This window comes from Methyloversatilis sp. (assembly GCF_030698125.1).
Classification (GTDB): Bacteria; Pseudomonadota; Gammaproteobacteria; order Burkholderiales; family Rhodocyclaceae; genus Methyloversatilis.
On sequence record NZ_JAUYNV010000051.1, the window covers coordinates 56,429 to 111,485 of the forward strand.

Here is a 55,057-nt window from a genome sequence, read left to right on the forward strand (position 1 = left end):
GGAGGGATACCCTCAAGGAGCTTGCCTTATTTACCACCCTAAGCCTAGTGCGATTGCCAGTGGCGATATCTTCTATATCGAATATGTAGCTGCGGCGCCTTGGAATCGTGACAATCCGATGAGCGGCCGCACCTTTAAAGGGATTGCAACGATTCTCCTGCGCTATGCAACGAACTACGCGCGGAGGGAGTTGAAATTGAGATTCGGCTTTTCTCTCCACGCGCTGCCCAAGGCTATCGCCTTTTACCGTGGTATCGGTATGGTTGAACATCCGCCGGGAAATAAGGACAACCTTTCCTATTTCGAGATGCCGGAAGTCTCCGCATCTAAGTTCGCAGGGGCGGCGTAAATGGCGAGCGACATTAAGTTCGAAGATTTTCCGGCATCGCCGACCGGATTTCTCAACGCATATGATTTTTACGATTCCTTTCTGAAGTGCGAGGTACTCGCAAAGCAGGTCCCAAGAAAAGAACTCGGTCAAAACCCGGACTACTCTTTCTACCAGCTACTGAAGGAAATTCACTCAGCTAAGTCAGACAACCCTGCCCTCTTCCGCAAGAGAACTGACGCCGAGGAGGCACTGACGAGATTGTGGCTATCTAGGGCCAGAGAGAAAGCAAATCTGTTCGCTGCGTACAACGAGGTTCCAACCTTTCCGGGACTATCGTCTGATGACCTCGTGAAGATAGGGAAAGCAAGCAGCGACGAGAGCAACCTGATTAAGATCGACCGTATTCTCCTTGATCTCGGCATTGTCTTAGTTTATGAGCGATCGATTCCAGGAATGAAGCTAGATGGGGCAGTCTTCCGCTTGGGAACGGGAAACCCTGCGATTGCCCTCAGCCTTCGATATCCGAGGCTAGACCATTTTTGGTTCACGCTGATGCACGAGCTGGCACACGTTAGCCTCCACAGCGACACGCTCGGCACTCCGATCCTTGATGACATGGATGTGCAAACTGGAGACCTCATCGAGAGGCAAGCTGATCGGCTGGCCAACGCGTCATTGATTAGTAGGAGCGCATGGAGAAGTTGCCAAGCCATGTACTCACAAAATGATAACGAAGTGCGCAGTTTCGCTGCCCAAGTAGGGGTGCACCCGGCTATCGTGGCGGGCCGTATCCGAAACGACTTGAATCGGTACGATCTTTTTTCCAAGATCATCCACGCTGTGGACGTTAGAAAGATATTGCTCGGCGATGAATAACTACGTTCCGTTCCTCAAGCTTAAGGTCAATGAAGTTGGCGCGCTGAGCGCTCTCCGCAGCGAGATAAAGGAAAACCTAGTCCCCTTCTTCGACCTTCCTAAACAAAAGGACGGGGCCACCACGGAAGATTTTCAAAGGCTGGTTGAGAAGAGCGCCCGCAGTGCGAAGAAGAATTTGAAGGATTTCAAGACCTTCTTTCTCGATAACTTCGACATAGACGACGGCATCGTTATAAATGGGCGAAGTAACTACGCCTTTGTCATCGATAGTTTTTCAGATCTACATTTCGTACCAGTGATCGGTCTAGACAGATCGCCTGAGAGGAACAAGGTGGTCTTCGACGACAAGAAAGCAGGGATCATCAAGTCGGATTCCGTCGCACTTCGCCTGCTCGCAGAGGACTTTGAAAGCTTCGACTTGGTCGAAGGTGAGCTCGCCCACTTAATGAACGACGCTTCGAGTCTATTTGAGCATCAGGTGCTGATACTTGATAACAGGGTGTGCACTAACATCAACGTTCCTGAGCGAGTAAACCAAATCGTTCAGTTCATTATAGATAGCGCCAAGAAGTTCACTTTTTTCTCGACGATCATTACCGGCTCATCCATTCCTGCCTCGATAAAGGATGTGCTCGAAATCGAGTCGGAAGCGACTCAAGATAGAAACGAGCTCACGATCTACCGTGAAGCGGCGAGTGAGCTCAAGAACAGTCATCTTTTCTTGGGCGACTACACGATTGTCAGCCCCCTCTACTCAGAATTCACTATCCCACCGGCCGCTATGCTCAACGTTATGGCGCCGAAAATCATCTACTCCTTCGACCGCCTCCACTATGTTGCACGAGGAGGGGCACTTAAGAGTCACGCCCGTGGAAATATGCAGTACAACGACATCGCCAACCACCTTGTCTCGAAGGCATTCTATCGCGGCCCGGAATACTCATTCGGCGATGCGTTCTTGCACGAGAAGGCGCAGTACAAGGGAACAACGGTTACTCCCAGCAGCATTTTGAAGCCTACGATCAATGCCCATATAACCTATATGGTGCGGAGCTTCGTTGCCTGAAGATGGCGGGACAAGAGCTTCTCTCCGATGTCCTTACTGAGAACAGCGTCAGGCAAAGCAGAGGCGATTAGTCCAGACAGCTGTGATCGGTTCATCTTCTCAACCTTAACTAAGGGAATCGAGAGCGCAAGCTCGACAAGCTCCGATCGCCACAGCGTCAATAGCGCGAGCCTCTTATCGAAAGCGGGACTTGGCGATGCTGACCGAACATAGCTGAGCGTGACAACCGCCTCGCGCTGTCGAGCCCTCATAATCCCCCAGTGTGGCGGGGCCAAGCGAAGAGCCTTTTCAAGCTGCTTGTCTGTCGTTACTAGCGTGGTTTTGTTGAACGCAAGATCGTAGAAACGGCTTTGCCTCAAAATCCTCTGCACGCTGTCGTTGTCACCCTTAATCTCGTAGCAGTGCGCGGTCGAATAAACTGCGACAACGTCAGCGATGGCGTTTCCGTTGTGCACTCGCAACTCTTCTAGAATTGCCTTCGGCGCTCTAGACAACCGCGACAAACGGTCGATGAGCGCCTTGCGAATATTTCCGTCGTCTAGCGCCACACTACTCATTGTCCACAACGAAAGGTGTACTGCTGGTGGGCAGGCTCGACCGGACGAGCACCCTGCTTCTTAGGTACTCGTATCGTTCATTGTCGTCTTTAGAGATGATGCGAGACACTCTCGCACGGCTGACGAGCACCTCGACAATGGCGTTTTCATCCGTCCTCTCCGCCCAGTACCTGTCTGCTTTTTCCGCAACCTGATCGGCGCTACCGAGAAGTGCGTGAGCGGAATCGACGAGTGCCATGTCGGCTCTTAGAAGCACGTCGCTCAGCTCAACTTCGACCTCGTAGAGCTTGCCATCTTTCATCTTTGACCAATATTTCTTAGCGTCTTCGAGAGCCTCGAAAACATAGAGAGCTCCCATGCGCTGAGGAAGATGAGCCGGGCGTCGGGACTCAAATACGGCCTCGACTTCCCGCGTTCCTGCCGGGGCTTTATCCCAGAACTCCCCTGCGGGGAGCACTGCATCACCGGCATAAAAATCACGCTTATCAACTCTGAAAAACGTATCCACTTGCTTGCAGCCGAGTTTGAACACCAGGAGGCGATTTTAGCCCACCCCCTACGCAACCGCAGTGGCGGGTCACGCAGTAGTCCGCGCGGAATTAGGGGCGCTCAGAAGTGGAGCTATGCGACCATAGCCGACCCATGTCATGGCGTGACGCCGCCCAAGGCCAAGTTGGGGCGGTAGCCCGGATCGATGAGGCGCGACGCAAATCGATCAGTCGATCCGGTTCGCGACCCTACGATCGTGACCCGCCCAATACCGCCGTTGGTTGCGCACTGAATCGCGCCGGGCTTTCTGGACACCAATCTGCCTCAGACTGCAATGCTCCGGCTTTTGCGACGGCTCGCTGGGTTAAGTTTGGCCGAGACGGCAGCACCCCTGTCAGGTCAATGGCCGCTGTGCATATGTATAGAAAACGCCGATTTCTATACATATCGCTCGCCATATGTCTAAAAGTTAGCTACTTTTAGACACGTCTTCACACAAAGGTCGCTGAATGCCGTTCGATCGTGCGCAGCCCTACAACGACCTGCCCCTGCTTCCGCCGCCGGTCGAACTCGAAAGCCGGGCCGTTCTCAAGCAGGCGATCAGCGCAAATCGTGTGCTGGCCAACCTGCGCGGACTGGCGGCACAGATCCCGAACCAGGGCATGCTGATCAGCAGCATCGCGCTGCAGGAAGCCCGTCTGTCGTCCGAGATCGAGAATATCGTTACCACCAACGATGAACTGTATCGGGTCGATGCCGATCCCGAAGGCAAGAGCAATCCGCACACGAAGGAAGTGCTGCGCTACCGCGAAGCGCTCTATCGCGGCTTTCAGGCGCTGAAGGCGCGGCCGTTGGCGACCAACCTGTTCATCGAAATCGTCCGCCTGATCAAGCAGACCGAACTCGACATCCGGGCGATTCCGGGTACGGCGCTGAAGAACGAGGCCGGCGAGGTGGTGTACACGCCGCCGGTGGGCGAAGCGGTGATCCGCGACAAGCTGGGAAACCTTGAACAGTTCATCCATGCCGACGACGGCATCGACCCGCTGGTGAAGATGGCGGTGATGCATTACCAGTTCGAGGCGATCCATCCGTTCCCGGACGGCAATGGCCGTACCGGGCGCATCATGAATCTGCTGTATCTGGTCGAGAAGGGGCTGCTCGACATCCCGGTCTTGTGCCTGTCGCGCTACATCATCGCCAACCGTGCTGCCTATTACGAAGGTTTGCGCCGCGTCACCGAAGCGCAGGACTGGGAGAACTGGATTCTGTTCATGCTGCGCGCCATCGAATCGACGGCGCAGCAGACCCACGACCAGGTGCAGCGGATTCGCGCCTTGATGGAAAGCGTGCGCGTACGGGTGCAGACCGAAGCGCCGGCGATCTACAGCAAGGATCTGATCGAGGTCATCTTCCGGCACCCGTACACCAAGATCCAGTTCGTCGTCGACGCGGGCATCGCCAAGCGGCAGACCGCCTCAACCTACCTGCAGCACCTTGCCGGGCTGGGCATCCTGCGCGAACAGAAGCACGGCCGGGAGAAGTACTACATCAACGAAGGCTTGTTCAACGAGCTGGCAGGTTGAGCGCGGAACGCGTCGACGTGATCGACACGTCCGGAAAACGTGTCGATTTTCGATGTATTTTTAAACACGAATTTCGCATGTGTCGATTTGCTCGACAGGTTTCAGTGACCCGCGAACCTAGAGCACCGCATATCGCAAGGCCGGTCGCTGTGCATTCCGCGCCGAAGCAATCAGGTTGACGATTTCTATATTTTCTATAGGTTGTCAACTTGGGAGGCCGTAATGATCCATGACCGCATCCGCCGTGCCCGCGTGCTCCGGGGTTTGAGCCTCGAAGATCTCGCGCAGAGGCTGGGCGATATCAGCAAGCAGGCATTGAGCAAGTTCGAGAAGGGCGCTTCGGTGCCGAATTCGGCGCGCCTGCTGCAACTGGCACACGCGCTCGACGTGAAGCCCGAGTACTTCTTTCGCCCGGACGCCGTGACCCTGGCGCCGCTGGAATTCCGCAAGCTCGCGAAGATGCCGAAGTATCGACAGCAACAGGTCGAGGAACAGATGCGTGAGCATCTGGAGCGTTACATCGCGCTGGAGCGATGCTTCGACGCGGCGGACGTCGCGCTGGTCGCCGTTCCTGCGCGCGCCATACCCGTCGCGTCCGTAGACGCCGCCGAGGACGCGGCCAGGAAGCTCAGGGAAGACTGGGCCATCGGTGGCGATGCGATCGCCAATCTGACCGAACTGCTCGAAGACCATGGAATCAAGGTCGCGTTGCTCGACGGGCCGGACGATTTCGACGGCGCATGCGCCGCCACCCATGACGAGCAGCACGTGCTGATCGCCCTGAATCGCACCCGCCCCGGCGAGCGCATGCGTTTCACCGCTGCGCATGAACTGGGGCACTGGATCATGGCCCTGCCGGAAGAGATGCCTGAACGGGAGCAAGAGGCGTGCTGCCATCGCTTTGCTGGCGCCTTCCTGTACACCCGGGATCAGGTCGTTCTGGATTTCGGCAGCCATCAGCGCTCCCGGGTTCACATGATGGAATTGCTCAACGCCAAGCGGCGTTACGGCGTGTCCATGCAGGTGGCTTTGCGTCGGCTGAAGGATCTGGATCTGCTGAGCGAGCCCGGTTACAAGTCCGCGTCTATCCAGTTCAACGTGAATGGCTGGCGTTCCGCCGAGCCGGAACCGTTGCCTGCCGAACAGCCCCGCCGCTTCGAATCTCTGGTGTTCTGGGGCCTGGCGGAGGATCTGTTCACCCGGTCCCGCGCGTCCGAATTCCTGCAGCGTCCGATCGATCAGCTTGAGCCCGCGATCGAGGTGTAGGCCGTTTCCGCATGAGCCGGATCTACCTCAGCGACACCAATATCTGGATTGATTTCAACAACGCCGGCCTGCTCGACGCGTTGTTCCGGCTGCCGTTTGCGCTCTGCTGTACCGATTTCGTACTGGACGAGCTGAAGGACTTCGACCATGCGGCGCTGCTCGCGCGAGGCCTGATTGTCGAGGGGATGGACGGCACGGCAATCATCGAGCTGCACGGGATGATGATCGAACACAACAACAGTTCCCTGCCCGACGTCTCCTGCTACTTTCTGGCTCGGCAGACCGCACGACCACTGCTCACCGGTGATGGCCGACTGAGAAAACAGGCACAGAAGGACGGCCTGGAAGTGCATGGCGCGCTATGGCTTCTGGATCGTCTGGCCGAGCATGCGGTGATCCCGCCGGCTCGCGCCGCTGACTGTCTTGAACTCATGTTGCGAAGGAACGCGCGTTTGCCACATGTCGAATGCCAGGCCCGACTGAAGCTGTGGCGCGGTTAGATTGACAGCCGGTTTTCTATAAACATCATGAGCGAACTGATTCTCTACACCACCGAAGACGGACGCAGCCAGATCAGGCTGCGGGCCAAGGATCAGACCGTCTGGCTCACGCAGCGGGAAATGGCCGAGCTGTTCGATGTGACGACTGACAATGTCGGCCTGCATCTGAAGAACATCTTTGAAGATGCGGAGTTGAGTCGCGAGGCAACTACCGAGGATTCCTCGGTAGTTCAGACCGAAGGCTCGCGCGAGGTGAAGCGCCCGGTCACGCTCTACAACCTCGACGCCATCCTCGCTGTCGGCTACCGCGTACGTTCGCCGCGCGGGGTGCAGTTCCGCCGCTGGGCGTCCACGGTGCTCAAGGAGTATCTGCTCAAGGGCTTCGTGCTGGACGACGAGCGTCTGAAGAACCCGGATGGCCGCCCGGACCACTTCGATGAAATGCTGGCGCGCATCCGGGACATCCGTGCCTCGGAGAAGCGCTTTTACCAGAAGGTGCGCGACCTGTTTGCCTTGAGCAGCGACTACGACAAGAGCGACCAGGCGACGCAGATTTTCTTCGCCACCGTACAGAACCTGTTGCTGTACGCCGTCACGCAGCAGACCGCAGCCGAGCTGATCACGGCGCGCGCCAAGCCTGACGATCGACACTTCGGCCTGTTGAACTGGCAGGGCGCCCGGGTGCACAAGCAGGACATCCTGGTCGCCAGGAACTACCTGACCGAAGACGAGATCGACACGCTGAACCGCCTGGTGGTGATCTTTCTGGAAACCGCCGAACTGCGCACCAAGCGTCGCGAAGAAATCCGCATGAGTTTCTGGCGCCAGAACGTCGACCAGATCATCGCCGGCAACGGCTTTCCGGTGCTCACGCATGCGGGCAAGGTGAGCCATGCGCAGATGGAGCGCACCACGAGCGCGCTTTACGACGACTACGACCAGCGCCGCAAACAGGACGAGGCGCGCCAGGCCGACGAGCAGGACGAAGCCGAATTGAGGGCATTGGAAAACACCCTGAAGAAACGCCCGAAACCCTGATCGAACAAGCCCGGAAACGAATGTGGCGATCCGCTCGACGGGTTTCGGTGAAACGTGAGCGTGGCGCAACGCCTGATTACTCGACAAGGAGCGGGCGCTGGACCCCGCCTCCATGCCTGTCACGCGGCGGTTGAAGTCACCCCCGCGTATTTCGTTTGTTTCGGTTGTTTCGTTTGTTTCGGTTATGTATAGTCAGCCTTCGGCGAAAGATGGCTGCACCCGGCACCCAAAGAGGTCCGGCCTGCAAATGGCCTGCCGCATGAACTGACCGACATTGATACCAATACCTGCGCTCACATTGATCCTGAACTGATACCGACGCTGACGACGACTCAACAAAGCCACTGACTCCAGCACTGAAATCGATACCGACTCCGAGCAAACCATGAACACGAACGCAAGACCCGACCTCCCGACGGAGGCCGAAGCGACGCTGGCCCGGGAAAGCAGCAGGCTGCTCTCCCTGTACCTCAGCAGCCACGAAGAGACCCAGGCAATCCGGGTCGTCGATCAAGGGGGCGAGCACGAAGCGGTGCGCGTTCCGACCGCGGCGTATCGGCTGCTGATCGACATCCTGGCTGAAATGGCGCAGGGCAATGCGGTGAGCCTGATCCCGGTGCACGCGGAGCTGACAACACAAGAGGCGGCCGACATGCTCAATGTCTCCCGTCCGTATCTGGTCAAGTTGCTGGATGGTGGGAGCATTCCCTTCCACAAGGTGGGTACCCACCGGCGCGTGTATTACCAGGATCTGGTGAATTACAAGAACCGCATCGATACGGAACGATTGAAGGCATTGGAGGAACTGACGGCCCAGGCACAAGAATTGAACATGGGCTATTGAAATGACCAGCTTTTCGGTGGTGTATGACGCATGCGTGCTCTATCCGGCACCCCTGCGCGATCTTTTGATGCACCTCGCGATGACCGATCTGTACCGCGCGAAATGGACGCAGCAGATTCACGCCGAATGGATGCGCAATGTATTGGCCAGCCGGCCCGATCTGAAGCCGGAACAACTGGCGCGCACGCGCGAGCTGATGGACAGAAACGTCCGTGACTGTCTGGTGGAAGGTTATGAGTACCTCATACCGGGGTTGGCGCTGCCGGATGAGGACGACCGGCATGTCCTTGCGGCAGCCATTCGCAGTCGCTCAAGCGTGATTGTGACTTTCAATCTGAAAGACTTTCCCGCTGAGGTGCTCGATGAGTACGAAGTGGAGGCGCAGCATCCGGACGAGTTCATCGCGCATCTGATCGATCTGAATCCGGCGTGGGTGCTGGCAGCGGTGGCAAGGCATCGCGCCAGCCTGAAAAATCCGCCGAAGTCCCGGGAAGATTATCTCGACACGCTGCTTCAGCAGGGCTTGCCGGAAACGGTGTCGCAATTGCGACAACGGGCGATTGCCTTCTGACAGGATCCGATTGACTGGTAGATACTTTAAGCATGTCCGCGCTTCTGTGCACTCGCGCGGGACGGCATAACGACCAAAAAGGAAACCCGTGAGCACCCTTCCCCCCTGTCCCCAGTGCAGTTCCGAATTCAGCTACGAAGACGGCACCCTGCTCGTCTGTCCGGAATGCGGCCATGAATGGAGTCGCGATGCCGCTGCGGGTGGCGATGAGCAGCGTGTGTGGAAGGACGCCCACGGCCATCTGTTGCAGGACGGCGACACCGTGTCGCTGATCAAGGATCTGAAGGTGAAAGGCAGTTCCTCGGTGCTGAAGGTGGGAACCAAGGTCAAGAACATCCGCCTGATCGAAGGCGATCACGACATTGACTGCAAGATCGACGGCTTCGGCTCGATGCAACTGAAGTCGGAATTCGTCAAGAAGGCCTGATCGGACGTTTTCCGGCCGGTGCGCCGACCTGATCCTCGCCAACCCGCCGCTATTCAGGCCTTGCTTTCCTTGCCGGTGCCGAGGTCTTACGCCAGTCGTTCGATCCGCGCACTTGCGCTGTTGATGTGACGTTCCAGCGCAGCGATGCAGGGTCGGAATCGCTCGCTGAATCCGTTTTGCGCCATGATCCCGGCGAGGTAGGCGCGTGCCAGCGCCTCGGCCTGACGCCACGTTTCGTTTGCTACGCCTGCGTGAATGACGGCTTCGGGAACCGCGTCGGGCAGGCCACCACCACTGCGCGGTGCGAAGGTCATCGGCGTCATGTCGTAGGCGGGTGCGAGGTCGTACGGACGTCCATACTCGGCAACGAAGGACAGATTGCCGGCATGCATGTCCGAGTTGCCGATCAGCGTGCCGAAGGCCCAGAGCAGACCGGCGCCGGCCGCCGCTTCCGGACGGATATGGCCGGTGGCGGCGAGCCTGGCCGCAATGTCGGGCCAGCCGACCGATGCCTCGCCGACGAACTCTGCATCCAGCGCAGTCAGTGAGAACAGCGCCCGCCGGCCCAGACGGCCGATGCGATCGAAGCGTTCGATCTGTAAGAAGCGCTGACCACCGTGGTCGATCCACTGCGTGGAAGAAGCCGGAACGCCCGCGTCACGCAGCGTTTCAAGCGCGACATGCTCAGCCAGCAGCAGGTCACGCCAGCGCTCGCTGACCGGGCTGTTCTCGGGTTCGCTGAATTTCACGATCACATGCCGGGCCCCGCCGGGTGTCATGGCATAGGCGGTGAATTTCGGTTGTTCCCCCCCCGCTGATGATCCCGGGGTGTCCCCCCGGGCCGCCTCGCACGCCAGTCGGGCATAGGTTTCAGCCTTTTCCGCATCGGGGATGGGCGCCGGAACCGGCATGGCCAGAAACCGGTCGCGCGCCACATCGCCGGGCAGCAGATTGCCGACCAGGTCGTGACCATGCGCCAGCAGCGCCCGCAAGGCATGCGTATCGCTCCAGTCGGCCAGTCGGGCCGGCAGCCCGAGTTCAGCACCATGGCGCGCCGCGTGGGCCCGACCCAGATAGCCCTGCGGGCGCATATCGAAGAGCCACCAGGGCAGACCTTCGCTGTACAGCGTGACGCCGTCGGTCTGGCGCATCACGAATCCTTCTGAACGCACCGGTACAAGCGTGCCCAGCAGCTTGATCCGGCCTTCTGCATCGACCCGGTATATCGCGATGTCCGGCAAGCCACGGGCGGCATCCCTCAGCGCGTAACGAATGGATCGTGCCGCGCCGATGCGCACGATGTCGTCGCCCAGGTCGGTCAGCGCACGCGACATCGTCGGCTGACTGATACCCATGCTTTCAGACAGTTGGCGCGCAGACAGCGGCCCACCGGACAGGCGCAAGCGAATGCTTTCAGCGTGCGGCGACATGCTTTGAATGGATTAATGAATAGATATGTGAATATATATCACGTCTGACCCGAGGCCGTCCTCAGGCCCGTCCCGATGTTTCTCCCACGTCTGTCTGCCGCGCTCGGTGCCGCACCGTTCCCGTTTCTGACTTTCGCGTTTGTGGTTACAGTCGCGCGGGTGCCCGATGGCTGCGCGTGTGCAGGTCAGTCGGCGCACGCCGACCACGACCTGGAACCCCATGCTTGACGACATCAAGAAGACCCTCTGGGCCACCGCCGACAAGCTGCGCGCCAACATGGACGCGGCCGAGTACAAGCACCTCGTGCTCGGCCTCATCTTCGTCAAATACATTTCCGACACCTTCGCCGCGCGCCGCGCCGAACTGGTGCGCCGCTTCGCCGACGACGCCGACGACTACTTCCTGCCCGACAGCACGCCCGCCCTGCTGGCCGAAGAACTCGAAGACCGTGACTACTACCGCGAGGTCAATGTGTTCTGGGTACCCGAAGCCGCGCGCTGGGAAACCATCCGCGCCGCCGCCAAACAGCCCGACATCGGCAAGCGCATCGACGACGCGCTGTCGCTGATCGAAGCGGAGAACCCGAAGCTCAAGGGCATCCTCGACAAGCGCTATGCGCGCGCCCAGTTGCCCGACGGCAAGCTGGGCGAACTGATCGATCTGGTGTCGACCATCGGCTTCGGCACCGACAGCAAAGGCGAACCGGGCGCCGCGCGCGACGTGCTCGGCCAGGTGTACGAGTACTTCCTCGGCCAGTTCGCCAGCGCCGAAGGCAAGAAGGGCGGGCAGTTCTACACGCCGGCCAGCATCGTCAAGACGCTGGTCGCGGTGCTCGCCCCACATCACGGCAAGGTATACGACCCCTGCTGCGGCTCGGGCGGCATGTTCGTGCAGTCGGAGAAATTCATCGAGGCGCACGGCGGCCGGCTGGGCGACGTGTCGATCTACGGGCAGGAATCCAACCCCACCACCTGGCGGCTGGCGGCGATGAACCTCGCCATCCGCGGCATCGACTTCAATCTGGGCAAGGAACCGACCGACACCTTCACCCGCAACCAGCACCCCGACCTGCGCGCCGACTTCATCCTCGCCAACCCGCCGTTCAACATCAGCGACTGGTGGCACGGCAGCCTCGAAGGCGACCCGCGCTGGGAATACGGCAACCCGCCCGCCGGCAACGCCAACTACGCCTGGCTGCAGCACATGCTGTATCACCTGAAGCCCACCGGCCGCGCCGGCATCGTGCTGGCCAACGGCAGCATGAGTTCCAGCCAGAACAGCGAAGGCCAGATCCGCGCCGCCATGGTCGACGCCGACGTGGTCGAAACCATGATTGCGCTGCCCGGCCAGCTCTTCTTCAACACCCAGATTCCCGCCTGCCTGTGGTTCCTCACCCGCCACAAACCGCGCCGCCCCGGCGAAGTGCTGTTCATCGACGCGCGCAAGCAGGGCCGCATGATCAGCCGCGTGCAGGCCGAACTGAACGACGACACCATCGCCCGCATCGCCGCCACCGTCGCCGCCTGGCGCGGTGAAGCCGGCGCCGGCGACTACACGGACGAGCCCGGCTACTGCCGCAGCGTGAAGCTGGCCGAAATCGCCGAACACGGCCACGTGCTCACGCCCGGCCGCTACGTCGGCGCCGAAGCGGTCGAGAACGACGACGAGGCGTTTGCCGACCGCATGCAGGCGCTGACCGAAAAGCTGGGTGAACAGATGGCGAAGGGCGCGGAACTGGACCAGTTGATCCGGCAGAAGCTGGGGGGGCTGGGGTATGAGTTTTGAGTGGCGGAGCACCACAGTTGAAGAACTGATTTCAGAGAACTGCCTTGAGGTCGGAGATGGCTATCGAGCCAAGAACTCAGAGCTATCGAAGTTCGGAATCCCCTTCGCTCGTGCAGGAAATATCAACGACGGATTCCAGTTCCTGGGAGCGGACTGCTTTCCACTGCTTGACTTGTGGCGCGTCGGTAGCAAGGTAAGCCGCCCAGGAGATGTCGTCTTTACATCGAAGGGAACGGTGGGGCGCTTCGCGTTGGTGGAGGCACACAGCCCGCAGTTTGTTTATTCCCCTCAACTTTGTTATTGGCGGTCGCTCGATCCGAACAAGCTCCTTCCTGCCTATTTGTATTACTGGATGAGCAGTAAGGAGTTTCTGCATCAGGTCGGATATCTGAAGGGTCAAACAGATATGGCCGATTACGTCAGTCTGCGAGATCAACGGCGTATGACAGTAAGCGTTCCGCCTCTGAGTTACCAAAAAGAGGTTGTTGAGCGCTTGAAGCCTCTCGACGACCGCATCGCCCTCCTGCGCGAAACCAACGCCACGCTCGAAGCCATCGCGCAGGCGCTGTTCAAGTCGTGGTTCGTCGATTTCGACCCCGTCCGCGCCCGCATGGAAGGCCGCCCCCCGGAAGGCATGGACGACGCCACCGCCGCCCTCTTTCCCGACAGTTTCGAGGAATCGGAACTGGGTTGGGTGCCGAAAGGGTGGAAGCCACGACGGCTCGATTCTTTTATTGAATTTGCTTACGGTAAGGCTCTGAAAGCCGGGGACCGAATTACGGGAGACGTTCCTGTCTATGGATCTGGCGGCGTGACGGGACATCACAATCAGAGCTTGGTGAATGGGCCATCAGTTATCGTCGGCCGCAAAGGAACAGTTGGGAGTTTGTTCTGGGAAGACCGCCCTTTCTTCCCGATTGATACCGTCTTCTTTGTCAGTTCGTCGGAGCCGATGACTTATTGCTATTACCTGCTTGAAACACTTGGCTTGTCAGAGATGAACACAGACGCTGCAGTCCCGGGACTGAACCGTAACAATGTCTACCGACTGAAGGTCCTCGGCCCCAATGCAGGCATAACCGCTGCATTTGATTCCGTCGTGGGTGTGATACGACGCCGAATCTTCAGCAATAACCAGCAAGCCCAAACCCTCGCCACCCTCCGCGACACCCTGCTGCCCCGCCTGATTTCCGGTCAGCTCCGTCTGCCGGAAGCCGAAGCGATGGCGCCTGAAACGGCGTAGCTGCAAACCTTCACTTCGTACCCATTGGGTAGGTCGGGGCTCATGTCGGGCCGACGATTGCGAACTTCGCGTACATGTAGTCGCTGATAGGTATGGAAAATGCCGTTTTCCATACATATCACTGGCTGTTTCCTTGTAACCCATCTTGCATTACGTAGCCGATAAGGCTACAGTCGAAGCCAATGGAGCTACGACTATGTTGATGGAGCTGCTGTTCGGGAGTTATCGCCAGCGGGTGTTGAGCCTGTTGTTGTTGCATCCCGATTCAAGTTATTACGTGCGGGAACTGGCGCGCCTGACCGGCACCAGCGCCGGCACCCTGCACAAGGAATTGACCCGCCTGGCTCAGGCCGGTTTGCTGCTGCGTCAGGAGCAGGGTAACCAGGTGCGTTACCAGGCCAACCGGGCGTGTCCGGTCTTCCCCGAGCTGGCCGGCCTGTTTCGCAAGACCAGCGGCCTGGTGGATGTGCTGGCCGACGCCTTGCAACCCCTGGCTGGCGATATTGCGCTGGCTTTCGTCTTCGGCTCGATGGCGCGTGGCGACGAGCAGCCCGGCAGCGACGTGGATCTGATGCTGATCGGCTCGCCGGCCTTCGCCGATGTCGTGAGAGCCTTGTACCCGGCGCAGGAAACCTTGCAGCGTGAAATCAATCCGGCGATCTACAGCGCTCAGGAAGTTGCCAGGCACATTGCGGCGGGCGAGCCTTTCATCCGCGAGCTTCTCGCCAAACCCAGATTATTCGTGATCGGAACCGAGCATGAACTTGGAAAACTTGCTGGCGATTCACAAGCTGCAAAGCTTTGAAGCGAGCGCGGCTGGCGTGCAACGCCTGCTGGCTGCTGCCAGCCGTAACCTGGCGGATGCCGGGATCGAGGCGCTCAGTTCGGAAAACCGGTTTGTGCGGCCTACAAGGCCGTCATGCAGTGCGCGATGATTGGCTTGTGGGCCAATGGCTACCGTACATCGACCAGCCAGCCCGGCCATCACCAGACCGCCTTGCAGGTATTGCCAAAGACGCTGGGGCTGGAGCGGGACGTAGTGATCGTGCTGGACGCCCTGCGCAAGCAACGCAATTTGAACGACTACGAGGGCGATCCCATCAGCGATAGTGCCGTGACTGAATGCTGCAAGCAGGCCGCTTTCCTGCTTGACCATACGCAGACGTGGTTGCGCAGGAATCGCCCGGAGTTGCTGGCGAGCAAGGCGCAACCGTGACCGAAGACCACCTCGAACAGGAAGTGCTGGGCTGGCTGGCCGACGTCGGCTACACGCCGCTCGACGGCCCGGATCTGGCGCCTGACGGCAGCAGCCCGGAGCGCGGCCACTACCGCGAGGTGGTGCTGGAGGGCTACCGGAAGAAGATCGACAAGACGGTCGATCTGTTCAGCCGCATCAAGAACACCGATCAGGCCGAAGAAGTGGCCACGGTGCTATACGCGGTGCGCAAGCTCAAGCACGAGGCCGTGCAGGAGGTGTCGGAAGAAGACCTCTATCGCTACATCCTCGGCTGGAAGAAGTCGTGGGACCGCGAGGACAAGCGCCGGTCGATCGCCGGGACGATACGCAATCTCGAAATGCGAACTGGATGCGTCTGAAGTACAGCGAGGCGCTGGAAGTCGGGTAAGACGCGCTGCCGTTGCCTCACGCCGCCTGTGTCTTCTTGGCAATGGCTTGGCAAACCCGCTTGCTACCCCAGGTCACCGCAGGGTGGGTGACTGGATCATCAATGTAAACAGTGGGTTGATGTACTTGACCCCTGTTTGGCTCGCCGATCATTTCCGTCTTTTGGCGAAAGCAGCAGTCCTCGCGCCTTGCCGCACACCCTGCCGACCATCCCCATGACGCGGATCAACTGACGTTTTCAGGTTCAAACAGGCTTTAACTGGATCTCTACAATTTAAAGAATGCTTTAATATAAAAAGCGTCGTGTAAAGAATCCATGCCTGTCATGCGCAGCACCGGCACCTGCGTCACCACTTCGACCCTCGGCGAATCCGTGCGGGCCTTCGTGCCGCACGCCTTGCCGCCGCGCGACCCTGCGCTGTCGGTCGACGCGTTTGCTGCGCTGAACCAGGCGGCAGAACATGCGCTCGCGCGCCTGTCCGGCGTGTCGGGGCTGGTACCGTCTGTTGATTGGCTGCTGTACAGCGCGATCCGCAAAGAGGCCTTGCTGACGTCGCAGATCGAAGGCACGCAGGCGACGCTGACCGACCTGTTCGACGACGAAGCCGGTCTTGCGGTGAGCAATACCGACGACGTCGAGGAAGTGACCAACTACCTGCGCGCTTTCCGGCACGTGCGCGACGCGTTGCGCGACCCCGCCGGCCTGCCGCTCAGCGTGCGCCTGCTGCGCGAGGCGCACGGACTGCTGCTCGACGGCGCGCGAGGGCGCGGCAAGCAACCGGGCGAGTTGCGCCGCTCGCAGAACTGGATCGGTGGCACGCGGCCCGGCAACGCGGTCTTCGTGCCGCCGCCGGCCGAGCGGGTAGCGGCGCTGCTGGCCGACTTGGAACGGTTCATCCATGCGCCGGCGCCGGCCGACCTGCCACCTCTGGTCAGGATCGCGCTGGTGCATGCGCAGTTCGAAACCATCCACCCCTTCCTCGACGGCAACGGCCGCATGGGCCGCCTGCTGATCACCGTGCTGATGGAACACTGGCAACTGCTGCCGGAACCGCTGCTCTACCTCAGCGGCTATCTGAAGCGGCATCAGTCCGAGTATTACCGCCGCCTGTCCGGCATACGCACCGACGGCGACTGGGAAGGCTGGATCGCGTTCTTTCTCGAAGGCGTGGCGGTCGCGGCCAGCGCGGCCGAACGCAATATCGTCGCGATCGCGAGTCTCGTGGCCGCCGATCGCCGCCGTCTGCTGGCCGAACCGAAAGCCACGCCGGCGAGCTACCGCCTGTTCGAACGGCTGCCGATGATGCCGCGCTTCACCATCGAGCGCGTGCGCCAGCAACTCGACACGACTTTCCCGACCGCCAATGCGGCGGTGAAGCTGCTCGAAGCGCTGGGCATCGTGGTCGAACTGACCGGCCAGAAGAAAAACCGCAGCTTCAGCTATCAGTCCTATATCGAAATGCTGGCAGACTAGGCTGACTCGAACGGGATGTTCTGACGAAAGAGGCGCTGGAATGCGCCAGACGCTCTGTCTCAAAAGAATAACGAGCAGGCGTAAACCGCTGGAGGCGTTTGAATGACAAGCCGAGGTACGCAATACGCCCTATTCGAATCGGTTGAAGCCATCCCTGTCGAGCAGGCAGCGCCTACCGTCGAAGGCAAGAGGTTCAGCGACTACGTGGTCTATGTGGATGAGAGTGGTGACCACTCTCTGGCCAGCATCGATCAGGAATATCCGGTCTTCGTGCTCGCCTTGTGTGTTTTTCACAAACGTCACTACGCTGAAAAGATTATTCCTGCCGTCGAAAAGCTGAAGTTCAACTACTTTGGCCATGACAGCGTGGTGCTGCATGAGAATGAGATACGCAAGCAGAAAGGGGACTTTGTCTTCCTGAGTCACTACCCGACGCGACAAGAGTTCATGGCACGTCTGTCGTCAATCATGGAAGCAAGCAACTTCATTCTGATTGCCTGCGTGGTGGACAAGAACCGTTTGAGCCGCAATGAGGGCGCTACGTCCAACCCTTATCACATTGCGCTGGGAATCTGCCTGGAGTCCCTGCGCGAGTTCCTGGCCGAAAAAGGACAAGAGCCGTTGCAAACTCACGTCATTGTTGAGTGCAGGGGCCGAAAGGAAGACGCCGAACTTGAGCTGGAATTCAGACGCATTTGCGACGGTGAGAATCCGGGCAACAAGCACTTGCCGTTCGACATTGTCTTTGCTGACAAGAAGACAAATCTGACGGGTTTGCAACTTGCGGATCTTGTCGCGCGCCCCGTGGGACTCAATTACATTCGTCCGACGCAATCCAACCAGGCGTTTGATCTGCTGAAGCAGAAATTCTTCTGCGACGGAGGGCGTACATGTGTCGGTAGCGGCTACGAAGGCATGGGGTTGATGATTTACCCGCCCAGAAAAGCGAAAAGCCCCGGTGAACCCACCGAGGCTGTAGCGCCGACCGGGAACCCCCAATCCACTTAAGACGAAACTTTACAGCAACTTGCCAGCAAATCAAGCGGGCGACTTACCTCCGGATTCACCGACAAGTCTGAGCCCGTGCACAACCCTATTTACCGATGGCGCCCATGACCGAAGACCACCTCGAACAGGAAGTGCTGGGCTGGCTGGCCGACGTCGGTTACACGCCGCTCGACGGCCCGGATCTGGCGCCGGACGGCAGCAGTCCGGAGCGCGGCCACTACCGCGAGGTGGTGCTGGAAGGGCGGCTGCGCAGCGCGATCGCGCGGCTGAACCCGGCGATTCCCGCGCCGGCGCGCGAAGATGCGCTGCGCCAGGTGCTCGATCTGGGCACGCCGGCGCTGCTGGCGGCGAACCGGCTGTTTCACCGGCTGCTCATCGGCGGCGTGCCGGTCGAGTACCAGCAGGAGGGCGACACCCGCGGCGACTTCGTGCGGCTGATCGACTGGGCCGACCCCGCGTGCAACGAGTGGCTGGCCATCCGGCAGTTCACGATCAAGGGGCCGAAGCACACGCGCCGGCCCGACGTGATCCTGTTCGTCAATGGGCTGCCGCTGGTGCTGCTGGAACTGAAGAACCCGGCCGACCAGACCGCCAGCATCTGGAAGGCCTGGGACCAGATCCAGACCTACAAGGCGCAGATCCCGGACGTGTTCCAGTACAACGAACTGCTGCTGATTGCCGACGGCAGCGAGGCGCGGCTGGGTTCGCTGTCGGCCAATGCCGAGCGCTTCATGCAGTGGCGCACCATCGACGGGGACGTGCTCGACCCGCTGGGCCAGTTCAACGAACTTGAAACACTGGTGCGCGGCGTGCTCGCACCGCCGATGCTGCTCGACTATCTGCGCTTCTTCGTGCTGTTCGAAGACGATGGCGGGCTGGTGAAGAAAATCGCCGGCTACCACCAGTTCCACGCGGTGCGCGCGGCGATCCGCCAGGTGGTGGCCGCGTCGCGACCCGACGGCGCGCCGCTCACCCGCGGCAAGGGCGGCGTGGTGTGGCACACCCAGGGTAGCGGCAAGAGCATCACGATGACCTGCTTCGCCGCCCGCGTGATGCAGGACGTGGCGATGGAAAACCCGACCATCGTCGTCATCACCGACCGCAACGACCTCGACGGCCAGCTGTTCGGCGTGTTCTCGCTGGCGCAGGACCTGCTGCGCGAACAGCCGGTGCAGGCGGCCACCCGGCAGGATCTGCGCGCCCGGCTCGGCAACCGCCCGTCCGGCGGCATCGTGTTCGCCACCATCCAGAAATTCATGCCGGGCGAAGACGAAGACAGCTTTCCGGTGCTGTCCGACCGCCACAACATCGTGGTGATCGCCGACGAGGCGCATCGCACGCAGTACGGCTTCGAGGCGAAACTGAAAACGGTGCGACCCGCGCGCGGCGGTTCAGCCGATGCCGCCAATGACGATGGGCCGGCGCTGAAGGTGGCCCAGCCGGAGGCTGAGTACGTCACCCGCTATCAGGTCGGCTATGCGCAGCATCTGCGCGATGCGCTGCCCAACGCCACCTTCGTCGCCTTCACGGGCACGCCGGTATCGAGCGAAGACCGCGATACGCGCGCCGTGTTCGGCGACTACATCCACATCTACGACATGCAGCAGGCGCGCGAAGACGGCGCGACGGTCGCGATCTACTTCGAATCGCGGCTGGCCCGGCTGTCGCTGAAGCAGGAGGACCTGCCGCAGATCGACGACGAGGTCGACGAACTGGCCGAAGACGAGGAAGAAAGCCAGCAGGCGAAACTCAAAAGCCGCTGGGCCGCGCTCGAAAAGGTGGTCGGCGCCGAACCGCGCATCGCCCGCGTGGCGGCCGATCTGGTCGCGCACTTCGAGGAACGCAGCAAGGCACAGTCCGGCAAGGCCATGGTCGTGGCGATGAGCCGCGAAATCTGCGTGCATCTGTACGACGCCATCGTGGCGCTGCGCCCGGACTGGCACGACGACGACGCGGAAAAGGGCGCGATCAAGATCGTCATGACCGGCTCGGCGTCGGACCGAGCGCTGCTGCAGCCGCATATATATAGCGCCAAGGTGAAGAAGCGGCTGGAGAAGCGTTTCAAGGCGCCGGGTGATCCGCTGCGCCTGGTCATCGTGCGCGACATGTGGCTCACCGGTTTCGACGCGCCGTGCATGCACACGCTGTACATCGACAAGCCGATGAAGGGCCACAACCTGATGCAGGCGATCGCCCGCGTCAATCGGGTATTCAAGGACAAGCAGGGCGGGCTGGTGGTCGATTACATCGGCATCGCCAACGAACTGAAAAGCGCGCTGAAGGAATACACCGCCAGCAATGGCCGCGGCCGGCCGACGGTCGATGTCGCCGAAGCCTATGCGCTGCTGGCGGAAAAGCTCGACGTGCTGCGTGCGCTGCTGCACGGCTGCGACTGGAGCGATTTCCTGACCGCCAGCCACAAGCGCCTGGCCGGTGCAGCCAACCACGTGCTCGGCCAGCCGGATGGCAAGAAGCGCTTCGCCGACAATGCGCTGGCCATGAGCCAGGCTTTTTCGCTGTGCTGTACGCTGGACGAGGCGAAGGCCGTGCGCGAGGAAGTGGCGTTCCTGCAGGCGGTCAAGGTCATCCTGACCAAGCGCGACATCACACAGCAGAAGCGCACCGACGATGAGCGCGAACTGGCCATCCGCCAGATCATCAGTTCGGCGGTCGTGTCCGAAGACGTGGTCGATGTATTCAATGCCGTCGGGCTGGACAAGCCGAACATCGGCATTCTCGACGACGACTTCCTCGCCGATGTGCGCAATCTACCGGAACGCAATCTGGCGGTCGAACTGCTCGACCGGTTGTTGCAGGGCGAAATCAAGTCACGCTTCGGCAGCAACGTGGTGCAGGAAAGGAAGTTTTCCGAACTGCTCGCCAACGTCATCACGCGCTACCAGAACCGCGCCATCGAAACCGCCCAGGTGATCGAAGAGCTGATCGCGATGGCGAAGAAATTCCGCGCGGCGGCCAGTCGTGGCGAGGAAATGGGTCTGAGCGAAGACGAAGTGCGCTTCTACGACGCGCTGGCCGACAACGAATCAGCGGTGCGCGAACTCAGCGACGACATCCTGAAGAAGATCGCCCAGGAACTGACCGACAGCCTGCGCCGGAACCTGACGGTCGACTGGTCGGAACGCGAAAGCGTGCGCGCAAAGCTGCGCCTGATGGTGAAGCGCATCCTGCGCAAGTACCGCTACCCGCCGGATGAGCAGGAGAAGGCGGTGGAACTGGTGCTCCAGCAGGCGCAGGCACTGGGCGAGGCCTGGTCGGCGTGAGTGGCGCGACCTTGTCTGTTGCTGCCTTGCCTTCGCCTTGTCTGGCGCGCCCGCGCTGCAACTGCCCGCGATCGCTTCTTAGCCCCCTTCCACGTGCGCGACATGACTGATCAACCCAGCGGCGAATTCCTGCTGTTCGAGAGCGACGATGGCAAGACGCGCGTGGAATGCCGCTTCACGGCCGACACACTCTGGCTGACACAGGCGCTTATGGCGGAACTGTTCCAGAAGGACGTTCGCACGATCAATGAGCATCTTCGGAACATCTACGACGAGGGCGAGCTTGTGTCCGAGGCAACTATCCGGAAGTTCCGGATAGTTCGATCCGAAGGCAGTCGTGAGGTCAGCCGCAACATCGACCACTACAGCCTCGATGCCATTCTCGCCGTCGGCTATCGGGTGCGTTCGGCACGCGGCACGCAGTTCCGTCGCTGGGCGACCGAGCGGCTCAGCGAGTATCTGGTCAAGGGCTTCACGCTCGATGACGAGAGATTGAAGAATCCACCCGTCGCCGATTCGGGCGCACCGGACCGCTTCGACGAACTGCTCGAACGCATCCGCGACATCCGCGCCAGCGAGCGGCGCATGTATCTGCGGGTGCGGGAGATTTTCGCGATGGCGGCGGATTACTCGCCGTCACTGGCGGAAACGACAAAGTTCTTCCAGATCATCCAGAACAAGCTGCACTTCGCGGTGACCGGCAAGACGGCGGCTCAGCTGATAGTCGAACGCGCCGACAGCAGCCTGCCGAACATGGGCCTTACCAGTTCGAAATCAGGCAGTCGGACGTAACGGTGGCGAAGAACTACCTGCGCGAGCACGAGATCGACGAGCTGAACCGTATTGTCGTCATGTGGCTGGACTTCGCCGACGACCAGGCGCGGCGGCGCAAGGACATCTTTCTGAAGGACTGGGAAGACAAGCTCGATGCCTTCCTGCGTTTCAACGACCGCAATGTCCTGCCGGATGCCGGCAAGGTGTCGAAACAGCAGGCCGACGCACGCGCGCAAGTGGAGTACGAACGTTTCGCCGCGCAGCGCCGCGCACTGCTCGAAGCCGAAGGCGCCGAGCACAACGTGAACATGCTGGAAGAGGCGGCCAAGGCACTGCCTGCACCGTACCCCCGGTCGAGGAAAAAGACATGAACAAACCATTCTCGCTGCGCATCTTCGTCGCCGACGGCGACCCGGACGGACTGCGCGTGGTGGAGCGTTCGAACTGGATCGGCAAGGCGTTGATGTTTCCGCGCGCTCTGCTGCCCCAGGTGAAGCAGCGCGATGAACTGAAGCAGACCGGTGTCTATCTGCTGCTCGGTCCGCGTGAGGATGGCGAGGGAGAGCTGCTCTACATCGGCGAAGGCGACCCGGTGCGCCCGCGGCTCGAAAGTCACTATGTACAGAAGGACTTCTGGACTCGCGCCATCTGCTTCATCGCGGCGCCGGGGCAGCTCAACAAGGCGCACGTGCAGTTTCTCGAAGCCCACCTGATCCGCCTGGCGAAAGCGGCTCGCCGCGTACCACTGGACAACGCGACCCAGCCCCTCGAATCCAGTCTGTCGGAAGCGGACCGGGCAGACATGATGGTGTTTCTGGAGAACATGCTGGAGATGCTGCCGGTGATGGGCGTTCATGCGTTTGAATCGAGCCCCGCGCCGATAGGCAGGAAAGAGGTGCTGCTGACCTGCAATGCCAAAGGCGTTCTGGCGACCGGGTTCGAGTCCAGCCAGGGCTTCGTCGTGAAGGCGGGTTCCCAGGCGGTGGTCGCAGTGACCCCGAGTTTTCAGCAGATGCGCCGGTCGAGCGATCTGCGCCGGGAGCTGATCGAGAACGGCGCGCTCGCTCGTGAAGGCGATGCGTACCGCTTCACCCAGGACTATGTATTCAGCTCGCCATCATCCGCGTCAGACATGGTGCTCGGAACGTGTTCCAACGGCCGACTGATGTGGAAGGACGTGCAGGGCCGGACCTTGAAGGAGTGGCAGGCCGAACAGGCGTCGGTCTGATCGGGGTGGGGCGCCGATTACTACAGTTCTCATTGGGCGTCCCCACCGCCATCGTACGTTGCTGGCCGGCGACGCCTCGCGCGCGGCCACACTGCGCCGTTGCAGTGCGCAACGCACCCAAAGCGGGCAAATTTCACACACGCGCCCATTGATTCATAAGGATTTTCCCTCTGGCATGGTTGATGCACCGCAACACGCGGTGCTGCACATCCCCACTGACCAGAAGGAGCGTCCGCATGTCGAGCTGTACTCATCCCGCACATCAGCACTGCAGTTTCTGTGATGCAAAAGGCCGCCTGACGGTACAGGTCGATGGCAACGGCGAGGCGGCGCTCGATACGCCGGCGCCGCCGGATCCTTCGCGGCGCGGCTTGCTGAAGGGTTCGCTGGCGGCCGGCTTCGGCACGCTGAGCGCCGGCTGGGTTGGCTCGGCAATGGCCAAGGATGCGGCCACCGGCACGATGAAGGCGGTCAATCACTATTACATCGCGGCCAGCGCCGACACGGTGCACTGGGGTTACTTCAGCAAGTCGCTCAAGCCGCAGGTGACGGTCGAGCCGGGTGATTTCGTCACCATCGAAACGCTGACCCACCACGCGGGCGACGATTTCGACCGCATGATCAAGGGCGATGCGGGCGCGGAAAGCGTCTTCTACTGGGACAAGAAGAAGAAGGGGGTCATCCGCCGCGGTGCCGGGCCGATGGACGCCAGCCTGTTCGGGCGCGGCGCGGGTGAAGGTCTCGGTGTACACATATGCACCGGGCCGGTGTTCGTGAAGGGCGCGGAAGAGGGTGACGTGCTCGAGGTGCGCATCGTCGACGTCACGCCGAGGCCGAGCGCCAACCCGAAGTACAAGGGCAAGAGCTTCGGGGTCAATGCCGCGGCCTGGTGGGGCTTCCACTTCAAGGAACTGATCACCGAGCCGAAGGAACGCGAAGTCATCACGATCTACGAGATCGATGCCAGCAGCGAGAAGAACTGGGCGCAGGCGGTGTACAACTTCCAGTGGACACCGCAGACCGACCCGTTCGGCGTGGTGCACAAGACGATCGACTACCCGGGCGTGGTTGTCGACCACTCGACGATCAAGGAAAATCACGGCGTGCTGAAGAACGTGCGCGTGCCGACGCGGCCGCACTTCGGCGTGACCGGCGTGGCGCCGAAGGAAGCCGACATGGTCGATTCCATCCCGCCCAGCTATACCGGCGGCAACATCGACAACTGGCGCATCGGCAAGGGCGCAACGATGTACTACCCGGTCGCCGTGAAGGGCGCGCTGTTTTCGGTCGGCGACCCGCACTCCGGTCAGGGCGACTCCGAACTGTGCGGCACGGCCATCGAATGTTCGCTGACCGGCACCTTCCAGTTCATCCTGCACAAGAAGGCCGACCTCGCCGGCACCGCACTCGAAAAGCTCGCCTACCCGCTGCTCGAAACGCCTGACGAATGGGTGATCCACGGCTTCAGCTTCGCCAACTACCTGGCCGAACTGGGCGACAAGGCGCAGAGCGACATCTACGCCAAATCGTCGGTCGACCTCGCACTGAAGGACGCCTTCCGCAAGAGCCGCGCCTTCCTGATGGACACGCAGAAGCTCACCGAGGACGAAGCGATTTCGCTGCTGTCGGTCGGCGTCGACTTCGCCGTGACCCAGGTGGTGGATGGCAACTGGGGCGTGCACGCGGTGATCAGGAAGGCGCTGTTCTCAGGCGGCAGTCTGTAGGAGCTGGACTTGTGGGAGCGGCGACCCCGCCGCTCCCACAAGTCCAGCTCCTACATTGGCCGCCGTCGTGTCCGGCGCAGGCAGTCATTGCAGTTTTCGACAAGACAGCGCCGCGGGGCCCGTGCAGACTGGCAAGCCCTCTCATCCCGTGTCCCGTGTCGTGCTCGCCGTCATCGCCCCTGCCCTGTTCGTCGTCGTCTGGTCCACCGGCTTCATCGTTGCGCGGGCGATCGACGGCGTGGCCGATCCGGCGCTGTTCCTGCTCGCCCGTTTCACGCTGACCACACTCATGTACGCCGCCATCGCCGGCGCGCTGCGTGTCGCCTGGCCGGCGCGCAACCAGTGGCCCAAGCACCTGCTGGCCGGTGCGCTGCTGCAGGGCGTCTACATGGGCGGCGGCTATTGGGCGGTGGCGCACGGGTTGTCGCCGGCGGTGATGGCGCTGCTGGCCACGCTGCAGCCGATGTTCACCGCCCTGATCGCGCAGCGCCTGTTCGACGAACCGCCGGGCCGCCATTTCTGGGCAGGTTTGCTGGCCGGCGCGCTGGGGGTCGTGCTGGTGCTGGCGCCGCGGCTGGCCGGCGTGGGCCCGGAGGCGTTGTCGCCGCTGGTCGTCGGGGTGGCGTTGGTCGCCGTGGCCGGCATCACCGCCGGCACGCTGGTGCAGAAAAGCTCGATCGCCGCCGCCGACCTGTTCAGTTCGAGTGCGATCCAGAATGCCGGGGGCGCGCTGGTCTGTCTGGTCGTCGCGCTGGCGCTCGGTGAGTCGTTATGGGTGCCCGGTCCGGCACTGTGGGCGGCACTGGCGTGGGCGGTGTTCGGCCTGTCGGCCATCGGCAGCACGCTGCTGGTGTGGATGGTGCGCCGGGGCTCGGCAGCGAAGGTCAGCGTGCTGGTGCTGCTGGCCCCGCCGCTGGCCGCGGTGCAGGCCGCCCTGCTGTTCGGCGAGCGGCTGGCGCCGCTGCAGATGGCCGGTTTCGCGCTGGCGCTGGGCGGCGTGCTACTGTGCCGGCGTCGCTGAAGGCCCTGTCATGCACGCCACCGATCCCAACGTCGATACCCGCTGCTACGCGGTCGAGCCCGCGGGGCACGCGCACGATTTCCACCAGGTCGTGCTGGGCGGCGACGGCGGTACCGAACTGGAACTCGAGAGCCATCTGCACCGGGTCGATGCCGGCGCCGGCCTGCTGATACCGGCCGGCACCCGGCACGACTACCGCGGGCTGGATGCCGCCAACCGCCAGCTGGTGGTCGACCTGCCGGCCGCCTCGGTCGCCTTGCCGGCCTCGCTGTTCCGGCGTCCGCGCGCCTTCGTCATCGACGCGCCCCTGCGCCGGCGCGTGCAGCCGCTGCTCGGCCTGGCCGGCGAGCGCGTGTCGCGTCCGCGTCACTGGCTGCTGGCCACCCGCTTTGCCGATGACCTGGCGCACCGCCTGCACGCCGCCCCGGCAAACGACGACGCGCGCCATTTTCCGGTCGCCCGCATCGACGCCTGGCTGCGCCGCCACGCCGGCGACGCCCCGTCGCTGAAGGATCTGGCTGCGTGCTTCGGCTACGGCCCGCGCCGCTTCCATGATTTGTTCGTCGATGCCTTCGGCGAAGCGCCGCACCGTTACCTGACCCGCTTGCGTCTGGACGCCGCGCTCGCCCTGCTCGACGACCGGTCGCGTTCGCTCGGCGACATCGCGCTCGACACCGGTTTCGCCGACCAGAGCACCTTCACCCGCCGCTTCACGCAGCGCTTCGGCCTGCCGCCCGGTCACTGGCGACGGGCGGCTTGCGCCCGCCCCGGTCACTGACCGCATCCAGCTTCGGAACTGCGCGTGGCGCCTTGCGTTGACGGCAGGGCGTGCCGGCCAGGCGGCGGCCCACCCGTGACCCCTGCACGCATACACGTCTATCATGCTCGATGTTTCGTGCCGTCATCCTGAAGCATGGCCACGCTCATTCCTTCATACAGCGCCTGCGCTTCCCGCATGCAGGCGGGCGAACGACGTTTTGCGCAGCGTCTCGCAGACAAGCTCGAAGACGACTACCTGTGCTGGTACGACATGCCGGTCGGCGCCCGCCGACGCTACTCGGACTTCATCGTCCTGCACCCCCGCCGCGGCCTGTTGCTGCTGGAGGTGAAGGACTGGCGCCTGGCCACCCTGCAGTCCATCGACCGCGTATCCGTGCAGCTGCTGACCGAGGCCGGACCGAGGGTGGTGAGCAATCCGCTGGAGCAGGTCAGGCAGTGCGCCTATCAGCTGATCGGCGATCTGGAGCGCGATCCGCAACTCGTGCAGCAGGAGGGGCGACATCGCGGCAAGCTTGTATTGCCGTGGGGCTATGGCGTTGTGCTCAGCGGCATGACGCGCAAGCAGTTCGACGGCACCGATCTGGGCGACGTACTGCCGCCCCATCGCGTGATCTGCGCCGACGAAATGCGCGAGGCGAGCGACGCCGAAGCCTTCCAGCAGCAGCTGTGGAACATGTTCGACGTGAGCTTCCCGCAAAGCCTCACGCTGCCGCAGATCGACCGCATACGCTGGCATCTGTTTCCGGAGGTGCGCATCGGACATCAGCAGGCCGATCTTTTTGCCGCAGCGGACGGCGACGCAGCGGACGACAGCGTGTTGCCGGATCTCGTCAAGGTGATGGACATGCAGCAGGAGCTGCTGGCGCGCAGCCTGGGTGAGGGGCACCGCGTCATCCATGGCGTGGCCGGTTCGGGCAAGACGCTCATCCTCGGCTACCGCTGCCTGCATCTGGCCCGCGTGCTCGCCAGGCCCATTCTCGTGCTCTGCTACAACATCGCGCTGGCGGCGCGCCTGCGCGATCTCATCGCCACCCGCGGTCTGGCCGACAAGGTGAGCGTGTACCACTTCCACGACTGGTGCAGCGAACAGTTGCGGACCTATCACGTCGAGCGCCCCGCGGCGGGGCGGGACTATTTCGATCGTGTCGTGTCCGCCGTGATCGCCGCTGTCGACAAGGGTGTCATCCCGCGCGGTCAGTACGGTGCCGTGATGATCGACGAGGGGCATGACTTCGCGCCGGAATGGTTGCGCCTCGTCGTCGGCATGGTCGATCCGGACACCAACGCCTTCCTGATGCTGTATGACGACGCGCAGTCCATCTACGGCAAGCGCGGCGGTCTGGACTTCAGTCTGTCCAGCGTGGGCATACAGGCACGCGGCCGCAGCACGGTGCTCAAGCTCAACTACCGCAACACGGAGGACGTGATCCGCTTCGCCTACGATTTCGCGCGCGCCTACCTGACCGCGGCGGATGCCGACGACGACCACGTGCCGCTGCTTGAACCGCAGTCGAGCGGCCGTCGCGGACCGCCGCCGGTGCTGCGCATCCTCGAGTCGGAGGGCGAGGAAATGGCGCTCATCACGCGCACGCTGAAGAAGATGCATGCGGAACGTGGCGTGGCCTGGGCCGACATGTGCATCGCCTGCCCCGACACGTACATCGGCGATCGTCTTCATCGCTATCTGAAGGCCGCATCGATTCCGGTGCACTGGCTGTCCGACTCGCAATCGAAGCGCCGCTTCAGACCGTCCGAGGACACGGTGAAGCTCATGACCATGCACAGCAGCAAGGGGCTGGAATTTCCGTTCATGGTCGTGTGCGGCGCCCACACCCTGCCGCGGGCGGAAGACGACGCGGACCGCGTGGCGGCCGACGCCAAGCTGCTGTACGTCGCCATGACGCGTTCGACCGAGCGCCTGCTGGTGACGGCCTCCGCCGAACGGGGATTCGCTGCGCGTCTGAAGGCCATGCAGGGCGGCGCGGGCCTTTAAAGAAGCAGGTCGCGGTCTGCCCTTGCGCGACGGGCGCGATCCGGATGGGCGCAGCTTTGCCATCGGCGCCGGCCCGGGCAGGTCAGACGCGCGCCATCACCTCCAGCGTGTCGACCAGCCGGCGCGCGTAGCCCAGTTCGCTGCGGTAGCCGGCGCACACCTTGACGACGCGGCCCGACACCCGGGTCAGCGCCGCCTGAAAGAGGCAGGAATGCATGTCGGCCGCGCCGGATCTGCCGGCGACCGGGCCGTCGCAGTAACGCAGCAATTCGCCGTAGGCGCCGAAGCTGGCGCACTGGATGAGCGCATTCACTTCTTCCACGCTGGTTTCGCGCCCGGCGGCGAACACCATGCCGAGCAGCACCAGATCGCAGTCCGGCACATGCACCGGCGGTGTTTCGTCGAGCGCGCCCGGCAGGCGTGGCAGCACCTGCTGCAGCTGTGCGGCCACGCTGCCTGCGCGCTCACAGGCGACGCCGGCGCAGTGCTGCGCGTCATGCATCGGCCTGATGACGGCGTATTCGATGCCCAGCGCGTATTGCAGCAGTCGTGCCACCGGCGCGATGCCGTGGGTGGCACTGCATGCGCCGTGCAGCAGGCGATGCGAGCCGTCGATCCGCATGTGATTCACGCCGAACACCACCATGCCGTCGAAGGCGAAGCCGCCGGCCGGCGCGCCGCACAGTACCTTGGTGGCGCCCGCTGCAAGGTGCCGTCGCGGGTCGCCGCCCGAACAATCGAGCACGATGTCGACGCCGTGTTTGCCCCAGGCGGGCGTCGCCTCGCCAGCGGCATCGTCGCGCGTCGCCACGCTGACCAGTTCCAGTCCGCCGTTGGCGCAGAAAGCCGGGTGCGTGCAGATCGCCGCCCGCGCGTCGCGCGCGGTGCGTCCGTAGCCGTCGATGGCGATCCGCCTCATGTCGTACCCGCGCCGGACGGGCCCGTAATCGAAATGATGGGATGCCTGACCGACATGAAAACCTCGCGATGACTTTACTCATCGACATAGCGTGCGACCGCCGGTTCCCGGAAGCGGCTGTTCAGCCGTCCCGAGACACGGTGAAGCTCATGACCCCGCACAGCCGCAAGGGGCTGGAGTCTCCGTTCGTTGCCGTATGCGGTGCAACCGCCCTTCCGCGGGTCGAGGACGATCCGGAGCGGGTGGCAGCCGATCGACCGCCGCATCGCGGGCAGGGCCCGCTTGTGCGAAAGCAGCAGTGGTCAGGCCGCTGCGCGCAACACGATGCGTCCGGCCATGCCGGCGCAGCCGAAGGCTTCGAAGCGGTCGATGCACAGGTCGCGGGCGGCGGCGGTGGCGTCCTTGAGGAATTTGCGCGGGTCGAATTCTGACGGGTCGCGGGCCATTGCGCGGCGCATGGCGCCGGTCATCGCGAGGCGGATGTCGGTGTCGATGTTCACCTTGCGCACGCCGTGGCGGATGCCTTCCTGGATCTCTTCCACCGGCACGCCGTAGGTTTCCTTGATGTCGCCACCGTGCTCGCGGATCACCGCCAGCCAGTCCTGCGGCACGCTGCTCGATCCGTGCATCACCAGGTGGGTGTTCGGCAGGCGCGCGTGGATGGCCTTGATGCGGTCGATGGCGAGGATGTCGCCGGTCGGCTTGCGCGAGAACTTGTAGGCGCCGTGGCTTGTGCCGATGGCGATCGCCAGCGCGTCCACGCCGGTGGCGGCGACGAAGTCGGCGGCCTGTTCCGGGTCGGTCAGCATCTGTTCGTGCGTCAGCACGCCGGCCGCGCCGACACCGTCTTCTTCGCCGGCGGTACCCGATTCGAGCGAGCCGAGGCAGCCCAGTTCGCCTTCGACCGACACGCCGACCGCGTGCGCGATATCGACCACGCGGCGTGTCACGTCGATGTTGTAGTCGTAGCTGGCGGGCGTCTTCGCGTCTTCCATCAGCGAGCCGTCCATCATGACGCTGGTGAAGCCGGAGCGGATCGACTGCACGCATACGGCCGGGCTGGCGCCGTGGTCCTGGTGCATGACGATGGGAATGTCCGGATACATTTCGGCGGCCGCCTCCACCATCCGGCGCAGGAAGGGCTCGCCGGCGTATTTGCGGGCGCCGGCCGAAGCCTGCAGGATGACCGGCGCATTCACCTTCTGCGCCGCCTGCATGATGGCCTGGATCTGTTCGAGGTTGTTGATGTTGAACGCCGGTACGCCATAGGCGTGCTCGGCGGCGTGGTCCAGCAGTTGCCGCAGTGAAATCATTGCCATGTGAAACGCCTCCTGATCGGGTTTGTGTGTGTTCTGGAAAGGGGTCCGCTTGCCGTCATTGCGGCGGGACGTGTGCAGGGATGCGCGCCATCGCCTGCACGGTGTCGACCAGCCGGTGCGCGAAGCCGCGGTCGCCGCGATAGCCGGCGCACACCTTGACGACGCGGCCCGACACCTGGGTCCAGCCGGCTTCGAACACGCTCGACCGCGTGTCGCGCGCCGACAGCGCGGTGGTGAAGGGCGTGTCGCCGTAGCGCAGCAGCGCGGCCCAGTCGCCGAAGGCGGCGTACTGCATCAGCGCGTTGACCTCTTCGACCGTCGTTTCGCGCTGCGCCACGAACACCATGCCGATCAGCGACGCGTGCGCGCCGGGCATGCGCATCGGCTCGGTTTCGTCGAAGCAGTGGTTCAGTTCGGGCAGCACCCGGTGCAGGTGCGCGGCAGCACCGGTGGGCCCGGGCAGTGCGATGTCGCCGTCGTGCGGGCGGCTGTGCACCGCGGTCAGCATGGCGTTGGAAATGCCCAGCGCGTCATGCAGCAGGCGCGCCACCGGCGCGATGGCGTGGGTGGCGCGGCAGGCGCTGTGCACGCTCGCGTGCGTGTCGCGCAGCGCGCCGTGGTTGACGCCATAGACCACGGTGGCGTCGGCCGCCGTGCCGGCGGCGGCGCAACTGAGCACCTTGCGCGCGCCCGCCGCCAGATGCACCCTCGCATCGCGCCCGCAACAATCGAGCACGATATCGACGGCGTGCCGTTTCCAAGGCAGGCGGCGGGCGTCACGCACGCGGCTGGCCGGAACGCCGGCAGCCCCGGCATCCGCACCGTCGTCGTGCCCGTTGATGGCCACCAGTTCGAGCCCGGCGGCGCCGCGCAGCGCGTCGAGCACGCTGCGCGCGAGGCCGCCGCCGCCGTCGATGGCGATGCGCGCGCGCACCATCAGCCGTGCAGCGACAGCGCGTCGCGGCCGGCGGCAGGCACCGCGTCGAGCAGCGCGCGGGCGCGTTCATGCACCGCTTCGGCGGTGAGGCCGAACAGCGTGAACAGTTCGCCCGCCGGTGCCGATTCGCCGAAGCGGTCGAGCCCGACCACGTCGCCGCTGATGCCGGGTTCGCCGACGTACTTCCACCACAGGCCGGTGCTGCCGGCCTCGATCGCCAGGCGGGGCAGGTGGCGCGGAATGACGTCCTGCTTCCAGCGCGCGTCCTGCCGCTCGAACGCTTCGACGCAGGGCATCGACACCACGCGCGCCGGCACGCCTTCGGCGGCCAGCAGGTCGGCGGCGCGCAGCGCCAGGCCGACTTCCGAACCGGTGGCGATCAGGCACAGCCGTTCGCCGCGCGGCCGGCGCAGCACGTAGCCGCCGCGCGCGATGTCGTCGAGGCGCACCGTGCCGTCGCCGGCGTGCGGCAGCGCCTGGCGGGTCAGCAGCAGGCAGGAGGGGCCGGGTCGCGGGGTGGCGCCGCGGCGCAGCGCCTCGCGCCAGGCCACCGCGGTTTCGGTGGCGTCGCACGGGCGCCACACGTCGACGTCCGGAATCAGCCGCAGGCTGGACGCGTGTTCCACCGGCTGGTGCGTCGGGCCGTCTTCGCCCAGCCCGATCGAGTCGTGCGTGAACACGTACACCACCGGCAGGTGCATCAGCGCCGACATGCGGATGGCGTTGCGCGAATAGTCGGAAAAGGTGAGGAAGGTACCGCCGCAGGGCCGGTAGCCGCCGTGCAGCGCGACGCCGTTCATCAGCGCCGACATGCCGAATTCGCGCACGCCGTAATGTACGTGGTTGCCGGTGCCGGCGCCCTTGAGCGGCCGGTGGCCCTTCCAGTCGGTAAGGTTGGAACCGGTCAGGTCGGCCGAGCCGCCGAGCAGTTCCGGCATCGCGGGTGCCACGATGTGCAGCGCGTCCTGCGAGGCCTTGCGGGTGGCCACCGATGCGGCGCGCAGTTCGGCGGCGTCGCAGGCGGCTTCGAGCGCGCGCAGCGCGTCCGACGACGGCGGCGCGTCGCGGCGCAGCCGCCGCTGCAGTTCGGCCGCCAGCTCCGGGAAGGCCCTGGCGTAGCGGTCGAAGCGTTGTTGCCAGTCGCGGTGGGCGAGGGCGCCGCGGGCGCGCGCCGACCAGGCGGCCTGCAGCGGAGGCGGGATGTCGAACGGCGGCGCCGTCCAGCCCAGCGCCTCGCGGGTGAGCGCGATTTCCGCCTCGCCCAGCGCCTCGCCGTGCGCCTTGGCGCTGCCGGCGCGGTTCGGCGAGCCGTGGCCGATATTCGTTTCGCAGCACACCAGCACCGGGCGTTCGCTGCGCAGCGCCGCTTCGATCGCCGCGTCCAGCGCCGCCGCGTCGTGCCCGTCGACATTGCGCACCACCGTCCAGCCGTAGGCTTCGAAGCGGGCCGGTGTGTCGTCGGTGAACCAGCCGGCGACGTCGCCGTCGATGGAAATGCCGTTGTCGTCGTAGAAGGCGACCAGCTTGTTCAGCTTCCAGGTACCGGCGAGCGAACACACTTCGTGGCTGATGCCTTCCATCAGGCAACCGTCGCCGAGGAATACCCAGGTGCGGTGATCGACCACGGGGTGGTCGGGGCGGTTGAATTCGGCGGCGAGCAGCTTTTCCGCCAGCGCCATGCCGACCGCGTTGGCCAGGCCCTGGCCGAGCGGGCCGGTGGTCGTTTCAACGCCCGGCGTGATGTCGACTTCGGGGTGGCCCGGTGTGCGCGAATGCAGCTGGCGGAAGCGCCGCAGTTCGTCCATCGGCAGGTCGTAGCCGGACAGGTGGAGCAGCGCGTACAGCAGCATCGAGCCGTGGCCGTTGGACAGCACGAAACGGTCGCGGTCGGGCCAGTGCGGGTCGGCCGGGTCGTGCTTCAGGTGGTGGCGCCACAGCGCCTCGGCGATGTCGGCCATGCCCATCGGCATGCCGGGGTGGCCGGAATTGGCGGCCTGCACCGCGTCCATCGCGAGTACGCGCAGTGCATTGGCGCATTGCCTGCGCAGGATCTGGTTGGCGTCGTTCATGGCAGTCATCCCTTCAGGCGGCCAGTTGCTGGCGGCGGCGTTCGAGCAGGCGCAGGATCATCGGCGTGAAGATGAGCTGCATCGCCAGTTCCATCTTTCCGCCCGGCACCACCAGCGTGTTGGCACGCGACATGAAGGAGTCGTGCAGCATGCTGAGCAGGTAGGGAAAGTCGAAACCGCGCGGGTTGGCGAAGCGGATCACCACCAGGCTTTCGTCGGCGGTCGGAATGGTGCGGGCGATGAACGGGTCGCTGGTATCGACCACCGGCACGCGCTGGAAGTTGATGTGCGTGCGCGTGAATTGCGGGCAGATGTAATGCACGTAGTCGTGCATGCGCCGCAGGATGACGTCGGTCACGGCTTCGGTCGAATAGCCGCGGGTGCTGCGGTCCCGGTGGATCTTCTGGATCCACTCGAGGTTGATGACAGGCACCACGCCGATCAGCAGATCGGCGTACCGGGATACATCAACATGTTCTGTCTTCACGCCGCCGTGCAGGCCTTCGTAGAACAGCAGGTCGCTCGCCGGCAGCGGCTCCCATGGCGTGAAGGTGCCGGCGGGCTGCGCGTAGGGCGCGGCTTCGTCGTCGTTGTGCAGGTACTTGCGGCTGCGTCCGCCGCCGCTTTCCGAGTAGTCGCGGAACAGCTGCTCCAGTTCGGCGAACAGGTTGGCCTCTTCGCCGAAGTGGCTGAAGTGCGGGCTGAACTGCGTACTGTCGCCGGCTTCCGCCTCGGCCATCACGCGCTTCATTTCGGCGCGGTCGTAGCGGTGGTAGCTGTCGCCTTCGATGAGGGCGGCGGCCACGTTCTCGCGGCGGAAAATGTTCTCGAAGGTGCGCGTGACCGACGTGGTGCCGGCGCCGGACGAGCCGGTGATGGCGACGATGGGGTGTTTCACTGACATGAAAGCAATCCTTTCGATCGTGATTCGGTTCTTCAATCCCTCGCCCGCATCAGCGGGAGAGGGTGGCGCAGCGCCGTGCCCTCACCCCCGGCCCCTCTCCCGCTGATGCGGGAGAGGGGAGAAGGGCGCGGGTGGTGGGCGTCGTGGCCGGTGCGTTGGCAAATGCGCATGTGCTTCTCCTGGATGCGGTTTCAGCAATCCCTCCCGCATCAGCGGGAGAGGGTGGCGCGTAGCGCCGTGCCCTCACCCCCGGCCCCTCTCCCGCTGATGCGGGCGAGGGGAGAAGGGCGTCAGAGCGCATCGGCGAACAGGCCGCGCTTGCCGAACAGCGGTGACTGGAAGGTGTCGGCCGGCGGTTCGCGGTGGTAGGCCTCGATGCGCGCGACTTCTTCGCTGGAGCCGAACACGAAGCCGATGCGCTGGTGCAGCGCCTCGGGCTGCACGTCCATCAGCCGGCTGCGGCCGGTGCTGGCCATGCCGCCGGCCTGTTCGATCAGGAAGGCGATCGGACTGGCTTCGTAGAGCAGGCGCAGGCGGCCGGGCTTGGTCGCGTCTTTGGTGTCTTTCGGGTAGAGGAATACGCCGCCGCGCATCAGGATGCGGTGGGTTTCGGCGACCAGAGAGGCGATCCAGCGCATGTTGAAGTCGGCGTCGCGCGGGCCGGTGCGCCCGGCCAGGCACTCGTCGACGTAGCGGCGCACCGCCGGCTCCCAGAAGCGGCTGTTCGACGCATTGATCGCGAATTCGCGCGTGGCGGCCGGCACCTTCAGGCCGGGGTGGCTGAGCACCCATTCGCCGAGCATCGGGTCCAGCGTGAAGGCGTGCGTGCCGCGGCCCAGCGTCAGCACCAGCATGGTCGACGGGCCGTAGATGGCGTAGCCGGCGCACACCTGTTCGCGCCCTGCCTGCAGGAAGTCGGCCGTCTTCGCGTCTTCGCCCGGCGTGCGCGCGCGGGTGATCGAGAAAATGCTGCCGACCGACACGTTCACATCGATGTTGGACGAGCCGTCCAGCGGGTCGAAGGCGAGCAGGTATTTGCCGCGCGGGTGCTGCGCCGGCAGCAGCGCAATGTCGTCCAGTTCTTCCGAGGCCATGGCGGCGACGTGGCCGCCCCATTCGTTGGCGCGCAGAAAGATCTGGTTGCTGAGTACGTCCAGTGTCTTCTGTTCCTCGCCCTGCACATTGCCGCTGCCGGCCGAGCCGAGCACACCGGCCAGGCCGCCGAAAGCCACTTTGCGCGAAATCGCCTTGCAGGCGAGCGCGACGTCGGTGATCAGCGCATTGAGGTCGCCGGTCGCCTCGGGGTGACGGCGACGTTCTTCGATCAGGTACTGGACCAGCGTGGTGCGTCCGCCTGTGGGCATGAGTCTCTCCTCCCTTGATGTGAATGCCTGGATGCGTGCGCCGTCTGTGCGGCGCTGCGCGGGTGTGTGTTGGGCGCTATTCGGTCTGTTCCTCGAAGCGCGCGCTCATTTCCGCGAGCAGTTGCGACGGCGAGCCGACCGGCCAGGGGTCGACGCCGGGAGCGCTGGCGTGCGCACCCCCCGCTGTCCCGTATCCCCAGCCCACCAGCGCGACCGGGCAGCCGGCGGCCTGCGCGGCAAGCAGGTCGGCCGAACTGTCGCCGACCATCAGCAGTTGCGCGGTCTTCACCGAAAGCCGGGCAGCGGCAGCGTCGAGCAGTGCCGGCGAGGGCTTGAGCAGTTCGCTGCGGTCGCCGCCGTAGACCGCCGACATGAACGGCAGCAGGCCGGCGGCGGCGAGTACCGCGCGCGCCAGCGGCGTCGGCTTGTTGGTCACCACCACCAGCGGGCAGATGGCGTACAGGCCTTCGACCATTTCTTCGATGCCGTCATAGACCATGCCGTGATCGAGCGGCGCCTCCAGCGTGGCGCGGTCGAAGTCGGCACGCAGCCGGGCGTGCAGCGTGCCGTCGCTGTGCGCGAGGCCGAGATGGTCGAGTGCGCGCGAGATCAGCCGGTCCGGCCCGCCGCCGATCCAGCCACGCACGGTGACGAGGTCGACAGCGGGCAGGCCTGCCTGCGACAGACCGAAGTTCAGCGCGTGCCAGATGTCGGCGGCACTGTCGACCAGTGTGCCGTCGAGATCGAAGGCGATGGCGTGGATGCGGCTCGGGGTGTGGCACGGATCAAGCATGGATGACCTCGGTGGTAAGTGCCTGCGCGCGGCCACCGAGGGCGCGTTCGCGCAGCGTGCGGATGGAATCGGCATAGCGGCCGCCGGAGAACACGGCCGAGCCGGCGACCAGGGTGTCGGCGCCGGCTCGGCCCACCTGCGCCGCGTTGTCGGGATTGACGCCGCCGTCGACTTCGAGCCAGATGTCGCGGCCGCTGGCGTCGATGCGCCGACGCACCGCCTCGATCTTCGGCAGCGCCGACTCGATGAAGCGCTGGCCGCCGAAGCCGGGGTTCACCGACATCAACAGCACCAGATCGAGCTGGTCGAGCACGTGGTCGAGCACGTTGAGCGGCGTCGCCGGGTTGAGCACCAGACCGGCTTTCACGCCGTGGCTGCGGATCAGCTGGAGGGTGCGGTCGACGTGTTCGCTCGCTTCCGGGTGGATGGAAATGATGGCCGCGCCGGCGTTGGCGAACAGCGGGATCAGCGCGTCCACCGGCTTGACCATCAGATGCACGTCGATCGGCACCGTGGCATAGGGCTTGATCGCCTGGCACACCAGCGGGCCGACGGTCAGGTTGGGCACGTAGTGGTTATCCATCACGTCGAAATGGATCAGGTCGGCGCCAGCGTCGATGACGGCCGCCACTTCGGCGCCGAGGCGGGCGAAGTCGGCCGACAGCAGGCTGGGGGCGATGCGCAGGGGTCTGTTCATCGCAGTGCGGCATCCGCCGGATGCGCCTCGCCGCCGGCCAGCCGGCACAGTTCGTCGAAGCCGAGCCATGCGCGGTGGCGCAGGCGGGTGCCCGGTTCGTCCGGCAGCGGCGAGGCGGCGTCGCCCAACTGAGGCAGCACCAGGTCGGCGTCGGCAAAATCGCTGTCTTCGGTCCAGAAGGTCGGTGTGATCACCGTCCACAGACCGGCGGCACGCGCGGCGCGCAGGCCGTTGAGCGAATCTTCGAAGGCGATGGCGCGATCGGCGCGCACGCCGAGATGCTCAAGCGCCAGAAGGTAAATGTCGGGCGCCGGCTTCTTCGCGGCCACCTGGTCGCCGCAGGCGATGACGGCGAAGCGTTCGAGCGCGCGCGCGCCCAGCGTGGCATGCAACAGCGCATCCACGTTGATCGCCGTGGTGGTGCTGGCGATGGCCAGCCGGCAGCCGGCGTGGCCCGCCTCGTCGAGCAGGCGGGCGACGCCCGGGCGCAGCGGCACCGCGCCGTCGCGCACCACGGCGCTGTAGAAGCGGGTCTTCGCGGCGTGGATCTGCGGCAGACGGGCGAGCAGCCCGGCGCGTTCGGCGTCCGTCAGGTCGAGCGTGCCGATGTGGCGGGCGATGCGTTCCTTGCCGCCGGTGGTCGTCAGCAGGCGGCGGTAGTCGGCGCGCGACCACTTCCAGCCCAGCCCTTGCTGTTCGAAGGCGAGGTTGAAGGCGGTGCGGTGCGCCTCTTCGGTGTCGGCCAGTGTGCCGTCGACGTCGAAGATCAGTGCGTCGGGGTGGATTGCGGGCATGTCGGTCTTCCTTTCAATCGCTTGCGAACACGCGGCTGGCCAGCACGTCTTCGGCATACAAGGTGCACAGCGCGTCGCGCGTCGGCGCGGTGTCGGTGGCGAACAGCCGGGTGGCGTGGCGCAGCCGGATGCGGTCGAGCGCGTTGCGCACCGAGCGTGCGTTGGCGAAGTGCGGCTGCTGGCGGCGCAGGCCGAGATAGCGCTCGAACGCCGATTCGGCGCTGTCGTCGAAGCGGTAGTTCAGATTGCGCAGCATCAGCTGGGCGATGCGCATCAGCTCGTCCTGGTCGTAGTCCGGGAAGTCGATGTGGTGCGCGATGCGCGACGCCATGCCGGGGTTGCTGGAAAAGAAGGTGTCCATGCGGTCGCGGTAGCCGGCCAGGATCACCACCAGATCGTCGCGGTGGTTTTCCATCACCTGCAGCAGGATTTCGATCGCTTCCTGTCCGTAGTCGCGTTCGTTCTCCGGCCGGTAAAGGTAGTAGGCCTCGTCGATGAACAGCACGCCGCCCATCGCCTTCTTGATGATTTCCTTCGTCTTGGGCGCGGTGTGGCCGATGAACTGGCCCACCAGATCGTCGCGCGTCACCGCCACCATGTGGCCCTTGCGCACATAGCCGAGCTGCTTCAGCACCTCGGCCATGCGCAGCGCCACCGTGGTCTTGCCGGTGCCCGGGTTGCCGGTGAAGCACATGTGCAGCGAGGGCGGCGTCGACTGCAGGCCCTGTTCGGCGCGCAGCCGGTCGATCAGCAGCAGCGCCGCGATGTCGCGGATGCGGCTCTTGACCGGCGCAAGACCGATCAGCTCGTCATCGAGCTGGTCGAGCAGGGCCTGCACGCCGGACGATGCGAACATCGAGCGCGGCGATGCAATTCCGGTCGGGGGGGCGGTGGCGGCGTCCATGAGGCAAAACTCCTTCAGTAACGCGCGCCTTCCGGACGCGCCTGCACGGCATAGCTTTCGATGCTGTAGCGCACGGTGCGGCCCGGTTCTTCGGTGCGGATCAGGCGGAAGCCGGGTTCGGCATCGGGCCGGTTCACGATGAAGGACAGCACGACCGATTCGGTGCCGTGCGTCGAGTCGAACGCGGTCACCCGGATGTAGTACTGCGGGAAGGTGGCGCGGCAAGCGTTCACCTCGAGCAGGATGGCGGTCGCATCGCGGATGTCGAACATCGGGTTGCCGTACATTTCCCAGAAGGTGTTGCGCGGGTGCGGGTCATCGGTGTACTCGATGCCGACCGCCCAGCCCTGGTCGAGGCAGTAGTCGATCTGCGCCGCGATCTGCAGGTCGGTCAGGTCCGGCAGGTAGGAAAAAGTGCCCTGGGTGATGCGCATGGTGGTTCTCCTGGATAGGGTTTCTTCAATCCCTCGCCCGCTGATGCGGGAGAGGGGAAAAGGGCGTCGATCGCGACGTTCTTCGTAGGAGCGGGCCCTGCCCGCGATGGCGGCCTCGAATGACCGCCGGCGCGTCGATGGAGACCGGATCGCGGGCAGGGCCCGCTCCTACGGGCGTCACGCCACCGACGGCGTCGGCGCGTAGTCCGAGGTGTCGGTCGAGGCATAGTTGAAGGTGATGTCGCCCCAGGTATCGAGGGCGGCGGCCAGGGGCGAACACCATTTCGCGGCGTCGCGCAGGATCTGCGGGCCCTCTTCCTTGATGTTCCGGCCTTCGTTGCGCGCCAGCACCATGGCTTCGAGTGCCACGCGGTTGGCGGTGGCACCGGCCTGGATGCCCTGCGGGTGGCCGATGGTGCCGCCGCCGAACTGCAGCACCACGTCGTCGCCGAACAGGTCGATCAGCTGGTGCATCTGGCCGGCGTGGATGCCGCCGGACGCGACCGGCATCACCTTCTTCAGCGCGCCCCAGTCCTGGTCGAAGTAGATGCCGCGCTGCAGGTCGACCTCGGTGTGCGTGTCGCGGCACACGTTGTAATAGCCCTGCACCGTCATCGGGTCGCCTTCGAGCTTGCCCACCGCGGTGCCGGCGTGGATGTGGTCGACCCCGGCCATGCGCATCCACTTGGCGATGACGCGGAAGCTCACGCCGTGGTTCTTCTGCCGCGTGTAGGTGCCGTGGCCGGCGCGGTGCAGGTGCAGGATCATGTCGTTCTGCCGGCACCAGTGCGACAGCGACTGGATCGCCGTGTAGCCGACCACCAGGTCGACCATGACGATGACCGAGCCCAGATCCTTCGCGAAATCGGCGCGCCGGTACATTTCTTCCATCGTGCCGGCGGTGACATTGAGGTAGCTGCCCTTGACCTCGCCGGTCGCGGCGCTGGCCTTGTTGACCGCGTCCATGACGAACAGGAAGCGGTCGCGCCAGTGCATGAAGGGCTGCGAGTTGATGTTCTCGTCGTCCTTCATGAAATCCAGCCCGCCCTTCAGGCCTTCATAGACCACGCGGCCGTAGTTGCGGCCACTGAGGCCGAGCTTGGGCTTGGTGGTCGCACCCAGCAGCGGGCGGCCGAATTTGTCCAGCCGCTCGCGCTCGACGATGATGCCGGTCGGCGGTCCGGCAAAGGTCTTGATGTAGGCGACCGGAAACTTCATGTCTTCCAGCCGCGCCGCCTTCAGCGGCTTGAAGCTGAATACGTTGCCGATGATCGACGCGGCCACGTTGGTGATCGAGCCTTCCTCGAACAGGCTCAGATCGTAGGCGACGTAAGCGAAGTACTGGCCCGGCGTGTTCGGCACCGGATCGACGCGGTAGGCCTTGGCGCGGTACATGTCGCAGGCGGTCAGGCGGTCGGTCCACACCACGGTCCAGGTCGCGGTGCTCGACTCGCCCGCCACCGCGGCGGCGGCTTCGATCGGATCGACGCCGTCCTGTGGCGTGATGCGGAACAGCGCGAGGATGTCGGTCGCCTTCGGCTCGTAGTCGCTGTCCCAGTAGCCCATCTGCGCGTATTTCAGGACGCCGGCCGAGTAGCGTTTCTTCGCGTCGGTGATCTGCGTCGGGGTGTTCATGTCGCCCATGTCTTCCTCCTGTGAATGCGGTCGTTCGCCGGTGGGAGCCCGGCTTTGAACCCAATCTAGGGAAGCGCCATGGATAAGAAAAGTTTGTTTTTTTCCCAGTTCGATTAAGTTAAGCTTATGTTCAGGCCTTGCCCGGGAGCGGATGCTGCGCTGCCGCATCGATTGCATCCACTGCAAGCGCCGCTTGCGGTGCGGGACCGGCGCTGCAATGCGCGTTGTCGTGCCGAGGCGCTGCGGCGGCGCGACACTGCATACATCAGTTATTGTTTATCAATGGTTTGGCACTCATGAACCGCGTTTTCGGGGTCTCGTGACCAGGCTGGCGCGCAACTTGTAATGGACCGGATGTCCCTTTCCGGCCCGCAGGAGATTGCTCATGCTCAAGAACGCCACGCTACGCCAGCTCTCTGCGCTGCACGCGGTCGCCCGTCTGGGCAGCGTGTCGCGCGCAGCCAGCGAAATCCACCTGACCCAGCCGGCGGTGTCGATACAGCTCAAGCTGCTGGAAGAGTCGGCCGGTACGCCGCTGCTGGAGCGCGATGGTCGTGGCATCCGCCTGACCGGTGCCGGCGAGTTGATGGCCGACTACGCGGCGCGCATTCTCGACCTGTGGCGCGAGGTGGGCGACGAAATGGCTGCCTATCGGGGCGTCGTGTCGCGCCGGCTGCGCATCGGCGTGGTCACCACTGCCGAGTACCTGGTGCCGCGCATGCTGGTGGTGTTCGCGCGCGAACAGCCGAATGTCGAGGTCAAGCTCAAGGTGGGCAACCGCGACGAGATCGTGCGCCTGCTGACCACGCAGGAGGTCGATCTGGTCATCATGGGCCGGCCGCCGAAGGACTTGAAGACGGTGGCCACGCCGTTCGCTCGCCACACCATGGCTTTCGTTGCCGCGCCCACGCACCCGTTGATGGCGCGCAAGCGGCTGGCGCTGCGCGACCTGGCGAAGGAGGACCTGCTGGTGCGCGAACGCGGCTCCGGCACGCGCACCACGCTGGAACAGCTGTTTCGCGAGGCCGACCTGAACCTGCGCATCGGTTCCGAGCTATCCAGCAACGAGGCGATCAAACAGATGTGCGCCGCCGGTTTCGGCCTTGCGTTCATGTCGCAACACATCTGTCGTCACGAGCTTGAATCGGGCGAACTGGCACTGCTGCCGGTGGCCGACAACCCGATCGAGCGCGAGTGGTACGTGATCCGGCTGGCGTCGCGCCAGCTCACCGGTATCGGCGAGGAATTCGAGCGCTTCCTGATCGATCACGGCCAGCAACACATCCAGGACCAGTTGTTGCGCCCGCCGGAAACGACCCTGTCGATGAAGGTGTGTGCGGCGGGGAACGGGGTGACGACGTAGCGGGTTTCGGGGGTGGTGTTGGGCATCGCTGCGCTCACCCCAACCTACGTCGGAGCAACGCGGGCACCCCGCCAATCCCCGACATGGCCCGTCACCCGCGCCCCGCCGCCACACCCCCCGTAGGTTGGGGTGAGCGCAGCGATGCCCAACCGGGTCATCACCCGCGCCCCCAGCACCACACTCTCCCGTAGGTTGGGGTGAGCGCAGCGATGCCCAACACCCGGCCCCCGCAGGAGCGCCGAGGCGATCCTGTCCGGCCCTGCGACCGCTCCTGCCCTTCTGCGGCCTGGTTACCGGCCGGCGCCCCACCGCGCCCATGTCGACCGTAGCGCTGCCCGCGGCGACGACCGTCGATTTCTCGTTGCAGACCCGCGTGCGCACGCGCCATAAAAAATTGAACGTCCCTCACCACACCCATGGACGGACTGCGTCTGTGGTTCCGGGCGCCGTCCGTTGTCGGGACATGTGCGGACGCCGGACGGGGCTTCGACACCGCAATCGCCTGAGGGGCAGATTCCTGTGACGACCGCCGGAGCTTCGGAGCTCCGCAGGATCTGTCGATGAAAGATGGCTTTCCGATATCCAGTGGAAAGCGGCAGATGTGCTTCCACTCCGGTTTGACGACGCCTCCGCTCCGGCATCTCTCCAGGCATGTCTTTTTCGATACAGAACAAGGCTTTGATCTGTATCAATATTTTTGTTGCAGCGCAGTAGAACAGACTGGCCCGCAACTTGTTAGTCCTCACCACCCACCCGTGCGAATCGAGGGTTCGTCCGAGGTGTTTCGAGGCCCGTCGGCACACGGCTCGCCGGCAACAGGGTGAGCGGCGCGGCAACAGGCCCCAGACAACAAGAATCACAGGAGAGAGACCAGGATGGAAACCTTCTATGAGGTGATGCGCCGGCAGGGCATTTCGCGCCGCAGCTTTCTCAAGTACTGCTCACTGACCGCCACGTCGCTGGGGCTTGGCCCGGCCTTCGTGCCGCAGATCGCGCACGCGATGGAAACAAAACCGCGCACGCCGGTGCTGTGGCTGCACGGGCTGGAATGCACCTGTTGTTCCGAATCCTTCATCCGCTCGGCGCATCCGCTGGCGAAGGACGTGGTGCTGTCGATGATTTCGCTCGACTACGACGACACGCTGATGGCCGCCGCAGGGCACCAGGCCGAAGCGATCCTCGAAGAAATCATGACCAAGTACAAGGGCAACTACATCCTGGCGGTCGAGGGCAACCCGCCGCTGAACCAGGACGGCATGAGCTGCATCATCGGCGGCAAGCCCTTCATCGATCAGCTCAAGCACGTGGCGAAAGATGCCAAGGCCATCATCAGCTGGGGCAGCTGCGCGAGCTGGGGCTGCGTGCAGGCGGCCAAGCCGAACCCGACCCAGGCCACGCCGGTGCACAAGGTCATCTTCGACAAGCCCATCATCAAGGTGCCGGGCTGCCCGCCGATCGCCGAGGTGATGACCGGCGTCATCACCTACATGCTCACCTTCGACCGCATTCCCGAACTGGACCGCCAGGGCCGGCCGAAGATGTTCTACAGCCAGCGCATCCACGACAAGTGCTACCGCCGCCCGCACTTCGACGCCGGCCAGTTCGTCGAGGCCTGGGACGACGAATCCGCACGCAAGGGCTACTGCCTCTACAAGGTCGGCTGCAAGGGCCCGACCACCTACAACGCCTGCTCCACGGTGATGTGGAACGAGGGCACCAGCTTCCCGATCAAGGCCGGTCACGGCTGCATCGGTTGCTCGGAAGACGGCTTCTGGGACAAGGGCTCGTTCTACGACCGCCTGACCGACATCCACGCCTTCGGCATCGAGGCCAACGCCGACCAGATCGGTGGCACCGCCGCCGGTGTGGTGGGCGCGGCGGTGGCGGCGCACGCCGCCATCTCGGTGGCCAAGCGTGCCCGCGACAACGCGCGCAAGCCCGACGCCTCCACGCCCGCCAACCACTGACACGACCGAGGAACAAGAACATGGGTGCTTACGAAACTCAAGGCTTTCGCATGGACAACACCGGCCGGCGCATCGTCGTCGACCCGGTGACCCGCATCGAGGGCCACATGCGCTGCGAGGTCAACCTCGACAGCAACAACGTGATCCGCAACGCCGTCTCCACCGGCACCATGTGGCGCGGGCTGGAGGTGATCCTCAAGGGCCGCGACCCGCGCGATGCCTGGGCGTTCGTGGAACGCATCTGCGGCGTGTGCACCGGTTGCCACGCGCTGGCCTCGGTGCGCGCGGTGGAAGACGCGCTGGACATCCGCATCCCGCTCAACGCGCACCTGATCCGCGAGATGATGGCCAAGACGCTGCAGGTGCACGACCACGCGGTGCACTTCTATCACCTGCACGCGCTCGACTGGGTGGACGTGGTCTCGTGCCTGAAGGCCGACCCGAAGAAGACCAGCGAGCTGCAGCAGATGGTCTCGCCATCGCACCCGCTGTCCTCGCCGGGCTATTTCCGCGACGTGCAGAACCGGCTGAAGAAGTTCGTCGAGAGCGGCCAGCTCGGCCCGTTCGCCAACGGCTACTGGGGCTCCAAGGCCTACGTGCTGCCGCCCGAGGCCAACCTGATGGCCGTGACCCACTACCTGGAGGCGCTGGACCTGCAGAAGGAATGGGTCAAGGTGCACACCATCTTCGGTGGCAAGAACCCGCACCCCAACTACCTGGTGGGCGGCGTTCCCTGCGCCATCAACATCGACGGCGACGGCGCCGCCGGCGCCCCGATCAACATGGAGCGGCTGAACTTCGTGCAGTCCCGCATCCAGGAAATGATCGACTTCAACAACAACGTCTACGTGCCCGACGTGCTCGCCATCGGCACCATCTACAAGCAGGCCGGCTGGCTTTACGGTGGTGGCCTCTCGGCCACCAACGTGGCCGACTACGGCACCTACGAGAAGGTGCCCTACGACCACAGCACGCACCAGCTGCCCGGTGGCGTCATCCTCGATGGCAACTGGAACAAGATCCACGAGATCGACCCGCGCGACCCCGAGCAGGTGCAGGAGTTCGTGACCCACAGCTGGTACAAGTACGGCGACGACACCCAGGGCCTGCACCCCTGGGACGGCGTGACCGAGGCGAACTACAAGCCCGAGGGCCCCAACTTCAAGGGCACGCGCACGAAGATCGAGCAGCTCGACGAATCGGCCAAGTACTCGTGGATCAAGTCGCCGCGCTGGCGTGGCCACGCGGTCGAGGTCGGGCCGCTGTCGCGCTACATCCTGGGCTACGCCCACGCCACGCAGGGCAACAAGCACTGCCAGCGCGTCAAGCAGCAGGTGGACGAGGCCGCGGTCGCCATCAACAGCGGCATTCCCAAGGCGCTCGGCCTGCCCGAGACGCAGTACAGCGCCAAGCAGCTGCTGCCCACCACCATCGGCCGCACCCTGGCGCGCGCGCTGGAGAGCCAGTACGCCGCCGAGATGATGATGGACGACTTCAAGCAGCTGGTCGCCAACATCAAGGGCGGCGACAGCAGCACTGCCAACATCGAGAAGTGGGACCCCGCCACCTGGCCGAAAGAGGCCAAGGGCGTGGGCACGGTGGCCGCGCCGCGCGGCATGCTGGGCCACTGGATCCGCATCAAGGACGGCCGCATCGAGAACTACCAGTGCGTGGTGCCCACCACCTGGAACGGCTCGCCGCGCGACCACAAGGGCCAGATCGGCGCCTTCGAGGCCTCGCTCATGAACACCCCCATGGTCAACCCCGAGCAGCCACTGGAGATCCTGCGCACCCTGCACAGCTTCGATCCCTGCCTGGCCTGCTCGACCCATGTGATGAGCGAAGACGGCCAGGAAATGAGCCGCGTGACCGTGCGCTGACGAGCGCGCTGACCCAGCCCCACAACACAAGGAGAACCTCCATGCACGACAAGCGCAAGACGACGCGCGGCCTGATCGCCGCCACCCTGCTGGCCGGCCTGGCCAGCGCCGCGCAGGCCCACACCGGCCACGGCACCAGCAGCCTGTTCGAAGGCCTGGTGCACCCGTTCGGTCTCGACCACCTGCTGGCCATGGTGGCCGTGGGCGTGTGGTCGGTCTCGGCCCTGCCCGCGGGCAAGGCCTGGTGGGGGCCGGCCACCTTCCTGCTGGCGCTGGTGGCGAGCGCCGCGCTCGGCACGCTGGGTCTCGGCCTGCCCTACCTCGAACACGGCGTGGCGCTCTCGGTGGTGCGGTTCGGCCTGATGCTGGTGCTCGCGCGCCGGCCCCTGCCGGCCGCGCTGGGCCTGGGCCTGGGCCTGGTGGCCGCCGCTGCGTCGCTGCACGGCCTGGCCCACGGCGCCGAAACGCCCGCGGGCGGCTTTGCTGGCTACGCGGCGGGCTTCCTGCTGACCACGGCCGCGCTGCACACCGGCGGCGTGCTCGCTGGCCTGGGCCTGCGGCGCTGGCTCGCGCAGCGCAGCGCCTGGGCGCTCGGCGGCATGGGCACGGCGCTGGGCGCCGCCGGCATCCACCTGTTCGGGCAGCTGGCGGCCTGAGCGCCGGCCACCACCACCCGGTACCACCCAGGAGGCCACCATGTCCACATCCCATCCCTCACTCGTCCGCGCGCCCGCGACGGACGACAGCGCTGTGCAGCACGGCCAGACCATCAAGTCGGTCTATGTGTACGAGGCGCCGGTGCGCATCTGGCACTGGATCAACGCGCTGGCCATCACCGTGCTGGCCATCACCGGCTACTTCATCGGCGTGCCGTTGCCCACGCAGCCCGGCGAGGCCAGCGCCAACTACCTCATGGGCTACATCCGCTTCGCCCACTTCGCCGCTGGCTACCTGCTGGCCGTGGGCATCGCGGGGCGCGCCTACTGGGCGCTGGTGGGCAACCACCACGCGCGCGAGCTGTTCTGGGTGCCGGTGTTCCAGAAGGCCTACTGGGCCGAGTTGTTCGCCATGCTCAAGTGGTACGCCTTCATTTCCGCGCGGCCCGGCCGCTATGTGGGCCACAACCCGCTGGCGCGCCTGGCCATGTTCAGCGGCTTCCTCATGATCACGCTGTTCATGATCGTCACCGGCTTCGCGCTGTATGGTGAAGGCGCGCAGATGGGTTCGTGGCAGGAGCGCCTGTTCGGCTGGGTGATCCCGCTGTTCGGCCAGAGCCAGGACGTGCACACCTGGCACCGCATGGGCCTGTGGGCGATGGTGCTGTTCGTCATCCTGCACGTCTACGCCGCCATCCGCGAGGACATCATGGGCCGCCAGAGCATCGTGAGCACCATGATCTCGGGCTACCGGACTTTCAAGGACTGACCCGCCGCGGTCGCTTCCTGAAAAAACGAACCATGTCCGGCCGCCTCCCCGCCCGCCTGCACGCCGCCGCACCGGCCCTGCCGCCGATGGGCGTGCCGCTGCGCCTGCCCACGCACCCGGGGCGCCTGCTGGCGCGCACCTGCCTGGCGCCGCTCTCGCTCAACCAGAGCGAGGCGGCGCGGCTGCTGGGCATGTCGCGCCGCCGCCTGCACGAGCTGGTGCATGGCCAGCGCGCGATGTCGACCGACACCGCCATCCGCTGCGCGCGCCTGTTCCGCATCGATGCCGGCTTCTGGCTCGCGCAGCAGGCCGCGTGGGACAGCTTCCACACCTGGAAGCGCCTGTGCGCCGTGGCGCGCACGGCCCCGCTCCAGCCCTGAACCCTTTTTGACAGGTCGCACCCCCATGAGCCGCACCTCGCCCGAAACCCGCTGTCACCCCGGTGGTGACAGCACGTCCGCGCCGTCCATCTGTGTGCTCGGCATCGGCAACCTGCTGTGGGCCGACGAAGGTTTCGGCGTGCGCTGTGTCGAGGCGCTGCAGCAGCGCCACGAGTTCGCGCCCCAGGTGTCGCTGGTGGACGGCGGCACGCAGGGCCTGTACCTGATCCAGCACGTGCAGTCGGCCGACCGCCTGCTGATCTTCGACGCCATCGACTACGGCCTCGAGCCCGGCACCCTCAAGCTCGTGCGCGACGACGACGTGCCGCGCTTCATGGGCGCGAAGAAGATGAGCCTGCACCAGACCGGTTTCCAGGAGGTGCTGTCGCTGGCCCAGCTCACCGGCCAGTACCCGGCGCAGGTGCTGCTGATCGGCTGCCAGCCGCAGGAACTCGACGACTACGGCGGCAGCCTGCGCCCGGTCGTCAAGGCCGCGATGGACGAGGCGCTGGCCCTGGGCGTGGCGGAGATCGCGCGCTGGGGCGGCCAGCCGGTGCCGCGCCGCCAGCCGCTGCGCGGGCGCGAGACCGTCACCATGGACGAGCTCGCGCTCGCCGCGTACGAAACCCTGCGCCCGGCGCCCGAAGCGGCCTGCCGCGAGGGCGACGAACGCTTCTTTCCCAAGGCAGCCTGACATGCAAGGCCCCCACGTTCACTTCGTTCACTGCCCCCCGAGGGGGCGCTCAGCGCCCTTCGGGCGGCCGGGCGGGCGCTGACATGTGCATCGGCATCCCCATGCAGGTCGGCGCGGTCGAACCCGGCCACGCCGTGTGCGAGGGCCGGGGCGAGCGCCGGCGCGTGAGCACCGCGCTGGTCGGCGCGGTCGCGCCGGGCGACTGGCTGCTGGTGTTCCTCGTCGATGCGCGCGAGCGCATCGACGCCGCACGCGCCACCGAAGTCAACGCCGCGCTCGACCTCGTGCTCGGCGCCATGCAGGGCCGCGGCGCCGATGGCGACGCCGGCTTCGCCCTGCCGTCGCGCATGAGCGCGCAGCAGCTGCGGCAACTCGCCACCGGCCGCTGAACCCCTTTTTTCCAGGAGACCCCATGACCACCGACACCCCGATCCGGCCGCTGGCCGTCACCCCGCCCAGCACCGACCCCGCGCCTCCGCTGGTGATGCGCCTGGCGCGCGACTTCGGCGCCGACTGGGTCGACGAGACCAGCGTGAGCGAATGGACCGCCCGCGAGGGCAACCGCGTGGTGCTGCTCGCCGGCGACGCGGTGCGCTTTCCCGAAGGCCAGGACGTGGCCGCCGTGCTGCCGGAGCTCATGAAGGTGTTCCCTGGCCGCTTCGAGGTGGCCGTGGTGCCGCGCGACAGCGAGGACGCGGTGGCGCGCCGCTACGGCTCGCAGCGCTGGCCCTCGCTGCTGTTTTTCCGCAGCGGCCAGTACGTGACCGCGATCGCCGGCATGCAGGACTGGGACGTCTACCTGCAGGGCGTGGACGCGGCGCTGCGCATGCCGCCCTCGCGCCCTCCCACCATCGGCATTCCGGTCGTCAGCAACGGCAAGCCGGCCGACAGCAGCGGCGGCTGCCACTGAAACCCGTCAACCGAGGAACCCTCATGAAAGAATTTCCGATCCCGCTCGTGGCCCTGGGCCCCGGCACGCACACCGAAGACGAATCGCTCGACTACCTGCCCTTGCCCAAGGACATGGACACCTACCGCCCGCCGGTGCTGCCCGAGCCCGAGGAACTGGTCGGGCTGGACCAGGCGCGCGACGCGCTGCAGCAGGTGCTGGCGCTGCTCGAACGCGGCGCCGAGGGCGGTGCGCCCGGCATGGTGGCGCTGGGCCTGCTCGCGCCGCGCGATTTCCGCATCATCAACCAGGTGCTGGGCGAAGGCGAGGCCAGCGCCATCGTGCAACTGGGCGCGGGCAACCTGGAGGTGCGCGTGCAGGAAGCCGTGTACGCCGGCGTCTGGCGCCTGATGACCTGGCGCCACGAGGAAGGCCGCGACAGCGTGCTGGTGGACGACGCGATCGAGGTCGGCCCGGTGCCCTCGCTGTTCGCCGCCACCGCCGCCGAAGACGTGTGGGCGGCCTACCCGCTGTGGCAGGGCGCGCTGCCGCCCAATGTGCAGAACGCGCCGCTGCTGGTCGATGAAATCCGCGACCAGGTGTCGCGCTGGCAGGTCGGGCAGGTCTCGCACGTGGTCAACCTCACGCTGCTGCCGGTCACGCCGGAGGACATCGGCTTCCTCGACCACCAGCTCGGCACCGGCCGCGTGCTGATGCTCTCGCGCGGTTATGGCAACTGCCGCATCTCCAACACGCGCTTGCCGAACTGCTGGCGCGTGGTGTACTACAACTCCATGGACAAGGTCATCCTCAACACGGTCGAGGTGGTGGACATGCCCGAAGTGGCCATGGCCGCACCGGAAGACCTGCGCGATTCGCACGAGCGGTTGCGCGAGGTGATGGCCTGGCTGGAGGCCACATGAGTGTCGATCACTTCGAGGGCTTCGAAGGTTCCTACCTCGGCAACCGCGAGGTGCTGCGGCCGGATTCGCGCCTCGAATGCAAGATCTGCTGGTGGGTCTACGACCCGGCGCTGGGCGACCCGCAGTGGCAGATCGCGCCCGGCACGCCGTTCGCCGACCTGCCGTCGCACTGGCGTTGCCCCAACTGCGACTGCGAGCCCGACCAGTTCCTGCTTTTGCCGGAGGAGGGCGCCACATGATTGCCCCGTTGCCGCCCCTGTCGCCGCGTGTGGACGCGCTGGTGGCGCACTTCGAGCGCGTGCAGGCCGAGCGCATGCAGGGCATTCCGCTGCTGAACCGGGACCTGCATGTCGAGGCGGTGGACTTCGTCTGGGGCACACCGCTCCCCGAAGACGACGGCGAGCTGGTGGCCGAGGGCGTGCTGATCACGCCGTGGTTCATGAGCCTGCTGCGCCTGCCCGCGCAGGCGCAGCCGCACGGCAACCGGGTGGGCCGCAGCGCCGTGCGCGACTTCGGCAGCGAGCGCTTCGATTTCATCGGCGCGCACGACCCCGCGATCGGCTACCACGAGACCTGCGCGCTGTTTTCGCCCATGGGCGGCTTCACCACGCAGGCGCTGGCGCGCGAGACCGCGCGCGCGGCGCTCGCCCTCACGCGGCCGGCGCCCGTGGCAGCGCCCGTGCCCGCGCGCCGCGCCTTCTTTCTCGGCCGTTCCACCGCCGGGGTGCAGTCATGAGCGGTATGGCGCTGCCCGGCCTGCAGGGCCTCGCCGGCGCGCTGCGCATCACGCCCGGCGCGCCGCCGCCGCACGGCCTGCAGAGCTCGCGCCAGGACTGGGCCGCGCGCCTGGGCCATGGCGTGCCGGCGGCCAGCCTGCCCGGGCTCATGGCCAGCCTGTTCAACCTGTGCAGCCACGCGCACCGCCTGTGCAGCCAGCTGGCCATCGGCGCGGCCGCGCCCGGCCTGCTGCCGCCGCCGTCCGACGTGGCCGAGCGCCTGCGCCGCGAGACCGCGCTCGAACACATCCGCCGCATCGGCCTGGACTGGCCGCGCCTGCTCGCCACCGGCAGCGGCGAGGGCGCCGCGCCGGCCGCCGCGGCCGCCTTGCGCCGCTGCCCGCAGCCGGCGCAGGACGCCGGCGACCCCTGGCCCGCGCTGCGCGACTGGCTGCAGCACACGCTGCTGCACATGCCGGTGGCCGACTGGCTCGCGGCCTGGCGCGCCGGCGGTGCCGACTGGCTCTGCACCTGGAGCCAGCGCCACACCGGCTGGTTGCCCGCGCTGCTGCGCGCGGCCCGCACGGCCGATGCGGGCGCGCCGCTTGCGCCCGACGCCGCGCTGCGGCCCCACACCGATGCGTCCAGCCTCTGCATGCTCGGCGCCACGCTGGCGCTCAAGCCCGCCTTCGCGCTGCGCCCCTTGTGGAACGGCGCCTGCGCCCACACCGGTCCCTGGAGCCGCCTGAGCGGCGCGGCGGACGATGCGCCGCTCACGCCCTGGGCGCTGCTGGGCACGCGCCTGGCCGAGCTGTGCCAGCTGTCGCTGGACGAGGGCGGTGCCGTGCTGGGCTCCGGCGCCGTGGCCACCGGGCCGCGCCGTGGCCTGGCCTGGGTGGAGATGGCGCGTGGCCTGCTGGTGCACCAGGTCGAGGTCGACCCGGCCTCGCAGCGCGTGCTGGCCTGCCGCGTGGTCGCGCCAACCGAGTGGAACTTCCACCCGCACGGTGCGGTGGCGCAGCGGCTGGCCCGGCTCGACCCCGACCTGCCGCCCGCCGAGCTGGCGCGCCGCATGCACCTGCTGCTGGCGGCGTTCGACCCCTGCGTGCCGTTCGGCATCGAGCGCCTCGGCACCGCGCGCGCCCCGTTGCGGGAGGCCGGCCATGCATGAAGCCAGCATCGCCGGTGGCGTGCTCCAGCTGGTGGAAGACACGGCCGCGCGAGAAGGCTTCAAGCGCCTGCTGGCGCTGCGGCTGGAGGCCGGCCAGCTCGCCGGGGTGGACGTGCGCGCGCTGCGCTTCGCGCTCGAGAGCCTGGCCCCCGGCACCTTGCTCGACGGCGCGACGATCGAGATCGAAGAACCTCCCGGCCAGGCCTGGTGCCTGGCCTGCTGCCAGACCGTGGCCCTGCCGCAGCGCGGCGACGCCTGCCCCTCTTGCGGTGGCTACCAGCTGCAACCGACCGGCGGCGACGAACTGCGTGTGCTGGACATGCGGGTGGCCGATGATTGAATCCCCACGAGAACAGGAGACCGACCATGTGTGTCGTATGCGGATGCAGTGACAACAGCCCGGCCCATGCCCGGCATGTACAGACACAGACGGGCGAGGCCGGCGTGGTGCGGGTCAACCCCGGCAACGGCGACCTGCATTTCGGTGCCGGCGCCGCGCGCGTCTCGGTGCCGGGCATGAGCCAGGCGCGCGCCATCCGGCTGGAGACCGACATCCTGGGCGCCAACAACCGCGTGGCGGCGCAGAACCGCGCGCACTTCGAGGCCCACGGCGTGGCCGCGCTCAACCTGGTGTCCAGCCCCGGCTCGGGCAAGACCACGCTGCTGTGCGCCACCATCGAGGCGCTCAGGGCGCGCGCGCCCGGCCTGCACGTGGCGGTGATCGAGGGCGACCAGCAGACCAGCTTCGACGCCGACCGCATCCGCGCCACCGGCGCGCCCGCGATCCAGGTCAACACCGGCAAGGGCTGCCACCTCGACGCGCCCATGGTGGCCGAGGCCTTCGCCCGTCTGCACACGCACCAGGAGCCGGGCCACCACCACCATCACCATCACCATGGCGACGATCACGATCACCAGGACCACAGCCTGCTGTTCATCGAGAACGTCGGCAACCTGGTGTGCCCCGCGGTGTGGGACCTGGGCGAAGCCGCCAAGGTGGTGATCCTCTCGGTGACCGAGGGCGAGGACAAGCCGCTCAAGTACCCCGACATGTTCGCCGCGGCCTCGCTGATGGTGCTCAACAAGACCGACCTGCTGCCGCACGTGCGCTTCGACGTGGCGCGCTGCATCGAACTCGCGCGGCGCGTGAACCCCAGCATCGAGGTGATCCAGCTCTCGGCCACCACCGGCGAGGGCATGGATGCGTGGCTGCACTGGCTCGACCACCGCACCGGCCACGACCACGACCACCACCCCCACCACGGTCATCACGACCACCACCATCCCCATGGCGCCCACCCGTGAGCGGCCCCCGGTGCTGGCCTGCGGCGCCTGGCTGAAGAACGCCGCCTGCCTGCTGGACGCGCGCGGCGAGCCCGCGTGGTCGGCGCTGCACGGCGACCTGGGCGACCCGGCCGCCTGCGCCGCGCTGGAGGCCTCGGCCCAGGCCCTGCTGCAGCAGCATGCGGCGAACGGCGGCGCGCCGGTGCGCGCGGTGGCGCACGACCTGCACCCCGATTTCTTCAGCACCCGCTTTGCGGTGGAGCTGGCGCACACGCTGGGCGTGCCCGCCATCGGCGTGCAGCACCACCATGCGCACATCGCCGCCGTGGTGGCCGAACACGGCCTCGACGGCCCGGTGATCGGCCTCGCGCTCGACGGCGTGGGCCTGGGCACCGACCGCACCGCCTGGGGCGGTGAACTGCTGTGGCTGGAGGGCGCGCGCTGGCAGCGCCTGGGCCACCTGCAGCCACTGGCCCTGCCGGGCGGCGACCGCGCCGCGCGCGAACCCTGGCGCATGGCCGCCAGCGCCCTGCATGCGCTGGGGCGGGGGGCCGAGGTGGTGCCGCGCTTCGCACCGGTGGTGGGCGAGGCCACGGCGCGCGACTTGGCACGACATTTCGGCAACCTGGAGCGGTTGACGAATGCCGATGAGGAAGAGGTCCAGGAGGTGAAGGACGTG

The 55,057-nt window shown here is 65.2% G+C and carries 54 protein-coding genes and 1 pseudogene (1 of these 55 only partly in view); 40 read left to right on the plus strand and 15 right to left on the minus strand.

Annotated features, from left to right (window positions below; genetic code table 11):
• The 3 genes in view from Q8Q80_RS16780 to Q8Q80_RS16790 are tightly spaced (each overlapping or abutting the next) and all read left to right on the plus strand, a layout consistent with a single transcriptional unit that may run on beyond the window.
• Positions 1-349 carry the 3' portion of a hypothetical protein gene (locus Q8Q80_RS16780; protein WP_305634014.1) on the plus strand. Its footprint begins 335 nt before the window's first position, so 349 of the gene's 684 nt are visible here — the last part of the coding sequence; its start codon lies off the left edge, out of view; the stop codon is at positions 347-349.
• A complete protein-coding gene (locus tag Q8Q80_RS16785) occupies positions 350-1,207 on the plus strand; it encodes an ImmA/IrrE family metallo-endopeptidase (protein ID WP_305634015.1) in 858 nt (285 codons plus the stop codon).
• Positions 1,200-2,273, plus strand: a complete 1,074-nt coding sequence (locus tag Q8Q80_RS16790) for a hypothetical protein (protein WP_305634016.1) — start codon at positions 1,200-1,202, stop codon at positions 2,271-2,273. The genes Q8Q80_RS16785 and Q8Q80_RS16790 overlap by 8 nt, the downstream gene beginning before the upstream one ends.
• Here the strand turns inward: Q8Q80_RS16790 and Q8Q80_RS16795 are convergent.
• Both Q8Q80_RS16795 and Q8Q80_RS16800 read right to left on the minus strand, forming a co-directional pair.
• A complete protein-coding gene (locus Q8Q80_RS16795; protein ID WP_305634017.1) occupies positions 2,246-2,821 on the minus strand; it encodes a sce7726 family protein in 576 nt (191 codons plus the stop codon). The two genes, Q8Q80_RS16790 and Q8Q80_RS16795, sit on opposite strands and share 28 nt — an antisense overlap.
• A gap of 1 nt (position 2,822) precedes the next feature.
• A complete protein-coding gene (locus Q8Q80_RS16800) occupies positions 2,823-3,338 on the minus strand; it encodes a hypothetical protein (RefSeq protein ID WP_305634018.1) in 516 nt (171 codons plus the stop codon).
• Between the two features lie 490 nt (positions 3,339-3,828).
• Here Q8Q80_RS16800 and Q8Q80_RS16805 point away from each other — a divergent pair, with 490 nt between their 5' ends.
• From Q8Q80_RS16805 to Q8Q80_RS16835, 7 genes are all read left to right on the plus strand, one after another.
• A complete protein-coding gene (locus tag Q8Q80_RS16805; protein ID WP_305634019.1) occupies positions 3,829-4,905 on the plus strand; it encodes a Fic family protein in 1,077 nt (358 codons plus the stop codon).
• 222 nt (positions 4,906-5,127) lie between these two features.
• The gene (locus Q8Q80_RS16810) at positions 5,128-6,171 is read left to right on the plus strand and encodes an XRE family transcriptional regulator (RefSeq protein WP_305634020.1); all 1,044 of its coding nucleotides are present in this window, start codon (positions 5,128-5,130) and stop codon (positions 6,169-6,171) included.
• Positions 6,172-6,182: 11 nt separating this feature from the next.
• Positions 6,183-6,671, plus strand: coding sequence for a type II toxin-antitoxin system VapC family toxin (locus Q8Q80_RS16815; protein WP_305634021.1), 489 nt, complete (start codon positions 6,183-6,185; stop codon positions 6,669-6,671).
• Between the two features lie 27 nt (positions 6,672-6,698).
• Positions 6,699-7,709, plus strand: a complete 1,011-nt coding sequence (locus Q8Q80_RS16820; RefSeq protein ID WP_305634022.1) for a virulence RhuM family protein — start codon at positions 6,699-6,701, stop codon at positions 7,707-7,709.
• A gap of 385 nt (positions 7,710-8,094) precedes the next feature.
• Positions 8,095-8,553 (plus strand): helix-turn-helix domain-containing protein, encoded by a 459-nt coding sequence (locus Q8Q80_RS16825; RefSeq protein WP_305634023.1) that lies wholly within the window; start codon positions 8,095-8,097, stop codon positions 8,551-8,553.
• Between the two features lies 1 nt (position 8,554).
• The gene (locus Q8Q80_RS16830) at positions 8,555-9,124 is read left to right on the plus strand and encodes a PIN domain-containing protein (protein ID WP_305634024.1); all 570 of its coding nucleotides are present in this window, start codon (positions 8,555-8,557) and stop codon (positions 9,122-9,124) included.
• Positions 9,125-9,212: 88 nt separating this feature from the next.
• Entirely contained in the window at positions 9,213-9,551 is a 339-nt protein-coding gene (locus Q8Q80_RS16835; protein WP_305634025.1) for a zinc ribbon domain-containing protein YjdM, read from the plus strand.
• A gap of 86 nt (positions 9,552-9,637) precedes the next feature.
• On the opposite strand, the gene yjjJ is transcribed toward Q8Q80_RS16835, so the two are convergent.
• A complete protein-coding gene (gene yjjJ / locus Q8Q80_RS16840) occupies positions 9,638-10,981 on the minus strand; it encodes a type II toxin-antitoxin system HipA family toxin YjjJ (RefSeq protein WP_305634026.1) in 1,344 nt (447 codons plus the stop codon).
• Between the two features lie 220 nt (positions 10,982-11,201).
• Between yjjJ and Q8Q80_RS16845 the strand changes: the two genes are divergently transcribed.
• The 14 genes and pseudogenes from Q8Q80_RS16845 (at position 11,202) to Q8Q80_RS16910 (ending at position 28,917) form a co-directional block, all read left to right on the plus strand.
• Entirely contained in the window at positions 11,202-12,767 is a 1,566-nt protein-coding gene (locus Q8Q80_RS16845) for a class I SAM-dependent DNA methyltransferase (protein WP_305634027.1), read from the plus strand.
• A complete protein-coding gene (locus tag Q8Q80_RS16850) occupies positions 12,757-14,010 on the plus strand; it encodes a restriction endonuclease subunit S (RefSeq protein ID WP_305634028.1) in 1,254 nt (417 codons plus the stop codon). Before Q8Q80_RS16845 ends, Q8Q80_RS16850 begins: the two co-directional genes overlap by 11 nt.
• A 202-nt stretch (positions 14,011-14,212) precedes the next feature.
• Positions 14,213-14,815 (plus strand): nucleotidyltransferase domain-containing protein, encoded by a 603-nt coding sequence (locus tag Q8Q80_RS16855; RefSeq protein ID WP_305634029.1) that lies wholly within the window; start codon positions 14,213-14,215, stop codon positions 14,813-14,815.
• A 126-nt stretch (positions 14,816-14,941) separates the two neighbouring features.
• A complete protein-coding gene (locus tag Q8Q80_RS16860) occupies positions 14,942-15,226 on the plus strand; it encodes a hypothetical protein (protein WP_305634030.1) in 285 nt (94 codons plus the stop codon).
• Positions 15,223-15,606, plus strand: a complete 384-nt coding sequence (locus tag Q8Q80_RS16865) for a hypothetical protein (RefSeq protein ID WP_305634031.1) — start codon at positions 15,223-15,225, stop codon at positions 15,604-15,606. The genes Q8Q80_RS16860 and Q8Q80_RS16865 overlap by 4 nt, the downstream gene beginning before the upstream one ends.
• Positions 15,607-15,950: 344 nt before the next feature.
• Complete coding sequence (locus Q8Q80_RS16870; protein ID WP_305634032.1) at positions 15,951-17,108, plus strand: Fic family protein; 1,158 nt, start codon at positions 15,951-15,953, stop codon at positions 17,106-17,108.
• 102 nt (positions 17,109-17,210) lie between these two features.
• A complete protein-coding gene (locus tag Q8Q80_RS16875; protein ID WP_305634033.1) occupies positions 17,211-18,116 on the plus strand; it encodes a DUF3800 domain-containing protein in 906 nt (301 codons plus the stop codon).
• 104 nt (positions 18,117-18,220) lie between these two features.
• On the plus strand, positions 18,221-21,397 hold the full coding sequence (locus Q8Q80_RS16880) for a type I restriction endonuclease subunit R (RefSeq protein WP_305634034.1): 3,177 nt from the start codon (positions 18,221-18,223) through the stop codon (positions 21,395-21,397).
• Positions 21,398-21,607: 210 nt separating this feature from the next.
• Positions 21,608-22,542 (plus strand): annotated as a pseudogene (locus Q8Q80_RS16885) (virulence RhuM family protein).
• Positions 22,539-23,399, plus strand: a complete 861-nt coding sequence (locus Q8Q80_RS16890; protein ID WP_305634035.1) for a GIY-YIG nuclease family protein — start codon at positions 22,539-22,541, stop codon at positions 23,397-23,399. Before Q8Q80_RS16885 ends, Q8Q80_RS16890 begins: the two are co-directional and overlap by 4 nt.
• A 236-nt stretch (positions 23,400-23,635) precedes the next feature.
• A complete protein-coding gene (locus Q8Q80_RS16895; protein ID WP_305634036.1) occupies positions 23,636-25,123 on the plus strand; it encodes an acetamidase/formamidase family protein in 1,488 nt (495 codons plus the stop codon).
• A gap of 148 nt (positions 25,124-25,271) precedes the next feature.
• Complete coding sequence (locus Q8Q80_RS16900; RefSeq protein WP_305634037.1) at positions 25,272-26,144, plus strand: DMT family transporter; 873 nt, start codon at positions 25,272-25,274, stop codon at positions 26,142-26,144.
• Between the two features lie 10 nt (positions 26,145-26,154).
• A complete protein-coding gene (locus Q8Q80_RS16905) occupies positions 26,155-26,922 on the plus strand; it encodes an AraC family transcriptional regulator (RefSeq protein ID WP_305634038.1) in 768 nt (255 codons plus the stop codon).
• A 135-nt stretch (positions 26,923-27,057) separates the two neighbouring features.
• On the plus strand, positions 27,058-28,917 hold the full coding sequence (locus Q8Q80_RS16910) for a DEAD/DEAH box helicase (RefSeq protein ID WP_305634039.1): 1,860 nt from the start codon (positions 27,058-27,060) through the stop codon (positions 28,915-28,917).
• A gap of 82 nt (positions 28,918-28,999) precedes the next feature.
• Here Q8Q80_RS16910 and Q8Q80_RS16915 read toward each other — a convergent pair whose 3' ends face one another.
• The 12 genes from Q8Q80_RS16915 to Q8Q80_RS16970 all read right to left on the minus strand — a co-directional run bounded on the left by Q8Q80_RS16915 (position 29,000) and on the right by Q8Q80_RS16970 (position 41,695).
• Positions 29,000-29,836 (minus strand): aldehyde dehydrogenase, encoded by an 837-nt coding sequence (locus Q8Q80_RS16915; RefSeq protein WP_305634040.1) that lies wholly within the window; start codon positions 29,834-29,836, stop codon positions 29,000-29,002.
• Between the two features lie 302 nt (positions 29,837-30,138).
• The gene (gene fba, locus Q8Q80_RS16920; RefSeq protein ID WP_305634041.1) at positions 30,139-31,155 is read right to left on the minus strand and encodes a class II fructose-bisphosphate aldolase; all 1,017 of its coding nucleotides are present in this window, start codon (positions 31,153-31,155) and stop codon (positions 30,139-30,141) included.
• A 55-nt stretch (positions 31,156-31,210) separates the two neighbouring features.
• Positions 31,211-32,092 carry an aldehyde dehydrogenase gene (locus tag Q8Q80_RS16925; protein WP_305634042.1) on the minus strand — a complete coding sequence of 294 codons (882 nt, stop codon included), beginning with the start codon at positions 32,090-32,092 and terminating at the stop codon, positions 31,211-31,213.
• A complete protein-coding gene (gene tkt, locus Q8Q80_RS16930) occupies positions 32,092-34,161 on the minus strand; it encodes a transketolase (RefSeq protein WP_305634043.1) in 2,070 nt (689 codons plus the stop codon). The genes Q8Q80_RS16925 and tkt overlap by 1 nt, the downstream gene beginning before the upstream one ends.
• Before the next feature lie 13 nt (positions 34,162-34,174).
• Complete coding sequence (locus Q8Q80_RS16935; RefSeq protein ID WP_305634044.1) at positions 34,175-35,065, minus strand: phosphoribulokinase; 891 nt, start codon at positions 35,063-35,065, stop codon at positions 34,175-34,177.
• A gap of 290 nt (positions 35,066-35,355) precedes the next feature.
• Entirely contained in the window at positions 35,356-36,429 is a 1,074-nt protein-coding gene (locus Q8Q80_RS16940; RefSeq protein WP_305634045.1) for a class 1 fructose-bisphosphatase, read from the minus strand.
• A 76-nt stretch (positions 36,430-36,505) separates the two neighbouring features.
• Positions 36,506-37,222 carry an HAD-IA family hydrolase gene (locus Q8Q80_RS16945; protein ID WP_305634046.1) on the minus strand — a complete coding sequence of 239 codons (717 nt, stop codon included), beginning with the start codon at positions 37,220-37,222 and terminating at the stop codon, positions 36,506-36,508.
• Positions 37,215-37,919 (minus strand): ribulose-phosphate 3-epimerase, encoded by a 705-nt coding sequence (gene rpe / locus Q8Q80_RS16950; protein WP_305634047.1) that lies wholly within the window; start codon positions 37,917-37,919, stop codon positions 37,215-37,217. Before rpe ends, Q8Q80_RS16945 begins: the two co-directional genes overlap by 8 nt.
• On the minus strand, positions 37,916-38,713 hold the full coding sequence (locus Q8Q80_RS16955; protein WP_305634048.1) for an HAD-IA family hydrolase: 798 nt from the start codon (positions 38,711-38,713) through the stop codon (positions 37,916-37,918). Before Q8Q80_RS16955 ends, rpe begins: the two co-directional genes overlap by 4 nt.
• Positions 38,714-38,726: 13 nt before the next feature.
• The gene (gene cbbX, locus Q8Q80_RS16960; protein WP_305634049.1) at positions 38,727-39,617 is read right to left on the minus strand and encodes a CbbX protein; all 891 of its coding nucleotides are present in this window, start codon (positions 39,615-39,617) and stop codon (positions 38,727-38,729) included.
• 14 nt (positions 39,618-39,631) lie between these two features.
• Positions 39,632-40,051 (minus strand): ribulose bisphosphate carboxylase small subunit, encoded by a 420-nt coding sequence (locus Q8Q80_RS16965; RefSeq protein WP_305634050.1) that lies wholly within the window; start codon positions 40,049-40,051, stop codon positions 39,632-39,634.
• A gap of 177 nt (positions 40,052-40,228) precedes the next feature.
• The gene (locus tag Q8Q80_RS16970) at positions 40,229-41,695 is read right to left on the minus strand and encodes a form I ribulose bisphosphate carboxylase large subunit (protein WP_305634051.1); all 1,467 of its coding nucleotides are present in this window, start codon (positions 41,693-41,695) and stop codon (positions 40,229-40,231) included.
• A 376-nt stretch (positions 41,696-42,071) separates the two neighbouring features.
• On the opposite strand from Q8Q80_RS16970, the gene Q8Q80_RS16975 reads away from it, so the two are divergent.
• The 16 genes from Q8Q80_RS16975 to Q8Q80_RS17050 form a co-directional block, all read left to right on the plus strand.
• On the plus strand, positions 42,072-43,049 hold the full coding sequence (locus tag Q8Q80_RS16975) for a LysR family transcriptional regulator (RefSeq protein ID WP_305634052.1): 978 nt from the start codon (positions 42,072-42,074) through the stop codon (positions 43,047-43,049).
• An 875-nt stretch (positions 43,050-43,924) separates the two neighbouring features.
• Positions 43,925-45,016 carry a hydrogenase small subunit gene (locus tag Q8Q80_RS16980; protein WP_305634053.1) on the plus strand — a complete coding sequence of 364 codons (1,092 nt, stop codon included), beginning with the start codon at positions 43,925-43,927 and terminating at the stop codon, positions 45,014-45,016.
• Positions 45,017-45,036: 20 nt separating this feature from the next.
• Complete coding sequence (locus tag Q8Q80_RS16985) at positions 45,037-46,896, plus strand: nickel-dependent hydrogenase large subunit (RefSeq protein WP_305634054.1); 1,860 nt, start codon at positions 45,037-45,039, stop codon at positions 46,894-46,896.
• Between the two features lie 41 nt (positions 46,897-46,937).
• On the plus strand, positions 46,938-47,552 hold the full coding sequence (locus Q8Q80_RS16990; RefSeq protein WP_305634055.1) for a HupE/UreJ family protein: 615 nt from the start codon (positions 46,938-46,940) through the stop codon (positions 47,550-47,552).
• Positions 47,553-47,592: 40 nt separating this feature from the next.
• Positions 47,593-48,321, plus strand: a complete 729-nt coding sequence (gene cybH / locus Q8Q80_RS16995) for a Ni/Fe-hydrogenase, b-type cytochrome subunit (protein WP_305634056.1) — start codon at positions 47,593-47,595, stop codon at positions 48,319-48,321.
• A gap of 32 nt (positions 48,322-48,353) precedes the next feature.
• Entirely contained in the window at positions 48,354-48,701 is a 348-nt protein-coding gene (locus Q8Q80_RS17000) for a HigA family addiction module antitoxin (RefSeq protein ID WP_305634057.1), read from the plus strand.
• A 25-nt stretch (positions 48,702-48,726) separates the two neighbouring features.
• Positions 48,727-49,395 carry a HyaD/HybD family hydrogenase maturation endopeptidase gene (locus Q8Q80_RS17005; RefSeq protein WP_305634058.1) on the plus strand — a complete coding sequence of 223 codons (669 nt, stop codon included), beginning with the start codon at positions 48,727-48,729 and terminating at the stop codon, positions 49,393-49,395.
• A gap of 83 nt (positions 49,396-49,478) precedes the next feature.
• Positions 49,479-49,784 carry a HypC/HybG/HupF family hydrogenase formation chaperone gene (locus Q8Q80_RS17010; RefSeq protein WP_305634059.1) on the plus strand — a complete coding sequence of 102 codons (306 nt, stop codon included), beginning with the start codon at positions 49,479-49,481 and terminating at the stop codon, positions 49,782-49,784.
• A gap of 23 nt (positions 49,785-49,807) precedes the next feature.
• The gene (locus tag Q8Q80_RS17015; protein WP_305634060.1) at positions 49,808-50,305 is read left to right on the plus strand and encodes a hydrogenase; all 498 of its coding nucleotides are present in this window, start codon (positions 49,808-49,810) and stop codon (positions 50,303-50,305) included.
• 23 nt (positions 50,306-50,328) lie between these two features.
• On the plus strand, positions 50,329-51,207 hold the full coding sequence (locus Q8Q80_RS17020; RefSeq protein ID WP_305634061.1) for a hydrogenase expression/formation protein: 879 nt from the start codon (positions 50,329-50,331) through the stop codon (positions 51,205-51,207).
• Complete coding sequence (locus tag Q8Q80_RS19865) at positions 51,204-51,446, plus strand: rubredoxin (protein WP_371132780.1); 243 nt, start codon at positions 51,204-51,206, stop codon at positions 51,444-51,446. Before Q8Q80_RS17020 ends, Q8Q80_RS19865 begins: the two co-directional genes overlap by 4 nt.
• Positions 51,443-51,943: a [NiFe]-hydrogenase assembly chaperone HybE gene (gene hybE, locus Q8Q80_RS17030; protein WP_305634062.1), complete on the plus strand. Its 501-nt coding sequence runs from the start codon at positions 51,443-51,445 to the stop codon at positions 51,941-51,943. The genes Q8Q80_RS19865 and hybE overlap by 4 nt, the downstream gene beginning before the upstream one ends.
• Positions 51,940-53,094: a hydrogenase formation protein gene (locus Q8Q80_RS17035; RefSeq protein ID WP_305634063.1), complete on the plus strand. Its 1,155-nt coding sequence runs from the start codon at positions 51,940-51,942 to the stop codon at positions 53,092-53,094. Before hybE ends, Q8Q80_RS17035 begins: the two co-directional genes overlap by 4 nt.
• Entirely contained in the window at positions 53,087-53,434 is a 348-nt protein-coding gene (locus tag Q8Q80_RS17040) for a hydrogenase maturation nickel metallochaperone HypA (RefSeq protein ID WP_305634064.1), read from the plus strand. The genes Q8Q80_RS17035 and Q8Q80_RS17040 overlap by 8 nt, the downstream gene beginning before the upstream one ends.
• Positions 53,435-53,460: 26 nt before the next feature.
• Entirely contained in the window at positions 53,461-54,399 is a 939-nt protein-coding gene (gene hypB / locus Q8Q80_RS17045; protein ID WP_305634065.1) for a hydrogenase nickel incorporation protein HypB, read from the plus strand.
• On the plus strand, positions 54,383-55,057 hold a 675-nt coding region (locus Q8Q80_RS17050), incomplete at its 3' end, for a helix-hairpin-helix domain-containing protein (RefSeq protein ID WP_305634066.1). The genes hypB and Q8Q80_RS17050, both read left to right, overlap by 17 nt.

Coding starts and splice junctions, on each gene's coding strand:
- Q8Q80_RS16785 (WP_305634015.1), top strand. CDS start 350: ATGGCGAGCGACATTAAGTTCGAAGATTTTCCGGCATCGCCGACCGGA.
- Q8Q80_RS16860 (WP_305634030.1), top strand. CDS start 14,942: ATGATTGGCTTGTGGGCCAATGGCTACCGTACATCGACCAGCCAGCCC.
- Q8Q80_RS16990 (WP_305634055.1), top strand. CDS start 46,938: ATGCACGACAAGCGCAAGACGACGCGCGGCCTGATCGCCGCCACCCTG.
- yjjJ (WP_305634026.1), bottom strand. CDS start 10,981: ATGTCGCCGCACGCTGAAAGCATTCGCTTGCGCCTGTCCGGTGGGCCG.
- hypB (WP_305634065.1), top strand. CDS start 53,461: ATGTGTGTCGTATGCGGATGCAGTGACAACAGCCCGGCCCATGCCCGG.
- Q8Q80_RS16985 (WP_305634054.1), top strand. CDS start 45,037: ATGGGTGCTTACGAAACTCAAGGCTTTCGCATGGACAACACCGGCCGG.
- Q8Q80_RS16895 (WP_305634036.1), top strand. CDS start 23,636: ATGTCGAGCTGTACTCATCCCGCACATCAGCACTGCAGTTTCTGTGAT.
- Q8Q80_RS17015 (WP_305634060.1), top strand. CDS start 49,808: ATGACCACCGACACCCCGATCCGGCCGCTGGCCGTCACCCCGCCCAGC.
- Q8Q80_RS16845 (WP_305634027.1), top strand. CDS start 11,202: ATGCTTGACGACATCAAGAAGACCCTCTGGGCCACCGCCGACAAGCTG.
- Q8Q80_RS16915 (WP_305634040.1), bottom strand. CDS start 29,836: ATGAGGCGGATCGCCATCGACGGCTACGGACGCACCGCGCGCGACGCG.
- Q8Q80_RS16955 (WP_305634048.1), bottom strand. CDS start 38,713: ATGCCCGCAATCCACCCCGACGCACTGATCTTCGACGTCGACGGCACA.
- Q8Q80_RS16945 (WP_305634046.1), bottom strand. CDS start 37,222: ATGCTTGATCCGTGCCACACCCCGAGCCGCATCCACGCCATCGCCTTC.
- Q8Q80_RS16855 (WP_305634029.1), top strand. CDS start 14,213: ATGGAGCTGCTGTTCGGGAGTTATCGCCAGCGGGTGTTGAGCCTGTTG.
- fba (WP_305634041.1), bottom strand. CDS start 31,155: ATGGCAATGATTTCACTGCGGCAACTGCTGGACCACGCCGCCGAGCAC.
- Q8Q80_RS16815 (WP_305634021.1), top strand. CDS start 6,183: ATGAGCCGGATCTACCTCAGCGACACCAATATCTGGATTGATTTCAAC.
- cbbX (WP_305634049.1), bottom strand. CDS start 39,617: ATGGACGCCGCCACCGCCCCCCCGACCGGAATTGCATCGCCGCGCTCG.
- Q8Q80_RS16925 (WP_305634042.1), bottom strand. CDS start 32,092: ATGGTGCGCGCGCGCATCGCCATCGACGGCGGCGGCGGCCTCGCGCGC.
- Q8Q80_RS16825 (WP_305634023.1), top strand. CDS start 8,095: ATGAACACGAACGCAAGACCCGACCTCCCGACGGAGGCCGAAGCGACG.
- Q8Q80_RS16875 (WP_305634033.1), top strand. CDS start 17,211: ATGACAAGCCGAGGTACGCAATACGCCCTATTCGAATCGGTTGAAGCC.
- Q8Q80_RS16890 (WP_305634035.1), top strand. CDS start 22,539: ATGAACAAACCATTCTCGCTGCGCATCTTCGTCGCCGACGGCGACCCG.
- Q8Q80_RS17035 (WP_305634063.1), top strand. CDS start 51,940: ATGAGCGGTATGGCGCTGCCCGGCCTGCAGGGCCTCGCCGGCGCGCTG.
- Q8Q80_RS16935 (WP_305634044.1), bottom strand. CDS start 35,065: ATGTCAGTGAAACACCCCATCGTCGCCATCACCGGCTCGTCCGGCGCC.
- Q8Q80_RS16830 (WP_305634024.1), top strand. CDS start 8,555: ATGACCAGCTTTTCGGTGGTGTATGACGCATGCGTGCTCTATCCGGCA.
- Q8Q80_RS16970 (WP_305634051.1), bottom strand. CDS start 41,695: ATGGGCGACATGAACACCCCGACGCAGATCACCGACGCGAAGAAACGC.
- Q8Q80_RS16850 (WP_305634028.1), top strand. CDS start 12,757: ATGAGTTTTGAGTGGCGGAGCACCACAGTTGAAGAACTGATTTCAGAG.
- cybH (WP_305634056.1), top strand. CDS start 47,593: ATGTCCACATCCCATCCCTCACTCGTCCGCGCGCCCGCGACGGACGAC.
- Q8Q80_RS17000 (WP_305634057.1), top strand. CDS start 48,354: ATGTCCGGCCGCCTCCCCGCCCGCCTGCACGCCGCCGCACCGGCCCTG.
- Q8Q80_RS16805 (WP_305634019.1), top strand. CDS start 3,829: ATGCCGTTCGATCGTGCGCAGCCCTACAACGACCTGCCCCTGCTTCCG.
- Q8Q80_RS17020 (WP_305634061.1), top strand. CDS start 50,329: ATGAAAGAATTTCCGATCCCGCTCGTGGCCCTGGGCCCCGGCACGCAC.
- Q8Q80_RS16965 (WP_305634050.1), bottom strand. CDS start 40,051: ATGCGCATCACCCAGGGCACTTTTTCCTACCTGCCGGACCTGACCGAC.
- Q8Q80_RS16870 (WP_305634032.1), top strand. CDS start 15,951: ATGCCTGTCATGCGCAGCACCGGCACCTGCGTCACCACTTCGACCCTC.
- Q8Q80_RS16905 (WP_305634038.1), top strand. CDS start 26,155: ATGCACGCCACCGATCCCAACGTCGATACCCGCTGCTACGCGGTCGAG.
- Q8Q80_RS16980 (WP_305634053.1), top strand. CDS start 43,925: ATGGAAACCTTCTATGAGGTGATGCGCCGGCAGGGCATTTCGCGCCGC.
- Q8Q80_RS16810 (WP_305634020.1), top strand. CDS start 5,128: ATGATCCATGACCGCATCCGCCGTGCCCGCGTGCTCCGGGGTTTGAGC.
- Q8Q80_RS16880 (WP_305634034.1), top strand. CDS start 18,221: ATGACCGAAGACCACCTCGAACAGGAAGTGCTGGGCTGGCTGGCCGAC.
- tkt (WP_305634043.1), bottom strand. CDS start 34,161: ATGAACGACGCCAACCAGATCCTGCGCAGGCAATGCGCCAATGCACTG.
- Q8Q80_RS17040 (WP_305634064.1), top strand. CDS start 53,087: ATGCATGAAGCCAGCATCGCCGGTGGCGTGCTCCAGCTGGTGGAAGAC.
- Q8Q80_RS16790 (WP_305634016.1), top strand. CDS start 1,200: ATGAATAACTACGTTCCGTTCCTCAAGCTTAAGGTCAATGAAGTTGGC.
- Q8Q80_RS17005 (WP_305634058.1), top strand. CDS start 48,727: ATGAGCCGCACCTCGCCCGAAACCCGCTGTCACCCCGGTGGTGACAGC.
- Q8Q80_RS17010 (WP_305634059.1), top strand. CDS start 49,479: ATGTGCATCGGCATCCCCATGCAGGTCGGCGCGGTCGAACCCGGCCAC.
- hybE (WP_305634062.1), top strand. CDS start 51,443: ATGATTGCCCCGTTGCCGCCCCTGTCGCCGCGTGTGGACGCGCTGGTG.
- rpe (WP_305634047.1), bottom strand. CDS start 37,919: ATGAACAGACCCCTGCGCATCGCCCCCAGCCTGCTGTCGGCCGACTTC.
- Q8Q80_RS16940 (WP_305634045.1), bottom strand. CDS start 36,429: ATGCCCACAGGCGGACGCACCACGCTGGTCCAGTACCTGATCGAAGAA.
- Q8Q80_RS16820 (WP_305634022.1), top strand. CDS start 6,699: ATGAGCGAACTGATTCTCTACACCACCGAAGACGGACGCAGCCAGATC.
- Q8Q80_RS16910 (WP_305634039.1), top strand. CDS start 27,058: ATGGCCACGCTCATTCCTTCATACAGCGCCTGCGCTTCCCGCATGCAG.
- Q8Q80_RS16975 (WP_305634052.1), top strand. CDS start 42,072: ATGCTCAAGAACGCCACGCTACGCCAGCTCTCTGCGCTGCACGCGGTC.
- Q8Q80_RS19865 (WP_371132780.1), top strand. CDS start 51,204: ATGAGTGTCGATCACTTCGAGGGCTTCGAAGGTTCCTACCTCGGCAAC.